Consider the following 57,145-nt stretch of genomic DNA (forward strand, 5'->3'; position numbering starts at 1 on the left):
GCACCTGCGCAACATCGTCCCCGTTGTCCGCGAAGCCCTCTCTCGCGCCAATGTTTCTTTCGCCGACCTCGACGCCATCGCCGTCACCGCCGGTCCCGGCCTCGCCGGAGCACTCCTCGTTGGCATCACCTACGCCAAGGCACTCACCTTCGGTCTGGATAAGCCGCTCATCGCCGTTAACCACCTGGAAGGCCACATCCACGCCGTCCTCATGGAGGCTCGCGACCGTGCCGAAGCGCCGATGGAGCTTCCTCTTCTCGCCCTGGTCGTCTCCGGAGGCCACACCCACCTCTACCTCGCCCGGCACTCGGAAGACCCGCAGGGCAGGGAAGCCTGGACCTACCAAAACGTAGGCCGCACCGTGGACGACGCCGCCGGCGAAGCCTTCGACAAGGTCGCCAAGCTCCTCGGCCTCGGCTACCCTGGCGGCCCCTGGATCGATACCCTCGCTCCTCACGGCAACCCCCGCGCCGTGCCCTTCCACTTCGGCCAGATCAAGCCGCGTATTCCGTCTGCAACCACCACCTACGATCTCTCCTTCAGCGGCATCAAGACCGCCGTCCTCCGCTACACCCAGACCCACGCCATGCACGACAGCATCGAAGCCCGCCGCCACGCCCTCGCCGCCAATCCGGCGCTCAAGCCCTCCTCGCCAGAGGCGCTCGCCCTCCTCGACCCCCAGACCCTGGACCTTATCGCCTCCTTTCAATACGCGGTCGTCGGCAACCTCCTCCGCCAGACCTTCGCCGCTGCCGCGGCCTTCGGAGTCCGCGGCCTGGTCGTCTCCGGTGGAGTCGCCTCCAACTCCGAGCTCCGCCGCCGCTTCTCTGCTGAAGCTGCCCGCCGTGGCCTTCCGGCGGCCTTTCCGTCGCTGGCTCTCTCCACCGACAACGCCGCCATGATCGCCGCCGCCGCCTGGCCCAAGTTCCTCGCCGCGGACTTCGCCCCGGAAGATCTGAGCGCCACCCCTCAACTCCGTCTCGGCTAATCGTTCGCCTATCAGCTAAAATCAACCCAGAACTTTAAGCGAGAGCAGTCTGCACCGAGCCACGAGCCGGCTGCGGCAGGGATATACCGCACGTGGCGACACTGGAACTCTTCAACACCCTCAGCGGAAAGATAGACACGCTCGAACCCGTCGGTGCCCCCGAACTGCGCATGTACTGCTGCGGTCCTACCGTCTACGACTACGGCCACATCGGCAACTTCCGCACCTTCCTCCACGTCGACGTCCTGCGGCGCTTCGTCCACCAGCTTGGCATCCCCACCAAACACGTCATGAACGTTACCGACGTCGACGACAAGATCATCCGCAACGCCGCTGCCGCCGGCCTTCCCATCGCCGAGTACACCGCTAAGTTCGAAAAAGCCTTCTTCGAGGACCTCACCGCCCTCAACATCGAGCTCCCCGAGCACATCTCCCACGCCACCAAGAGCATTCCGGAGATGGTCTCCCTCATCCAGCAGCTCGCCGAAAAAGACATCGCCTATCAGGCCGAGGACGGAAGCTGGTACTTCCGCATCGCCCGCGATCCCGACTACGGCAAGCTCTCCAAGAAGGACCTCGAAAACATAACCGACGGAGCTCGCGTCGATCTCGACGAGTACGAGAAGGACGCCGCCCGCGACTTTGCCCTCTGGAAGGCCGTCAAGCCGCCCGTCAACGGAATCCCCGAGCCCTCCTGGGACACCGCGCTCGGCATCGGACGTCCCGGCTGGCACATCGAGTGCTCCGCGATGGCCACCAAGTTCCTGGGGCAGTCCTTCGACCTCCATGCCGGCGGCGAAGATCTCATGTTCCCGCACCACGAGAACGAGATCGCCCAGTCCGAGTGCGCCTCCGGCACTACCTTCGCCCGCCACTGGATGCACGTCCGCTTCCTGCTCGTCGAAGGTCGCAAGATGTCCAAGTCGGAGGGCAATTTCTACACCCTCCGCGATCTGCTCCTTAAGGGCTACCGCGCCTCGGCCATCCGCTTCCTGCTGCTCTCGGTTCCGTATCGCAACCAGATGAACTTCACCATCGACGGCCTCACCGAGTCCACCAACGCCGTCGATCGCCTCCGTACCTTCCACAAACGCCTCCTCACCGGCACCTTCCCCGAAGGCCTCGATCCCACCATCGCCGCCGCCACCGTCAAGGCCGAGCAGGACTACACCGCCGCCCTGGCCAGCGATCTCAACACCGCTGAAGCTCGCGCCGCCATCTTCGACCTCGTCCGCGCCGCTAACGCCGCCGCCGACCGCTGCACTCTCCTGGCAGGCAACGTCGCAGAGATCCTCCGCGTCCTCGCCCTCTTCGACGGCGTCTTCGCTGTCCTCGAAGACCGCGACGCCGCTCTCACCCGAGTCGCGCTCGCCTGGGCCGAGCGCGAAGGCCGCCTCGACGAGGCCTCCCCCGAGCTCCTCGCCACCCTCGCCCTCACCGACGCCGACATCGACGCCCTCGTAGCCGAGCGCACCCAGGCCAAGAAGACCCGCAACTTCGCCCGCGCCGACGCCATCCGTAACGACCTCCTCGCCAAGGGCATCCTCATAGAAGACGGCAAAGACGGCGTCCGTTGGAAGCGCAAGTAATCGATCCTTCCTTCATCTGTCATCCAGCAGGGATCCGCTTTGTCGTTGCCGTCCTTTTGACGTCATCCAAACCAGCCCCATCCACCCGCAATCGGCATCCAACAAGAGACCGCTGAAAAGCCGCGTCCAGAAAGAAGCCATGCAAACTCTCCTCGCAAGTCGCCTCTTCACCCTCTGCATCCTGGCCGCGGGCATCGCCGCCCACGCCCAATCTCCCCTCACCGAGTGGAGTAATGAAGCCCTGAATATCCGCTTCAACTATCCCTCCGATCTCACCAAGGCCGACTCCTCCCAGGCCTTGAAGGACGGACACCTCACCCTCCTCGGCATCTCCGGAGACTCCGATCCCACCCTCGCAGCCGCGACCCGTTGCCTCCGCCCCAACCTGCTCCTTCAACTCAACCCAACAGCCGGCAGCCAGAAATCCGCCACCATCCTCTTGGCCGAGCTCGACGTCTCCTGCCTCACTCCAGAGCAGCAGGTCAACGCCAAAGACCTCCTCGCGAACATGGCTGAACTCGTCACCAAAGTCCCTGGCATGTCCTCCATCGCCCCGCCCGCCTGGTACAACGTAGGCTGGCAGAAGGTCCACATGGCCGCCGCTCAAGGCATGCCCCAGGGTGGTATAACTCCCCCCGGAGTCACCCCACCGCAACTCTTCACCATGGGCTTCTCCACCAACTGGAGCAACCACCTGCTCGTCTGGTACTTCTCTTCGAACAGCACCGAAGAGCTCAACCGGATCACCAAAAGCACCGTCCGCTTCGGCCGCTCTGCCGCCGCCCCGCTCTACGCCAGCACCATCGGTAACTCCAGCAACTCCGCGCAATAGCACCGAATCCACGAAATTCCAGTCCTATGAAAAAGAGTGCATACAATAGATTCTGAGAAGAATGCTTGAGAAAATCAGCCTAAACCGTAGCTATACTCAGAGAATCCGCGTGAGCCTACCCCAGAGCTTCATTTAGACGCCGACTGCATCTAATCCTAAGGGACTTTAGAAGTTAACCCATGGCTGCCACTTTAACCTACATCTCGCCCATAGCGTTTGAACCGGCCAGGAGCAGAGATGCGGTAGAAATGGAAGGCCGGTTACGCGACAAGTTCGGACGCGCCATCACCGATCTCAGGATCTCCGTCACAGACCGCTGCAACTATCGCTGCGTCTACTGCAGAACCGGCAACGAGGGCGCGCAGTACAGCGAGCTTCCCATCGCCGACTATATGCGCATGGTGAAGATCTTCGTCTCCCTTGGAGTGGAAAAGGTCCGCCTCACCGGAGGCGAGCCGCTCCTGCGCTCCGGTCTCGTGGATATGGTGAAAGATTTATCCTCGCTGCGCACCGCCTATAGCTCCGAGACACCCGACGGAACATATCTACCAGCCGATATACCGTTGGACATCGCTCTCACCACGAACGGCCATCTCCTCGAAGGTCTGGCGGAGCCGCTGCAACGCGCCGGGCTAAGCCGTGTAACCGTCAGCATGGACGCCGTAGACTCCGAAACCTTCACCGCCATCACGCGAGTTCCTCGCAGCTTCGACAAGGTCCTCGCCGGAATCCGCAAAGCCCAGGACGTCGGTCTGGGACCCGTAAAGATAAACTGTGTGCTCCTGCGCGGCTTCAACGACGGGCAAATCGAACAATTTGCGGAGTTCTCCCGCCGCGAGCGAGTCATTGTTCGATTTATCGAGTTTATGCCTCTGGAGGAAGATCGCACCTGGAAGCCAGAGACAGTTGTACCCATGGACGAGATCGTCAGCCGCCTGAACGCCTACCGGCCGCTGGTCGAACTTCCGCCCAACCACGCAAGCGAGACCGCGAAGCGCTTCACCTTCGACGATGGCTTGGGCGAGATCGGCATTATCGCGCCGGTCTCACGCCCCTTCTGTGGCCATTGCAGTCGGGTGAGGCTCACCTCCGATGGCAAGATTCGGACCTGTCTCTTCTCGCAGAGCGATCACGACCTGCAGGGAGAGATGGCGCGAGGTGGAACAGATGACGAGTTGAGTGCGTATATCCGTCGTATCGTCATGCGCAAAGAAGCTCGCCATCATATCGGCGAACCTGGCTTTGAAAAACCTTCTCGCAGTATGGTCCACATCGGCGGCTAAACTGGTATGCCCCTGGTTCAGGGGAACAGGAATAATCGATTTAGAATTCTGTTCATTCCAGGTACGCAGCTGATGTACTTGCAGTGTTTCCCGGTGAGTCGTTGAAAGAAAGACGCCAATTCGAGGTCATTGAGAGTCGCCAGATGGATCACCTTCGGGTGTTCCACGAAGTGGCGCGTGCGCTCACCGCATCGTTGGAGCTCGAAGACATCCTCGGCACCATCATGGAGAAGATGGCGCAGTTCTTCGGCCCCGAGCGCTGGTCTCTTCTGATGGTCGACGACACCACCAACGAGCTGTACTACGCCATCGCCGTAGGCGAAAACGCGCAAAGCCTCAAGGGCCTGCGCGTCAAGATGGGCGAAGGCGTGGCAGGCTGGGTGGCCCAAACTGGCAATCCGCTGGTCGTTCCGGACGTCTCGCTCGATCCCCACTGGTCCGCGTTCTCCCGGCGCTTTCCCGACCTCAACATCCAGTCCATCGCCTGCGTGCCGGTGCGCTCCGGAAACAAGACGCTCGGAGTCATCCAACTCCTCAACAGCAAGCTTGACCTGCTCTCCGAGTACTCCATCTCCTTCCTGCGCATCCTGTGCGACTACGCCGCCATCGCAATCCAGAACGCCCGCTCGATGACCCTCATCCAGGAGCTGACGATCACCGACGACTGCACTGGGCTCTTCAATGCGCGGCATCTGTACACCATGCTGGACGAGCAGATAAAGGTCGATGAGGACTTCACGCTGCTCTTCATCGATCTCGATCACTTCAAGGCCATCAACGACACGCACGGCCATCTGGTGGGCAGTAGACTGCTCGCCGAGGTCGGCAGCTTGATGAAGCGCTCCCTTGGACCGAACAACGCCTCCTTCCGCTACGGCGGAGACGAGTTCGTGGCGCTCATGCCCGGCATGGGCAAGGTTCAGGGCATCGAAGCGACCATGCGGCTGCGCGACGATCTCCGCACCGCCCGCTTCCTCGAAGGAGCGGGGCTCTCGCTGCGCATCTCCGGCAGCTTCGGCATGGCCACCTTCCCCGAGGACGGTCATACCGTCCCCACCATCCTGCGCGCCGCCGACACCATGATGTACGAGGCGAAGAACGCCACACGCGACAACGTCGCCGTCGCGGGACGCGGTCTCCTCCTCGAGATGGACCGTGCAACCGGCGCCGCCCGCGTAGGTCGAAAGTAACGAAACCCCAAGCCTAACTAGGCCGCCGCCGCTCCAGATTCAAGGGCCGCTTCGGTTGAGGCTTCAGCGCATCCGGATTCTCCGGAGCGACCGGATGCACCCCAAAGTCCCACACCCCAAGATTCACCTCTTTCTCCGAGATGATCTCCATCAGCGCGAACTCGCCGAAGTCCAGCGGCTGCTTCGGACTGATCTTCATCCAATGCCCTCCAGGAAGCAGCTCCGTCGTCGTCTCGACGACATCCTCCTGCCGCCGCACCCCTCCCAGCATGTTGATCTTGAAGCTCGCCACCACCCTCGCCCCCGTACGCACATCCGTGCGGACGATCACGTACCGGCTATCCGGCGAGCCTCCCGCCGGCGCGCTTGGAGCCTGCCCCGTAGCGCCGTGCGTATCCACGACCAGCGGAGGCCCGCCCGTAGGCGGCGCATTGAAGTCCCCAACCCGCAGATACAGGACCGGCGAGTTGACGTGGAGCTGAATCGCCGCCTTCTCCCCCTTCAACTGGATGAGCTGATGCGAGCTGGCCAGCGGATTGATCGTCGCGCGCAAAATGTTGTGCGCGGTATTGCGGTTCAGCTCGCCTCCGGACTGCGCCAGCGGAACCAGCTCCGGAGTTCCACGGAAGGTATCCAGGGCAAGCACACTATCCTCCTCCGGCAGCCGCAGGTCGGTGGCGACCTCTGGCGTAAGCGCGGCGCGGTCCGCCTCCTCCTTCAGCAGCTCCGGATCGATCGGCGGAGCTTGGCCCGGCTCTCCCTCAGGAGCGGCAGTATGCCGTGCCTCCCACTTACGGGTCGCGTCCAGGTCGACTAGCTCCGTCGGAACCTCCTCCTCCGCCCCGCCCCGCTCCGCGCTCACGTAGCGAACGACATTGCCGACGATACGGTAGCTCATAACGATCTGATACGAACCGTCTTTCAGGATCAGACGGGTACGATGGGGCGTCGTCACCGGCGCTGGCGGAACCAGTGGCCTCTGCTGCTGTTGCGCAGCCGCCGTCGCCGCCGCGGCAGGCAGGAGCAGTGCTGCGGTCAGGGTGAATATTGCTTCGGCTGCAAACTTTGTGCGCATATGCTTCGTCTTACCTATATGGGTTCGTGTGGGTAACGGCAAAAGCGTTGGATTCACTCAAGATCGCGCCCGGCCAGCAAGTTGGACGCGTGTCTGACGGAACGGTTTCTCTCCCGCCCACCTATCGAGACGAATCTTCGTCTTTCGCGCATCTCGCCTTGCCGGCTTCAATAGCGCCACAACTCTAACTGTGCTACACCGTTAAGACTACCCTGAAACTGATGCAGACCCCTCTCCAACCCGGACAGACCGGCCAGCAACGGCCCATGTGGCTCCGCGCCCTGGCCCTGTTGTGTCTGATGCTGGTCTGCTTCGCGAGCACGGTTCAGGTCTGCCACATCCACGGAGAGCTCGCGCCGCTCAGCTCGGACTCCGACTCCCGCCAGGCCGTCCCCGACCACTGCCCGCTCTGCGTCGCTATGCACTCTGCCATGCCGGCGGCCTCGCACGTTGCTCCGGATCCGGTGTTGCAGGTACACGCGGTTCTCCCCAAGGCCATTGCCATTCAGCGCATCCAGCGCTGGCACTACGAGCTCTTCAGCCGGCCTCCGCCGGGTATGCCCTCTCGCGCATAACCTGGCAGGCGAACGGAAATCTTCAGAGCACCCATAAAAACTCTGGTCCCTGTCTCCACGAGCAATCTCGTTGGCTCGATCGCGCATCTCCAGCTCGACAGGAGCGTTTCATGCAGAAGTCCGGTCTCACTCGATTCATATCTCCTCTTATTCTGCTTCTCTTCGGACTTGTTCAGCTCCACGCGCAAGGCACCTCCGGCGTCGTCTCCGGAACGGTGATGGACAGCACCAACGCGATCATTCCCGGCGCTTCGCTCACCATCTCCAACCCCATCAGCGGCTACTCGCAGACCACCAAGGCCGACGCCCAGGGGCAGTACCGCTTCACCAATCTTCCCTTCGGCCGCTATCACGTCTCTGCAATCTCCTTCGGCTTCAAGCCGGTGGCGATGGACGCTCAGGTACGTTCCGCCTCGGTAACGCAGGTGGACTTCAAGCTCAGCGTGAGCGCCAACGATCAGGTGGTAACCGTAGAGGCCGAGCCCGAAGACATGGTCAACGCCGATCCCACCTCCGGCAACGCCGTCGATCGCAATCTCTTCGCGCGCCTGCCCACCGAGAGCACCAACGCGCCCCTCAGCGCTCTGGTCTCCGGCAGCACCCCCGGCATCGCAGGCGACTCCAACGGCCTCTTCCATCCCATGGGCGAGCACGCCGACACCACCTTCAGCATCGACGGCCAGCCGGTCAGCGACCAGCAAAGCCGCGTCTTCGGCAATCAGCTCTCCGTCAACGCCATCCAGTCCATCAACGTCATCAACGGCATCGCTCCGCCAGAGTACGGCGACAAGGCCTCGCTCGTAGTCCAGACGACCACCCGCTCGGGTTTGAACCTCGTCCATCCCACTGGCAGCATCTCCTACAGCTACGGCAGCTTCGGAACCTCGGTTGGTAGCCTCGCCCTCGGCTTCGGAGGGAAGCGCGTCGGCAACTTCTTCACCGCCGACGGCGTGGACAGTGGCCGCTACCTCGACACCCCCGAGTTCCGTCCCATGCATGCCAAGGGCAACAACGAGAACTTCTTCGACCGCATCGACTTCAACCCCAGCGAGCAGAATCTCTTTCAACTGAACATGACCGCATCCCGCTCCTGGTTCCAGAACCCTAACCAGTACGATCAGCAGGCCGCCGGACAAGACCAGAAGGCGCAGATCTTCAGCTACAACCTGTCGCCATCATGGACGCACATCCTCAGTCCGCACAGCCTGTTTACGGTCAACCCCTATCTCCGTCAGGACAACTTCCACTACTACCCCAGCAAGAACCCGTTCAGCGACACACCGGTTACGCTGGCCCAGTCGCGCCGCCTGCAAAACGCCGGAATCAAAGCGGACTACTCCTTCTCCCACGGCATCAACACCATCAAGGCCGGAGCGATGTTCTACCATACGTTCCTGCACGAAGGCTTCTCCCTCGGGATCACCGATCCCACCTTCAACGCCCCTTGCCTCAACGCAAACGGCACCCCCGATCCCAACCCCGCCTTCACCGATCCTAGCCAATGCCCGCCCGGCGATACGCCCAACGGCAACTTCAACGCCGGCTCCGCCCCCTTCGACCTCACCCGTGGCGGCACCGTCTTCCAGTTCAACGGCAAGACCGACATCAAGCAGGAGGCGATCTACCTGCAGGATACCCTCGCCTTCAAAGGCTTCACCTTCCTGCTCGGCGGACGCGTCGATAACTACGACGGCATCAGCCATCGCTCGCTTGTGCAGCCACGGCTCGGCGCAACCTACCTCGTGAAGGCCACCAACACCGTCCTCCGCCTCGGCTACGGCAAACTCTTCCTCACGCCCTATAACGAGAACCTCATCGTCTCCAGCTCCACCGGCGTAGGCGGCCTGGAGGGCGCAGGCGCAGCCGTCCCCTTGAAGCCCGCCGCCCGCAACCAGTACGACGCTGGCTTCGAGCAGGGCTTCGGCAAGCACCTCGTCGTCAACGGCGAGTACTTCTGGAAGTTCACCGACCGCGACTTCGACTTCGATATCGTCCTCAACACCCCGCTTGCCTTCCCCATCCAGTGGAAGAAGTCCAAGATCGACGGCTTCGGCATCAAGCTCACCGTACCGGAGACCCACGGCATCTCCGCCTACGCCGTCCTGGGCCACACGCGCTCTCGCTTCTTCAACCCCGAGGTCGGCGGAATCCTCTTCAACGATCCCTCCGTCGCCACCGGCGGCGTCTTCCGCATCGACCACGACCAGGCCTTCCAGCAGTCCACCCACCTGCAATATCAGCCCTTCAAGAGCGGTCCCTGGTACGGCATCACCTACCGCTACGAGAGCGGTCTGGTAGCCGGCAACGCCCCCTTCGCAACCCAGGCCGACGTAGCCGCAGGCTTCACTGACCTCAGCTACCTCACCGCCGATCAGCAACAGCAGGCAAAGATCACATGCGCCGGTGTTGTAGCAACGCTTGCAGCTCCATTCACCAGTTGCCCGGTGGGACAACTGTCATCGCCACTTCTCAGCATCCCCAAACCCGGCACCGAGAACGACGACAAGAACCCGCCTCGCGTAGCCCCCCGCACACTCTTCGACATGGGAGCCGGATGGGACAACGTCCTCCACCGCGACCGCCTCAAGACCAACATCAGCATCACCGCCGTTAACGTAACCAACAAATACGCCCTCTACAACTTCCTCTCCACCTTCAGCGGAACCCACTTCGTCTCCCCTCGCACCGTAAGTGCACAGGTGACATTCAACTTCTAGAACGTTTCGCTGTCGCTAGAAGCGCAGGGAAGGATCTCTGTATTTTGATCGAAGAGTCACAGCTCCCACCGTCGAGAGCGAATATCATATTTGCATGGCGCGGCAGAAGCCCAACCCGATGCACCTGACGTATTGGGCGATTGCTGGTGGAGCGATCGCCATGAGCGCATGTTTCTTCTCCTTCTTGCCTTTCCCGCACCCCCACTCCGACGAGTGCGGACTCTGGAAGAACCTGTGGATGAACCGATCACCCATCATTGCGGGCCCGGGATTATTGATGTTTGGCATCACCCTATCTTTTCTGGCCGAGAGGCATTTCAACAAACGCTTCCGGGATGGAATCTGGACCGATGCAGAGCTCGCTCCCGTCGTGTCGCTAGTCTCACGTAGCATCTGGGCCTGGGTAACCGTCGCGACCCTCGTCGCATATGTCTTGTTTGTTATAGTTAACCACCACTTTAGAGGTGGAACTTTCTTCTACATCCTCCTCTTTCCCCTCCAATTCACAGCACGGCTACGACAGCTGCTAACTCCCAAACCCATCCGAGACGACGCATTGCTCGGCCTGCAGAACCTCAAGTCCGTCCAGTCCGAACACTGGGGCGAACGCGCTGTTCGTATACAAACCTTTCCTAGCCAAAGTTCCTAACCTAGACCTGGATCTGAGGAACTGTAATAACCGCTGGAGAGAGCCCGACAAACCGTTTCCAGATTGGCAGATTCTCAGAAAGCCTGAGTCATTGCCAACAAGCCCGTTTTGGGAGCTATTTTCAACTCGAGTGATCCAAACGCATTAGCGCCTCTTCTGTTTCCCCGCAGAATAAGCCTCTCTCAAAGCTTCTTGACGGTTGCTCCCAAGCGGATATCATGTCGGCATGTCGCAACGGAAGCCCAACCCGATGCATCTGGCTTTCTGGGCGATTGCCGGCAGCGTAATCATGATGAGCGCGTGGTTCATCTTATTCCTGCCGTTTCCCCACCTGCACGCCGATGGGTACGGCATCTGGAAAGCGATGTCGATGAAGCATTTGGAGTTTTTCGCGTTCGCGATACCTCTCCTGATGGGCCTCATAATCTCTTCCTGGGCGGAGAAGCGTTTCAACAAAGGCTTCCGAGAAGAGCTATGGACCGAAGCAGAGCTTGCTCCCATCCTTGTGCTGGTCTCCAAACCAATTTGGTTATGGGGAATCGGGGAGATCTTAGTTGCATCGCCACTGTTGTTTGCATTCCACAATGAGCATGGCTACGGAGGGTGGTCTTTCTTCAGCCTCCTTCAGTCCAGATGATTATCCTCTCTCCTTCCCATGTGATAGTGCGAATGCGACAGTTGCTCATACCCAAGCCGATACAAAACAACGCCTTGTTAGGGCTGCAGAGCTTCAAGCCCATCCAGTCCGACCACTGGGGCGAGCGCGCTTCCGAGCAGAGAACCTCCCTTCCTAGCCGAAGTTCCTAACCCAAGTTCCCAACCCAAGTTCCAAGTCAAGATCCGGAGTGCGTCCCCTCCCCCGGAAGCTAAGATAGAGATTGTGCCCGCAAATCCCACCATAAAAGCAACTGACGCCCAGATTCGCACGCGTGTGCTGATCGCCTTCGCCTGCGTCTATTTCTTCTGGGGATCCACCTACGTCGCCATCCGCTTCGGAGTCGAAGACCTGCCTCCCTTCGTCCTGGGAGCAGTTCGTTACACCATCGCCGGCATCCTGATGCTGCTCTTCTGCTTAGTCCGCGGCATCAGCCTTCGCCTTAGCGGCCGCGAGGCATGGTTGCAAGTCACCATCGGCATCCTGATGCTCACCGGCGGCAACGTCGGCCTCATGTACGCGGAGCGCACCTTATCCAGCGGCCTCTCCGCCCTCATCATCGCCGTCATCCCGCTCTACGTAGCGCTCTTCGAAGCCGTAACCCCCCGCGGCGAAGGTCTCCGCGCCCGCGGCTGGGTAGGCATCGCCGTAGGCTTCGCAGGCCTCGTCGTCCTCCTCGCCCCCGGCCTGCGCGACAGCCTCCACGGCGACAAGGGCCAGATGATCGGCGGGGCCTTCGCCCTCGGCTGCGCCCTCAGTTGGACCGCCGGCACCATCATCGCCCGCCGCTTCAAGATGCCTATCAGCCCCTTCGCCTCCGCCGCCTGGCAGATGCTCTTCGCTGGCCTCTTCAATAGCGTCGTCATGCTCGCCCTCCACGCCGGCAGTGAAGCCCGCTGGACCACCCAGGCCCTCTCCTCCGTGGTCTACCTCATCACCTTCGGCTCGCTCGTCGGATACACCGCCTACATCTATCTGCTGGAGCACGTCCCCGTTGCTAAGGTCTCCACCTACGCCTACATTAACCCCATCGTCGCCGTCGCTCTCGGAGACCTCTTCCTGCACGAGCGCATGGTCGCCATCGAGTACATTGGCATGGCTGCCATCCTCATCGCCGTATGGCTCGTCACCAGCTCCAAGCTCAAGACCGGAGCCTCGCTGGCCGAAGCGAACTGCCCCAAAACAGAAGAGCTAGCCTAGGCCTAGCTCCTCGCCGCCAGGATGGCCTTGGTCAGCTCCGGCACCACCTCGAACAGATCCCCCACCACGCCAAAGTCCGCCACCTCGAAGATCGGTGCATGCTCGTCCTTGTTGATCGCGATCACCGCTTTCGACCCCTTCATCCCCACCAGGTGCTGAATCGCCCCAGAGATCCCCACCGCCAGATACAGCTTCGGCGCCACCGTCTGCCCCGAGCTCCCCACCTGCCGCTCCATCGGCAGCCAGCCGTTATCGCAGATCGGCCTGCTCGCCGCCAACTCCGCACCTAACGCATCCGCCAGCTCCTGCACGATCCCGATATTGTCCTGCTCGCCAATTCCGCGTCCCACCGACACAATCACCTGCGCCGCGCTCAAATCCACCGTCTGCGCCGACTCCCGGAACAGCTCTCCCGGCTTGCTCCGAATCTGCGCCGCCTCAATCTCAGGCACAAACACCTCAGCAGCAACCGCCTCCCCGGCCTCTACATCAGCCCGAAAACTCCCCGCCTGTACCGAAACAAAACAAGGCCCCGCCCCGGCCTGCTTATAATCCGCATTCAACTTGCCCTGCAGAAGCTGCCGCACAAACACCGGCCCATCCTGCACCCCAATCACATCGCTGATCAACACCTGCCCGAACCGCGTCGCCAGCTTCGGTGCGAAGTCCCGCACCTGGTACGTATGCGGAAACACCACATACCCCGGCCCCAGCTTCTTCACCAACTGCTCCAACGCCGCACAATACCCATCCGCCGTATAGTCCTTTAGCAGCGCATGCTCCACCGAGTAAGCCTTGGCGACGTCACTCACGCCCGCCCCACCACCCGCTCCCAGCACTGCCACCGAGCACTCAGCCCCCACCTTCGCCGCCAACAGCCGCCCCGCCGCCACCGCCTCAAGACTCATGCGGTTCAACACCCCGCCCCGCTGCTCCATCACTACCAGAACTCCGCTCATAGCACCCTCACCTCAAACTTCAGCTTCTCCACTAGCTTCGCCGCAACCTCCGCAGACGTCCCCGTCAACATCTCCGTCTTCTTCTGCTTCTCCGGCAGATAGACTCTCTCCAGCGAGACCGCCCTCGCCACCGCAGCTCCCGCCAAAACTGTGGCCGTCTCCTTGGTCTTCGCCTTCTTGATCCCCATCAACGTCGCATACCGCAGCCGGTTGCCTCCACTCTGGATCGTCAACAGCGCCGGCAGCGGCATCTCTACATGCTGAAACCACCCATCCTCCAGCTCCCGCTTCACCTTCACCCCTCCATCGACCACCTCTACCTGCATGATGATCGTGGCATGAGGAATCCCCAACAACTCCGCCATCACCACTCCCGTCTGCCCCAGTCCCAGGTCCTCGGATTGTAACCCCGTAAGTATCAAATCCGGAGCCTCCCCCTTCACCGCATCCGCCAGCATCCGAGCGATCCCGAGCGTATCCCTCTCCCCCAAATCGTCCGCCTCAAGATGGATCGCCCGATCCGCCCCCTTTGCCAACGCCTCCCGCAGCGTACTCACCACCCGCTCCGGCCCCGCACACACCACGACGACCTCGCCGCCGTTCTTCTCCTTCAACTGCAACGCCTCCTCCAGCGCATAAGCATCCGGCTCATTGATGGTGTACGAAAGATCGCCCTCGTCAATCCACTTGCCATCCGCAGCCACGCGAATCTGCGCATCCCGTTCCGGCACCTGCTTCACCGCCACCAAAATCTTCATATCTCTCCCATCACCCTTTCACGTCTGGCAAAGCCCGCGCCGTCAACTGCGCAATATCCAACAACTGCGGCTGCACCTGCCCACCGCCCACTGCCGACACAGCATCCCGAAACATCGTATTGCAAAACGGACAAGCCGTCCCAATCGTCTGCGCGCCCGTCTCCATCAACTCCTTCGCCCGCACATGGCTCACGCGCTCGCCACTCTCCTCCCCCAGAAACGCCAGTCCTCCACCCGCCCCGCAACAGAAGCTCCTCTCATGCGACCGCTCCGCCTCCACCAGCGTCCCCGCCAAAGCAACGATCTCTCGCGGCTCCTCATACACATCCCTGTACCGCCCCAGATAGCAAGGATCGTGATAGACAATCGACTCTCCCGCCGCAGCGACCTGCTTCGGCAACCGATCCTTGTACCGAGCCATAAACTCCGAGTGGTGCTCGATCTCCGGCGCAATCCCATACTCCCGCCAGTCGTTGGAGATCGTCCTCACGCAGTGCGGACAGATCGCCACGATCTTCTGCACCTTCGCCGCCTCCAGCGCCTTCAGCCCATACTCCGCCATCGTCTGAAACACCAGATCGTTCCCCAGCCGCCGCGCTGGGTCCCCCGTACACTTCTCTTTCTTCAATACCCCAAACGTCGTCCCCAGGTAACTCATCACACGCGCGAAATCGGCAATAATCTCGCGCCCTTTAGGGTCATACCCACCCATGCATCCCAGCCAGAGACAGTACTCCTGCGAGCCATCGAAGATCGGCAGACCTTGTTTGGTTACAAATTTATCCCGCTCCATCGCGCTCAGCCCCAGCGCATTCCCATTCTTCTCCAGCGCCAGAAACAGCTTCGTCCCATACGTGTCCTCCCACGCGCCGGTGTTGGTCGCGCCCCGCCGCAGCCCAACGATAATCGGCAGGTGCTGAATCCCCACCGGACACTGGTACTCGCAGCTCCCGCAGGTCGTACACTCGAACGCCGCCTCCATGCTCATATACCTGTTCGGCGGATTATCCGGACTCTCCACCCGAGCCTCGCTCAACAAAGCCATCTCCGAGGCCGGTCCAAACTCATTCAGGTAAGACCGCATCCCTAAAATAATCTCCTTGGGATTAAGCACCTTGCCCGTCGTCGAAGCAGGGCAGTGCTCCGTGCAACGCCCGCACTCCACGCAGCTATAAGCCTGTAACGAGATCAGTTGCGTAATATCCTTGCCCGCCACCAGCCCGAAGTCCTCATCGCCGCTCAGCGGCGGAATCTTGGAGAACCCATCCCGCTTCAGAAACACCGTCAGCGGACTCAGCACCAGGTGCAGATGCTTCGTATGCGGAATCAGCGGCAGAAACACCAGCAGCGCCAGCGTATGCGTCCACCACAGCGCCTTCACCGCAACCCCGCCCGGCTCTACAAAGAACGCCGCAAGATACGTCACCATTAGCGCGAAGATCAGCAGCGCAATCAATCCCGACTCATACGAAACCTTCTCGCCCAGCCAGACCGGCCGCACAAAAAAGCGCCGCACAAATAAGCCCGCAATCGACACCGCCACCAGCAGCGCCCAAACCCCCGCAAACACAAAGTAAAAACGCCCTACAACCCCATCAGGCGTCAGAAACCCCAACTCCACACCCGTTGCAAAGTGGTTCAGGCTCACCAGCGCAAACGCCAGAAATCCCCAGAACACAAAGGCATGCGCCACCCCCGGCAACGGCCTCTGCCGAATCACCTTCGCCTGGCAAAGCACCTCCCAGACGAACTCCCACACCCGCCGCCCCACCGGCCGCAGCGAAAAGTCCGCATCCTTCTTCGAGTGCAAAATCCTGTTTAGAATCGGCGCAAAGCGCCAGAAGAACAACCCGCCCGCCGCCATCACGCAGGCCACCAGCAACCCCATCTCCAGCCCGGAAAACCGCTCAGGCTCCGCCAGCGTAGCGGAGATTTGGAAGTTGGAAAGCAGAATCACGCCCGGAAGACGGGCACCCCACACCGCGACACACCCTGCATCGGCCATCCGAACCCATCCGCGGGCAGCGCCTCATGCAGCGCAAACTCGCATCCTGTGCAACTGCGGAAGGCCGGGACTCATCGGCTACAAGCTAGTAGCTGATGAACTCCGTGCTCCCGCGGCGCAGACGCAGCCCCGCAAGTCCAAACACCACCGCCGCCGTAAACGTAGCGAAGTTCCAGTACGCCACCGGATGAACCCAGCCCGGCGAATACGTCAGATCCTGTCCCGTCCACAACGTCAGCAGCGCCGAAACGACGGTGCATTGCAGGCAGATCACCAGGAAAAGCTGCCCACGGCGGCGGCGCTTGTCCAGCAATTCAACCTCGTCGGGGTTCAGGTTCCGTTCTTCGGGGGAAAGCAGTGTGTTGGCCATTGCGTTCTATCGTCTCCTGCGGCTTGTGCCTCTAGGCTTGTGGCTCTAGCGGGCGGCTGCGGTGGTCTTCAAATTTTGGTTCTCGCCACCCGGTTCGAACCCTCCGCCCCGGACAACTTAGACTCCCCCATTAAATCACAGCCACGCCCCAGCCCAACCCGCAGTCGAAAGAACATCTCCGTCCACGAGCCGAAAGCATAACGGAACCCCCACCCACCCGTAAAGCCAACCCCCACCACAAAAGCCAAACCCACCTATAAAGTTCGGATCGGACACAAAAACGGGTGCCCCACCCTTTTTTGCAGCTTCATCGCAAATGGGGTGGGGTATCGTGCGGAAGCACGACCGCACTCCTATTCCAGCCCCAACCACTCGGGTGCCCGAACCACGATCCTTAGCTCACCTCGTCGCCGTTATTCGGACGCAACCCTTGCATTTGCAAGAATTCAGCACGGTATCACCCCCGCAAGTCTAAGCAAACACAACGCTTACGCTCAGGCAGTAGGGGTGGGCGAGCACCTAGATAAACGCCACCGACTGGATCCCGGCCACGTCGAACCGTTTCCTGCAGCGGATATTCTTGCACCCGACCAGGTCATCCCGCCGCACCATGTAGCTCTGTGCCTTGGCGAACCGCGCCCGGTCCCGGTCATCCGCGCCTCGCGGCAGCTGCGCCTTCTTACGGCGCACCAGCCAGCTCAGTTCATATTCGCCCTGTTGCCCGCAGTGTGGACAAGTCATTACGTGCGTCCGCTGCTCCGGCCGTTCATCGAAAAAATCCCGCTCTTCCATCCGGCACCTCATTGCACCGCGCGCACGCCTCAATGGCCTGCTGAGTCCGCGGTGTCGCACCTGCGAAGACGAGTATATTGCATAATCACCATGGGCCTGGAGCTCCCAAGGTGTCTTTATGAGCAAACCCAAGAAGCAGGTCTTCTCCAAAATCAAGGCCGTCAAAGCCAACGCCCGCGACCGTGTAGGCACTCCGCCTCCGGAGCGCGTCCTCCCCGACCCCAAACAGAAGGCCGCAGCCAACCCGAAGCACAAGCAGACCCTGGCCGACCTGCTCAGCACCCCAGGAGAAGATGCATGAACCCTTCCCGCCTCGCCGTCCTTACCCTCTGCGCAACCGCACTGGCCTCCGTCCCCAGCCACGCCCAGTCCCAGCCTCAGGGTCTCCAGCTCAACAAGGACAACCGCAGCATCGCCGTCACCGCCACGGACCGCGTCATCGCCCAGGCCGACGTCGCCACCCTCCACATCGGCTACATCGTCTACGGCGCGGATAGCCCCGCCGCCTACGCCTCCGGCTCCCGCGTCTCGAACGCCATCGTCGCCGCCCTCACCAAGGCCGGAGTCCCCGCGGACGCCCTCGAAAGCGAGAACCAGAGCATCTCTCCGGTTCAGGACTACCAGGTCCAGAAGCTCACCGAGGCGGAGAAGGCTCAGCGCAAGTTCCAGGTCGTCCAGAGCTGGACCCTCCGCAGCAACGCCAAAGACGCCTCAGTGCTCCTCGATGTAGCGGTCAAGGCCGGAGCCAACCAGTCCGGCCAGATCGACTGGTCCCTCAAGGACGAGAACGCGCCGCAAGCCGAAGCAGCCTCTAAAGCTCTTCAGCGTGCTCGCACCGTCGCCGCCCAGATGGCGGCCGGCATGAACGTCAAGCTCGGCAATCTCATCTACGCCAGCAACGAGGTCCAGTCCGAACCCGTCCGTCCCCTCATGCGCGGATTGGCTCAAGCGAGCATGGCCATGGATAAAGTTCAGCCCCTCGCCATCAATCCCCGCCGTGTGGAAAAGTCGGCCACCGTCTACGCTGTCTTCGCCATCGAATAGACTGGCCGCGCAATGCAGTAAGAGATATTGTTATGTGGTCCCGAGGTCCTAAATATGCCCGTCCAAGAATACCGCGAACTCAAACCGACCCCCGAAGCTGAAGCGATCTTTCGCCGTTGGCTCGCTCATCTGAACGACGAGTTCACTCGCCATACGGATGTCAATCGCCGCTCCGAGATCGTCCGCGACGAGCTCATCCAGCTCTACCTCGGTCGTCCCGTCGGTGGACGCAAGCAAGCCACCCTCGTCACCGAGCTCCCCACCAACGTCATGCTGGAGTGCTTCGACCCCCGCAACGTAACCCTCGAGCCCGAGTACTATGGCGACATCGACGCCGAAAAGTACGGCCTCCGCAAGCCCCTCATCTACTTCTGGCAGATGTTCGACCGCTCGCCCGCCGGTCTCAACCACTGGCTCGGCTTCCGCTTCCGCTGCATGCTCGGCCGCCACATCTTCCGCCACCTCGGCAAGGGAGTTAAGATCTTCCACAACGTCGAGTTCACCTACGGCTACAACCTCACCATCGGTGACAACTGCACCGTACACAAGAACGTCCTGCTCGACGACCGCGGCGAGATCATCCTCCACGACGGCACCAGCATCGCCGACTACGCCAACATCTACTCCCACACCCACGACATCAACCACCAGGCCGACGTCACCAACAAGGTCACCGAACTCGGCCCCAAGGCCCGCGTCACCTACCACGCAACCGTCCTCGCCGGAGCCAACATCGGCGAGAACGGCATGCTGGGAGCCATGGGACTCGCCACCAGCCCCGTTCCCCCTAACACCGTCTCCGTAGGCATCCCCGCCCATCCCAAGAAGGAAAAGGACCCTACCGCATAGGCCGCACTACTTAAGTTTCTCGCGCAGCAGATCGTCCACATCGTCGAGCTTGTCGGTCAAAAGGTTCAGCCGCTTCGCCAGATCTTTGATCTCCGACTCCGCTCGCCGGTTGACCTCGTAGTCCAGCTCACCGCGCAGCCTGTCCTTGGTGTCCTGCCGGTTCTGGCTCATCATGATCACCGGAGCCTGAATCGAAGCCAGCATCGACAGGAACAGATTTAGCAGGATAAACGGATAGGGATCCCACGCCCGTCCGCGCAGCGCCACATTCAGCGTCGTGTAAGCCACCAGCACCACGCCGAACGAGATAATGAAGTTCCACGATCCACCGAACCGCGCCACAGCATCGGCAACTCGGTTCCCGAAAGTGGCCTTTTCGTCGATCACCTCGTTCGGATTACGCATCGCTCGTCCTCGGACCAGTTGCTGATGCGCATGCAGCTGCCTCGCCAACACCGTCAGCATGTCCATTCCTGCCATCGGCTTCCGCTGCAGCAGAATGGAGATGTCGTTCCTGTCCACCTCCAGACAGGTCGTCTCCTCCAGCGCCATGGCGTTGGTCTGATGCGCCGTCTGCTCCAGCATCGAAGCAAACCCGAACAGCTCGCCATGTCCCGGCGTATCGACCAGCACCTCCTGGTTGTCCTCATCGACGGTGGTCACCTGCACACCGCCCGACATCAGCACATAGGCCCCGCCACTGGGGTCCCCGATCTTGTAAATCCTCTGCCTCGCCGCGAACTTCCGCAGCTCTACCTGCGCCGCCAGGACGGCCAGTTCTTCATCATCCAGTAAGGCAAACAGCGGAATGTGTCTCAATTCGGTCGGATCGCAAGCCACTCATCACCTCGGTACGTTGGTCACACTACAGTCGGAGTCTATCTGCCGCTCCGTACCCCGTCTGCATTCTTTCGGTAAGCTAACAAATATGAGTCAGCAAGTCGTCCTCATTTTGTTTCAAGTTGTCGTCCTGGTCCTGGCCTTCAGCGTGCACGAGTGTGCTCACGCCTGGACAGCCTGGCGTCTGGGCGATCCCACCGCCAAGATGCTCGGCCGGGTGACCCTCAATCCCGCCAAACACCTCGACCCCTTCGGTTCGGTCCTCTTCCCGCTCATCGGCCTCGTCTACGGCGGAATGCTCTTCGGCTGGGCCAAGCCCACCCCCGTCACCGCCCGCAACTTCAAGCACTACCGCCGCGACGACATCCTCGTCACCCTCGCCGGCCCCGCCAGCAACCTGCTCTCGGCCTCCATAGCCCTCATCCTGCTCGTCATTCTCAAACACGCGATCGAAGGCGGCAGACTCGCCATTATCACTGCGGTTGCCCTGGCCGACCATTACCCCGGCGTCTCGACCGAGAATCTGCCCGCACTCTTCCCCATCGCTCTCTTCCTCTACTTCGTCATCCTCATCAACCTGGTGCTCTTCGTCTTCAATCTCATCCCCGTCCCACCCCTGGACGGCAGCCGCATCCTCCGCCACTTCCTGCCCTACAAAGCCCTTCAGGTCTACGACCGCATCGGCATGTTCGGAATGTTCATCATTATGCTGCTCGGCGGAGGCTTTATCTTCCGCATCTTCCTCTCGCCCTTGCAGAGCACCTTCGACACACTCCTCTTCACCCTCTAACCGCGGTCGATCGCCATTTCCCGTATCATTTCCCTTGGACCGGTATGTCTGAACAAAACCTCATCACCCCGCGCCCCCGCGTTCTCTCGGGCATGCGCCCCACCGGCCGCCTCCACCTCGGCAACTACATGGGCGCCCTCTACAACTGGGTCCAGCTCCAGCACCAGTACGAGTGCTACTTCTTCATCGCCGACTACCACGCCCTCACCACCGACTACGCCGACACCAGCAAGCTCAAGGAGAACATCCGCGAGGTCGCCCTCGACTTTCTCGCCGCCGGCCTCGACCCTGCTCTGTGCACCCTCTTCGTTCAGAGCGCGGTTCCTGCCCACTTCGAGCTTCACGCTCTGCTCAGCATGATTACCCCGGTGACATGGCTGGAGCGCGTCCCAACCTACAAGGACCAGCAGGAGCAGCTCAAAGAGAAGGACCTCGCCACCTACGGCTTCCTCGGCTACCCGCTCCTCCAGTCCGCGGATATCCTCGCCTATCAGCCCGCATACGTTCCCGTGGGTCAGGATCAGGCGGCCCACGTCGAGATCACTCGGGAGATCGCCCGCCGCTTCAACTCGATCTATCCCGGACGCTTCTCCTTTGGCTCCGAAGCCGCCCCATGGGAACTCGAAGCCGTAAAAACCAAGGCACGCAAGATCGTGGCTCAACCAGACAAGAACCAGTTCACGACCCACGAGCTGGTCCAGGCCGCACACCAGACCAAGCTCAAGTCGCCCTGGTTTGTGGAAATGGTCCTTCCTGAACCCGAACTCCTCCTGACTCCGTCGCCCAAGCTCCCGGGCACCGACGGCCGCAAGATGTCTAAGAGCTACCACAACACCATCCTGCTCTCTGACCCGGAGTCTGAGGTCCGTGCCAAGCTTAAGACCATGGTCACCGACCCTGAGCGCATTCGGCGTTCCGACCCCGGCAACCCCGATGTCTGCCCTGTCTTTGATCTTCACAAGGTCTTTTCCTCGGAAGAGACCCAGCAGAACGTCCGCGAAGGCTGCACGACCGCTGGAATAGGCTGTATCGAGTGCAAAGGCTGGCTCGCAGACGCTGTCGTTAAAGAACTTGCCCCAATTCAGGAGCGCCGCCTTTACTATGAGGCCAACCTCACCAAGGTGGACGAGATCTTTACGGATGGAAATATCCGTGCCGCCAACCGCGCAGCTCAGACGATGAAGGAAGTACGAAGTGTTGTAGGTCTACTCTAACCAAAGATGCCTGACGAAACCCTACAACCCGAACCTACCCCCGGCTCAGATACCACTGCGACCCAAGAGCCAGCCGCCACACGCCCTGAAGTTGAAGTGGCAGCACCTTCTCCAGCCGAAGAACTATCTCCAGTAGAGCCTCAAGCCCCTTTCATCCTCGAGCCCAAGCCCATCCTTCCGCCGCCCGAGGCCAAACGCCCCACCGCGGACAAGGAAGAGGCCTCGCAGTCGCCCTTCTCCATCACCGTTGGGCAGGTCTACGACGGGCCCTTCGATCTTCTGCTCGACCTCATCCGCAAGCAGAACATCGACATCTACGACATCCCCATCGGCCGCATCACCTCTCAGTTTCTCGAATACACCCATCACCTCAAGCAGACCGACGTCGATGCCGCCGGCGAGTTCATCTACATGGCCTCGCTCCTCATCCACATCAAGTCCAAGACCCTGCTGCCCCGCGACCCCTCCGATCCCACCGGCGCAGACTCTGAAGATCCCCGCCGCGAGCTCGTCGAACGCCTTTTGGAGCACGAACGCTTCAAGGCTGCCGCCCAGATGCTCATGCAGAAGCAGCAGATCGAAGAGGCTACCTGGACCACGCCCGGTCTGCGCAACTTCCGCCGCGACGCTGGGGAGAGCGGCTCCATGCTCAACGAAGACCGCGAGATCGCCGCCGACACCGTCGACCTCGTACGCGTCTTCCAGGAGATCCTTGCCCGCCTCCGCGCCCGGCCCATCCTCAACGTCGATGAGGAGTCCGTCACCGTCGCCCAGATGATCGACTACGTGAAGCGCCGCCTGCTGATGGAGGACAAACCCGTCTCCCTCCGCCGCCTGCTCCACAACACCCACACCGAGCGCGCCCTCATCTGCATGTTCCTGGCGATGCTGGAGCTGGTCCGCCTGCAGGCGGTCCTGCTCCACCAGCCCGTCCTGCAAGGCGACATCCTCATCAAGAAGACCGAAAACTTCGACACTGTCTTCGCCGACCAGCAAGTAACCCGAGACGACTGGCGCTAACCCAAGCCACCAATAGCTAGACCGGCACTACAGCGGGTGCCCCATCCTTTTTGCAGTCTCACCGCAAATAGGGTGGGGTATCGGGCGCAAGCCCGACCGCCTTCCTTTCCCAGCGCCTACTTCGGTGGGTAATCCCACGCCCCCCAGGAGCTGTTTGGGGACACCCCTCCCCCCGCCTTTTTGCGCAAGTTCTTTATTCGACGACGTTTCGTCTTGGACTGTTTTGGGCGGACCCGAACAAAGACGTGGTGGTTTCGAACTCAAGTTTGGCAAGGAACTAGCGTGGCCACCGCGCTGAGCGGCTCCTTTATTGCTTCTCTTTCTATTTTAGAGAATGGAGCATAACTAAAGTGCCACTTGGATCTTGATGATTTCGGAGGGGTTAGGGGGTTTTGGGGGTTGACATGCGATTTTGCTGGGTTTCTGCAAAAACAAAATGTAAGACAACAGCAAATGGTTGATCTTTGCAGGTTGTGGAAGATTTTGCCGGGCGACTTGAACAGGGCCAACAGACACAAAGAAGCCCCGGCCTCAGCCAGGGCTTCTCACCTGCTAAGAGCAGGGCTACTTCTTGCGGCGTCGTACCACCGCTGCCAGCGACATAATGCCGGTTCCCATCAGCGCCAGTGTGCCTGGCTCAGGGGTAACGCCCGTCGGAGGAGGCAGGATGCCGGTGAACTCTATGTTGTGCACCTCGCCCGTCTGGCCGATCTGCGCGGCGATGAAGTTGCCGGCCATCTGTGCGTTTCCGCTCAACAACGCGAACGGAGCCAGAATCGACGCGCTGAATTGCGAATTGATCGTCACCGTCTGAGCGTTGGCAAAGTTGAATAGGATCTTCGAGTCCGCATCGCTGTCGCCTGAGGTCTGGTTGCCGTTGTAGTACAGGCCCGCGCCAAGCGTCACATTTGTGCCAGCTACATTCACGATGATCGTCGAACCCACCGGTGCCTCGATATCGATGTTGTGGTTGTTGCTGGCAAACTGCGCCGCCGTGATGTTGAAGACATTCAGCGTGCTGCTTGTGCCCTTCAGCACCAGCCACGATGGATTGCCGTTCACAGGAGTTGGCGCGCCGACCACCCCATTCGGAGCCAGTCCATTCAGCACCGCGGTCTGCAGATCGAGTGACGTCCGCAAGGAGTCGAAGTCGATCCCGGAGCTGCCCGTCGCCACCCGGTGACCGCCGTCGTTGAAGTTGAAACTGCCGTTTGAGCCTGCGGCATAGGCATTTCCGCCCCCGTTCATATTGAACGTCTGCCCGGCCACCAAGCCATTCGTCGAAACCAGCCCATAGGTAGCGAGAGAGCCGTAAGGATCGCCATTCAGATGGCTGCCGATCGTCGTTCCGGCCAGAATCCTGTCGGCTGCCGCCACCCGTCCGGTTACGTCTGCCGAAGTCGAGATGGTGCCTTGCAGAGTCGATGAGCCCAAAGCCAGCAGGTTGTAAGCGCTGGCAATCCCGAAGGGAGCAACCGAATCAGCGTGCGCGACTGCCGCGAACGAACTTAGTGCAAGGGCGGTAAAAAGTACCTTATGGAAGGTCATAATTACAGGGAGAAGCAATTGGATGGCCAAGCTGCGATGCCAATATGGGACAAAATTACCCGGTTATTGCCTATGGCCTACAGAATGTGAAAATATTTGCGCTTTTCTTTGGGGAAAGGGGAATCCTTTTCCGAAGGGCAGGGCAGCATGGAATTCATGAGCGCCTCTGGCTTTGCACAGGAATTGTTCGTCCTGTAACCGTGCATTCAAGGAGTCTGACTAGGCTCAAGCCACTTCGACCAATCCAGAACTGAAGGTGACTGCACCGTGGCTACTTCCGTAACTGACTCAGCTTCCATCGCCTCAGGCTCTCTGCTCGACCAAAAGCTTGCCAAATCATCGCCCGGCAAATGGGGCATGATCATCTTCGCCGTGATGCTCGTAGGTGGACTGGTCTACATCATCAGCCGCCTCTCCGATGATCTCTCCATCGTCCATCAGGCGTCGATCTTCCCCTACGTCCTGCTCGGACTCGCGCTGCTGATCGCCCTTGGATTCGAGTTCGTCAACGGGTTCCACGATACCGCCAACGCGGTCGCCACGGTCATCTACACCCACTCGCTCGAGCCGCATATCGCCGTGGTCTGGTCGGGCATCTGGAACTTCATCGGCGTCCTCACCAGCTCCGGAGCGGTGGCCTTCGCCATCATCTCGCTGCTGCCCGTCGAGCTGATCCTCAAGGTCAGCAAAGGCTCTGGCTTCTCAATGGTCTTCGCTCTCCTGGTCGCGGCGATCCTGTGGAACCTTGCCACCTGGTATCGCGGTCTGCCCGCCTCCAGCTCTCACACGATGATCGGCTCGATCCTCGGCGTCGGCGTCGCGAACCAGCTCATGCAGGGCAACTCGGGAACCTCAGGCGTCGATTGGGAGCAGGTCACCAAGGTCTTCAAGGCGCTGCTCATTTCTCCCGTCGTCGGCTTCGCCTGCGCCGCGCTGGTCTTCCTGCTCTTCAAGGCCATCGCCAAGGATCCCCGCCTCTACAAGGCTCCTGAAGGAACCGCGCCGCCACCGTTCTACATCCGGGCGCTGCTCATCCTTACCTGCACCGGAGTCAGCTTCGCCCACGGCTCCAATGACGGCCAGAAGGGCATGGGCCTTATCATGTTGATCCTCGTCGGCACCGTCCCCACGGCCTACGCGCTCAACCACACTGTCACCGCCGCTCAGGTCCAGACCTTTGCCGCCGTCTCCACGGAGGTTGCCGGAGCGATCGGCAACTACGTCGAACCCGGCATGGTCCTGCAGGAGTCCGGTCCCGAGCTCGAAAAGTTTGTCAGCACCAAGAAGTACGAGCCAGGCGTTATGCTCGCCCTCCAGCAGATGATCACGGACATCCGCAATGAGGCGACAGGCTACGGATCGCTCAGCAAGGTCCCGCAGCAGATGCAGGCCAACGTTCGCAACCAGATGTACCTCACCAGCGAGACCCTTCGCTTGCTGCCGAAGTCCGACGCTCCCAAGATGTCCGACTCCGACATGAAAGCGATCAGCAACTACAAGAAGTTCCTCGATACCTCCACCAAGTTCATTCCCTCCTGGGTGAAGGTCGCGGTCGCCCTCGCACTGGGCCTGGGAACGATGGTCGGCTGGAAGCGCATCGTGGTCACGGTAGGGGAGAAGATCGGCAAGACTCACCTCACCTACGCGCAGGGAGCCTCCGCGGAGCTCGTCGCCATGTGCACCATCCTGGCTGCGGATAACTACGGACTTCCGGTCAGCACTACCCACGTCCTGTCGTCCGGAGTGGCTGGAACAATGGCCGCAAACCGCAGCGGTCTCCAGATGTCGACCATCCGCGACATCGCCGCCGCCTGGGTCTTCACGCTTCCGGCTGCCGCGCTGCTGTCTGGAAGTCTCTTCTGGATCTTCAACTTCATCGTGAAATAAGCTGCTTCCTGCAGAAAACAAAGGCTCGTCTCGCGACGAGCCTTTGTTTTTTCCCGTAAATTCTCCCGTCGCCGCAAAGATGCGTTGTCATTCCTCTGTTCCGGCCTATGGTTGGTATGCTTACAGCTGACACCATGAGCCTTAAAGCCAAGATCGAAGCAGTCATCTACGCGTCCGAAGAGCCTGTTACTCTCGCCCAGCTCACTGGCCTCCTCGGCCACGAGGCACAGGCCGAGCTCGACCACCTCGACGCCGCCCAGCGCACGCTCGCCCTGGACGAAGCCCAGCAGAGCGCGGAGGACGAGGCGCAGAGCAGCCTGGAAGCTGACCCGGACGGTCTCAACGCCGAGGTTCTCTCCGCCGAGGCGGACTCCGAAGCCGCCCCCGAGTCTTCCTCTGAGTCAGAGGAAGCGCAGCCTGCTTTGGAGACTGCCGTTGAAGTGTCGACGGAGTCCGTGGCTCAAGACGCCGGCGAAGAGGAGAGAAGTGAAGTCCAGCCCATTGCAGTCTCCGCCGAGCCGGAGTCCACGAAGGCTAGAGACGACAAGGCCGAGAAGGAACGGGCTCGCCGCCTGCGCGAGTACTTCCGCTCCATCCTTGACTCTCTGATCGCCGACTACGCCAACAGTGGCCGCGGAATCGAGATCCGCGAGGTCGCGGGAGGCTATCGGCTCTCCACCAAGCCGGAGTACCACGACGCCGTGCGCGGCTTCGTCAAGTCGCTCAAACCACCGCTGAAGCTCTCGCTTCAGGCTCTGGAGACTTTGGCTGTCGTCGCCTACAAGCAGCCTGTCACCGCTCCAGAGATCTCGGAGATCCGCGGCGTCGATACGGGCGGCGTGCTGGGCTCCCTGATGACCCGCAAGCTCATCACCACCGCTGGCCGCAAACAGGTCATCGGGCGTCCGATCCTGTACAAGACCACCAAGGACTTCCTCCTCCGCTTCGGCCTCAAAGACATCAACGAGCTTCCCAGCATCGAAGAGTTTGAGAAGATGGCCGGCGAGCTAGCCGATGCCGAGCCGCTCCAAGAGGAGATTCCTATGCCAGATGCGCAGCACGAGGGTCACACGCACCACGCACCAGAGTCCGTAGAGGCTCTCGAGCCGGAACGCCACTCCCACGCTCCGCAGGCCGATGGCAGCCCCGATGCTTCGGACAATCCCCTCGACGACCCCTTGGACGACAACCCGCTCAAGGACGACTTCAGCGATATTCGCGACAGCCCTGAGTCTGATGATCCTGAGGATGACAGCTCTGAGGACGATGCGCCCAACACGGTCTCCACGCCTGAAGGCGATAACGAACAGCCTGCCGACGAGCCTCTGACTCGCGAGACGGACGGTCTGCAGCGCGTTCCCGCCATCGATACCAACAAAGTCTAGCGGCTGCTGGCGGCACGGAGGAGGATGGGACTCCGTCCTCCTCCGTGCCGTGTTTCGTCGCGGATCGTTGGGTTTGTAGACGACAAACAGGCGATAATAGATACAACGCTAGAACAGGCGTCAGAACGACCCGACCGCGATGAGCCGCTCCGCAGTCAGAAAGCCAACAACATGCCCCCCAAGTCATTCTCCGCCCCTAAAGAAGAGGCGCCGCAAGGCGATCGCCTCCAGAAGATCCTCGCCCAGGCCGGGATCTCCAGCCGCCGGAAGGCCGAAGAGATCATCCTCGAAGGCCGCGTCCAGGTGAACGGCACTACTATCACCACCTTGGGCACACGCCACGACGCTGCCAAAGACCACATTCGCGTCGACGGCAAGCTCCTGCATGGCCCTGAGCCTCATCGCTACTTCATGCTCAACAAGCCGCGCGGCTACGTCACGACGCTTGAAGACCCACAGCATCGCCCGACGGTTATGCAGCTTCTGGCCGAGGCTACTCAGAAGAAGGTCACTGGCATTCACGGCAAGCTTCCTCGTCTGTATCCGGTCGGCCGGCTCGACTATCTCTCTGAGGGCTTGCTGCTGATGACCAACGACGGCGAGCTTGCCAATTCGCTTTCCAAGGCCTCGGCTGGCGTCGAGAAGTCCTATCTGGTGAAGGTCAGCGGCGTTCCTTCGGCCAGCGGTCTGGACCAGATTCGCCACGGCATTATGATCGATCGCGGCCGTCTGGACGAGATCCGCAGCGGTCGTCGCGACCGGATCATCACTGCACCGGCCAAGGTCGAACTGGTCCGTGGCGGCGACAATCCCTGGTACGAGGTCACTCTGATTGAGGGCCGCAACCGTCAGCTTCGTAAGATGTTTGAAGAGATCGGCAACCATGTCGAAAAGATCCGTCGCATAGGCTACGGAGCGCTGCGCCTCGACGTTGCGCCGGGTGAGTTCCGCGAGCTTACTCCGGGCGAGGTCCAGGCCCTGGACCGCGCAGCCAAGGGCAAGAAGGTCGTGCCTAAGAAAAAGACTCCTGAGTTTGCGCAACTGAAGGCTCCGGTGAAGAAGCGGGGGACTCCGGGCCGCAGGACCTTTGCCTCCAAGTCCGCCCCTAGCCGTCCCCAGCGACGGCCAACCTCATGAGTTAGAACACGCAGGTTAAGCGTGTGTGACTTTGATGCAGGGGCCCTTGACACCCGTCTGTTACGAAGCCAAAAATACTCCCGCGATTCACAGGGCGGCCGATGACTATCCGAATCGGCGAGCATCCAATGAACTGCAAAGGAGTAACTCAGTGGCAATTGAAAAAGCGACATTTGGCGCCGGATGTTTTTGGGGTGTGGAAACCCGTTTTGGTGAGTTAACTGGTGTTATCGATACAGTCGTAGGATACGAAGGCGGCGACCTCGAACACCCGACCTATAAAGAAGTCTGTACCGACCGCACTGGCCACGCGGAAGTAGTAGAAGTAACCTTCGACAATAGCCGTCTTTCCTACGAGGCGTTGCTTGATACCTTCTTTGCACTCCACGACCCGACGCAGGTCAACCGGCAGGGGCCGGATTACGGTTCGCAGTACCGCAGCGTTATCTTCACCCACTCTGACGAACAGGCCGTCCAGGTACGCGCTCGCATCGCCGAGCTCAGTGCCTCCGGGACGTATCGTCAACCGATTGCTACGCAGGTGTTGCCTTCCACTATCTTCTGGAAGGCAGAGGAGTATCACCAGAGATACCTGGAAAAGCGTGGGATGGTGGCTTGTCACATCTAGTAGCCGCCTGAGTGGCAGGAAGAAGTGAATTGAATTTAATGCGCCACCCAGAACTCTTGGGTGGCGTTTCTCCAGGAATCAGTTCTCACATTATTCATGACTGTTCCTCACATTCTGTGCTAAAGTTGGTATGCACTCTGAATTAAATGAGTGCGGGCATCGCAGGCAAAGACTCCGTTCGATTAGTTTGGGTCTGGCCAGAGACTGCGATTCGCCTTATCCACCGCATAACTTCCGCCTTTTTTGAGCAATACCCTAAAAGGAAGTCGCGCTGGTTGCTCTGGCTGGAAGGTTCGTCATCGGACGAGTCTCGCCGTGCAGCAGCAGCGCTTCGATTCCCGACAGCAATGCTGACTAGATCAATCTATGGTGCTTCGGCACCCCTGCATCCCCCGCCGGTCGATACCCCGGTACTGTGCCGTAAACCAACCCGTCAAAAGGAAAAATCTTGAATTCCGCAACTCTTGAGCCCCAGGCTGAAACCACACCCTTGAACCGTTCCTCTCTCCAGACTGAAGTCCCTGTCGTTCTAAGCCCTGCCGGCCTTCCCATGGTCGCCGATGTCCGCTTCACCGACTTTAATATCTCTGACTCTCTCAAGAATCGCCTCGCCTCCGCCGGTTTTGTCAGCCCGACACCCGTGCAGGCCAAGGCCATTCCGCCCGCGCTCGAAGGCGCAGACATCCTGGCCACTGCCTCTACCGGCACTGGCAAGACGCTCAGCTTCCTCATTCCGATGATCGAGCGCATGGATGCGAACTCCGTGCCCAGCACCAAGGGCAAGCGCGGTCCTATCCGTGCTCTCATCCTGCTGCCCACCCGTGAACTCGCGATGCAGGTTCTCGAGGCCTACGGCAAGCTGGTTCCCAACGCCAAGAACGACGCCGTTCTGGTCTGCGGCGGACTGTCGGAGAACAACCAACTCGATCAGCTCGATCGCGGCCCGCGTCTCGTCGTTGCAACTCCTGGCCGTCTTGAGGACTTCCTGCGCCGCCGCTCGATCAACATCAACTCGGTTGAGATGTTGGTGCTCGACGAGGTCGATCGCATGCTGGACATGGGCTTCCTGCCCGCGATCCGCCGCATCGTCGGCGCGCTGCCGAAGACCCGCCAGACCATGTGCTACTCCGCGACCCTCGATGCGAACATCCGCGAGATCGTCCGCGACTACGTCAACAAGCCAGTACGCGTCGAGATCGGCACCACCTCCAAGCCTTCGGATCGCGTTGAGCTTCGTGTCTACACCGTCATGCAGGATCAGAAGCTTGGTCTGCTCGACCAGATGCTGCGCGAAGAGGAAGGTACCTTCCTGGTCTTCTCTCGTACCAAGCACGGCGCGGACCGCATCTCCAAGAAGCTCGAGAAGCTCGGCCACGATGCGGACGTCATTCATGGCGACCGCAGCCAGTCGCAGCGCACCGCCGCTCTTAAGGGCTTTGCCAACGGCAAGCATCGCGTCCTCGTCGCCACGGACGTCGCTGCCCGCGGCATCGATGTGAACGACATCGCGCACGTCGTCAACTACGACCTGCCCAATGCCTCCGACGACTTCGTCCACCGCATCGGCCGCACCGGCCGCGCGGGCAAGAAGGGCGTCGCTACGACCTTCGTCATGCCGCAGGAGAAGTCCGACGCCCGCAAGCTCGAGCGCGAACTGAAGATCAAGTTCGAGTGGCGCGAAGCTGATAAGAACCTCGAGAAGGAACTCCGCAACCAGCCCGTCGACACCGCAAACAAGGGTCAGGACTTGCTGATGATGGAGACACGCTCCTGGAAGGGTAATGAGCCCGTCTCGGCGATGACCCCCAACCCCAGCCCCTACCGTTCTGCCGGATCTCCCAGTGGCTTCCGCAACCGGGGCAACGGCGGCGGTGGATTCTCCGGTGGCCGTAACTCCGGTGGTGGTGGCCGCCCAGGCAGCAACGGGCGCTCCAGCAGCCGTCCGGGCAGCAGCCGCTCCGGCCCAGCCCGCCGCGGTCAATAACGAACGTGAAGCACGCCTGCTCCGCCAGCCAACCAGCCGCGGAGCAGGCGCTGTTTTAAACCTTAACGAAGAACGTGTTGAGCATATCGACATCGGACAGATACGTATCCAGCCTGCGGATCTTTCCATCGCGGAGAGAGCACACGATGGAAAGGTGCTCATCCAGTACGAGATCTCCACGCCTGGCGGTGTTGTTCAGCGAAAGAGCGACATTATGCTGGCCGAGCAGGATGTGTTTGAGCGCAAGGGTCACTCCATAGTTGACGATCATTTGCGCCCGCTCGATCACAGCTTCCACGCCGCGTGCCTCCCCGGAGATCAGACTTGTTCCGGGCAGACTCCAGAGGATGTCTTCGGTCATGATGGATCGCATCAGCTCCCAGTCTCGGTTGCGTATCGCAGTAAGAAACTGCTGTGCCACATTATTTTTCTCTGTATCGGTAATCATTGCCTCTCCTGCTTTTTTGGTGAGCCATCTTTAGCGAGATGAACGAAGTAGTCGGAACATTAAGCTTTCCATCAGATGTCCTCCGGCGCTATGTCGAGCCATAACATTCTCTGAAACGCTGCGCCATTTATCGCGCCGCAATGCCAAGCCTATAAAATAGGAAGAAATCTATGATCTCCGTCTCCAATGTCACCATGCGCTACGGCTCGAAGCTTCTCTTCGAAGATGTCTCCGTCACCTTCACCACCGGCCGTCGCTACGGCCTCACCGGCCCCAACGGCGCCGGCAAGTCCACGTTCATGAAGTGCCTTACGGGCGAGATCGATCCGCAGAAGGGAACCGTCGTCCGTCCCAAGAAGATCGGCGTGCTCTCCCAGGATCAGTACGCCTTCGACGCCTATCGCGTGATCGACACCGTCATCATGGGCAACAAAGCTCTCTGGGCAGCCCTTGAGGAGCGCGAGATCATCTACAACAAGCCGGAGATGACCGACGAAGACGGCTCCCGCCTTGGCGAGCTGGAAGGCGTCGTCGGCGACGAGGACGGCTATGAGGCCGAGTCCAACGCCGCCGTTCTGCTCCAGGGTCTCGACATCCCTGATGAGCTCCACGAGCGCAAGATGTCCGAGCTGCAGGGCGGCCAGAAGGTCCGCGTGCTGCTCGCCCAAGCCCTCTTCGGCAATCCGCAGGCCCTGCTCCTCGACGAGCCTACGAACTACCTTGACCTCGAGTCCATCCACTGGCTTCAGGACTTCCTGACCCGCTACAACGGCACCGTCATCACCATCTCGCACGACCGGCACTTCCTCAACAACGTCTGCACCCACATCGCCGACATCGACTACGAGACCATCATCACCTACAACGGCGGCTACGACGACATGGTCCTGCAGAAGACCAGCATCCGCACTCGCATCGAATCGCAGAACGAGCAGCGCGAGAAGAAGATCGCCCAACTCAACGACTTCATCGCCCGCTTCTCCGCCGGTACCCGTTCCAGCCAGGTGAACTCGCGTAAGAAGGAGGTAGAGCGTCTCGCCACCAGCGAGCTCGCCCGCTCCAACATCGCGCGCCCCTTCATCAGCTTCAAGATGGAGCGTCCATCCGGAAAGAACGTCCTCGAGTTTGAAAAGGTCAACAAGTCCTACCAGCAGAAGGACGGCAAGACCGAGCACGTTATCAACGACTTCACCGCCTCCGTCAACCGCGGCGACAAGGTGATCCTAATGGGCCGCAACGGGCAAGGGAAGACCACGCTCATCAAGGCGCTGCTGGCCAACGGCCCCGGAATCGAGGAGAAGGACGTCTCGATCGACTCGGGCTCCGTCAAATGGGGGCACGAGGTCTCGATCGGCTACTTCGCCCAGGACCACAAGGGCTCCATCCAACTTGGCATGACCGCCTCGGATTGGCTCCACCAGTTCGACCCCACCGCCACGAAGGAAGATATTCGCGGCATCCTCGGCCAGATGCTATTCAAGGGCGAGGAAGGCCTCAAGAAGACCGATGCCCTCTCCGGAGGAGAAGCAGCGCGTCTCCTCTTCTGCAAGATCATGCTGCAGAAGCCCAACGTTCTGGTCCTCGACGAGCCCACCAATCACCTGGATCTCGAGAGTATCAACGCCCTGAACCAGGCGATCCAGAAGTACGAAGGCACCGTCTTCCTGGTCACTCACGACCAGGACCTCATCGAGGAGGCTGGCACCCGTATCTGGCACTTCGAAGGCGGTCCGACCGACTTCCGCATCACCGACCACAAGGGCCCTTACGAGGAGTACCAGCAACAGCTCGCCATCGCTGCTAAGTAGCGATCAAAACGGCAGTAACAAAGAGGCGAATCTCCGACCGCGAACCGCAGAAGAATCAGGCTCTCCAGAGCACCTGATCCGTTTCTTCTCCGCGCCACCCGCGGTCGGATCTGCGTCCGGACTACAATATCTCCATGTCATCACTCGAACCACAGAAACCTCGCGGCAAGAACGTACTGGGCCAACCTCTCGATACTTGCGGCTGCGAGCCGATGACCGGCTTCTACCGTGATGGCTGCTGCAACACCGGGCCCGAAGACCTCGGCGTCCATACCATCTGCTGCGTGGTCGATGCCCCCTTCCTGGAGGCCTCCAAGGCCCTTGGCAACGACCTCTCCACGCCGATGCCGCAGTACGGCTTCGCAGGCCTCAAGCCGGGCGACCGCTGGTGCGTCTGCGCGGCGCGTTGGCTGCAGGTTCAGCAGGCCGGAGCCGCCTGTCCCGTGGTCCTCGAAGCGACTCACGAGAACACTCTCAAGATTGTTCCGTTCGAAGTCCTGATCCAATTCGCGATCATCCCCAGCCAGTTACATTAATTCTTCAAGCGCGCTTCGCAACAACTTGTTGCCGTTCTTAGCCAACTCATCCCATTGCGCCGGTTAGCCGCTCTGCATGAGCGTTGCCAGATCATGCTCCGCGCCTTTTTCTGCTTGACATCGGGGCTGCGCTGCTAGACCGTAGAAGTACTACAACAATTCAATTTTTCGGTTGAACCCAACGTGCCCCCTCGTTTTGGGGAGGAGCACACGGACTGTACAAGCAGGCGATTCGCCATCTGTTCACACACCGTCTTTGTTATCGGTGTCTTTTAAGGAGACCTCCACTAAATGAAATCCTCTTTCTTCTGTAGGCAGCTGTTCACCCTCGCTGCCACGCTGATCCTCATCTCTGCCGCGATCCCCGCCTTCTCTCAGAACGCAGCTCTCGGTAACATCGCTGGTACCGTCCGCGACACTGCTGGTGCGGTTGTCCCGAACGCCGCAGTCGTCATTAGCAACACCGGCACCGGAGCTACCCGAAACGTCACGACGAATGGCGAAGGCTACTACTCCGCAGACTTCCTCCAGCCGGGCCAGTACGAAGTCATCCTGGGTGGCGGATCCTTTGGCAAGGTCGATCGCAAGAACATCTCGGTCACCGTCGGAAGCACCATTACCGTCGATGCCTCGCTGCCCAACGCTGGTGTCTCGACCGAACTCATCGTCTCCAGCGATGCTCCTCTCATCGAAACTGAAAAGGTAGAGGTTTCTCAGACGGTCGATCAGAACCTCGTCTCGAACCTTCCCGTCAATGGCCGCCGCTACGATAACTTCGTGCTCCTCACGCCCAACGTCGTTCCCGACGGGGCTTCGGGTCTCATCTCTTACCGTGGTATCTCCGGTATCTACAACACCAACCTGATCGACGGCGCTAACAACCAGCAGGCCTTCTTCTCTGAAGCTCGTGGCCGCGCCATCGGCGCTCCCTACGTCTTCTCTCAGGACTCCATCAAGGAGTTCCAGTCTTCCACCTCAGGCTACTCGGCGGAGTTCGGTCAGGCCGCCGGTGGACAGATCAACGCCATCACCAAGTCTGGTACGAACGCTACGCACGGCGACCTGTTCTACTACCTGCGTTACCCCAGCCTCAATGCGCTCGACCCGCTGTCGAAGTTTCAAGGTCGCCAGGCTGGCGGCAATCCCTTCCTGCTGACCCCCACGGTTCACCAGCAGCAACAGTTCGGCGGCTCCATTGGCGGGCCGATCATCAAGGACAAGCTCTTTTACTTCTTCACCTACGACGGCTTCCGCAAGGTCAACCCGCTCCTGTACACCTCCTCGCTCTCTACTGCAGCGCTGAACGCATACGCCTGTCCCGCTGCAGTCAGCACCGCACAGTGCAACGCAGTCAAAACATTCATTTCGGCTCAGCAGGGTGCAGCCTCACGCAATCTCAAGCAGGATATCTTCTTCCCGCGTCTCGATTACCAGCTCAACCGCAACAATCACCTGAGCGCAGAATTCAACTGGCAGAACTACAACCTGCCCAATGGCTATACCACCTCCGCCACTTCGAACAACAGCTCGGTCAGCACCAACGGCCGCGCGGACTTCCATGAGCGCATCTTCGTTGCCAACTGGGAGAGCGTCGTCTCCTCCCGCTCGGTCAACGCAGCACGCTTTCAGTTTGCTCGCGACCTCGAAGTTACGGGTTCTAACGCACCTGGTCCAAACGTATCCATCTCGGGAATCACCGCCTACGGCGAACCGAATGCCCTGCCTCGTCCCGCATTTCCCGATGAGCATCGCTGGCAGGCTGCGGATACCTTCTCGACCACTCGCGGAAACCATACCTTCAAGGTTGGTGTCGATATCAACCTCATTCACGAACAGATCAGCAACCTCTTTCAGGGTGGTGGACTCTATACTTATTCCCTGCTCACCGGGCAGTGCCTTAACGCACAGGTTCTCGGTTGCACTCCCATCACCGACTCCACCTATGGCGCCTTCGTAAACTACGTGAAGGATATCTACGGCATCAACTACGGAACCGATACCGGACGGCACTACTCCAACTTCACCCAGGTCAACGATCCCATCACGGGTAAAGGTGCAGACGACTTCTGGAACAAGGACCTCGCAGCCTTTGCCGAAGACTCCTGGAAGATCAGTTCCAAGTTCCTCTTCAGTGCAGGTATTCGCTACGACACGCAGCTTGTGCCTCAGCCTCCCCGTCCCTACACCACCAGCGCAAATGGTCAGCCTAGCCCCTTCGGCAACTCTGTCACGAACTTCATCAATACCAACTACAAGATGATCCAGCCCCGTTTGGGCTTTGCCTGGTCTCCGTATACGGGAACCGTGGTTCGCGGTGGTTACGGCATCTTCTACGGACTTAGCAGCAACTCAACCTTCTACGCCACTCGTGTTGAAAACGGCGTCTTCCAGCAGCAATATAACTACGCTGTGAGCACCTCTCCGGCAGCCGCGGGAGTGAAGCCCGCAACCTTCAGCTATGCGGCTGGCGCACCTCAAAATGTGGGTCTCCTCTTTACTCCCCCGGGACCTCCTATCGCTGCTCCGTTTCCAGGCGCTCTTGCTCCCACCATCCAGACGCCTGGTGGCTCGCAAACCTTTGCCTTCCGTGGCCAGGATAAGCACTTTACGAACCCCTATACTCACTCCTTCGATCTCGCTGTGGAGCAGGAGTTGCCGTTTCATGTCAGCCTCACGCTCTCTTATGTCGGGACGCGCGGCATGAAGCTTCCGTACTTCATCGACTCTAATCTGCCCAAGGCCAACCAGACCCGCACCTACACGGTTACAGAGGCCAACGGCACAACCTCACAGGTGACTGTCCCGTTCTATGCAACTGTTGCAGCGGGTGGGAACCCTCGTCCTTCGCCGAATGACGGCATCATTCTCACCGGCTTCAGCGGCATCAACTCCTGGTACCACGCCATGGCGACCAGCATTCGCAAGCCCATGTCTCACGGCCTCGAATTGCTCGTCAACTACACCTGGGCCAAGGCCATCGACGGCAGCCAGGTCTCCGGTCAGAACGGTACCTTCAACGGCACCAACACCATCCTCGATCCTTTCAACCTGAAGAATCCGGGCAGTCTGACGGAATACACGCGTTCCGACCTGGACATGCGCGGTCGTTTCGTAGGCAGCATCGTTTACGCGCCGACCTTCGCATTGCCCAATCGCTACGCTCGCATCGCGGCGAATGGTTGGTCTTTCTCGGGTACCGCTACCGAGCAGACCGGGCTGCCGCTCACCGCCAATATGTCCGGAAATGTCACCAATGGTATCGATGGCGGCGTGACCGGAGCTGAGGTCAGCCTCTTCGCCTCCAACAGCTCGGGCCGTGCTCCTCAGATTCGCCGCAATGCGATTCCAGGACCCGGCATCCGCAATGTGGACGCACGTATCTCGCGTGATATCAGCATCCATGAAGGCATCAAGATGCAGTTCTTTATGGAGGCTTTCAACGTTGCCAACCGTCGTCAGATCATCAGTCAGAACACGACTGCCTATCAGTTCACCGGCGCGACCACAATCGGCGTAGCCCAACAGTCCACACCGTTCGGAACTCCAACCAGCACCAGCAGCACCCTGTACGGCCCACGCCAGCTCCAGTTCACCGCGAAGCTGTTCTTCTAACTATCACCTGCGTACTACATGGCGGTTCCGGTTATTTCCGGGACCGCTTTTGTTTGCTCTTGTGACGATATGAGGGGGAGGGGAGAGATGGTGCGCCCGAGAAGATTCGAACTTCTGACCTACAGCTTCGGAGGCTGCCGCTCTATCCAGCTGAGCTACGGGCGCGTAGTTCTAGCCTAGCACGATACGATACCTGTCCCGCAACCTCTTCAGGCGGTTGACAGTCCACACTGCGACGCCTCAGCATCTATCCAGTTGCATCCCCCTTAACCCGCAAGCCTCAGAAAGAGAGAACACGATCTATGCGCCACCGACTCCTCGCCCTTCTTGCCTGTAGTGCCCTCCTCGCTCTACCCGCCGTCGCTCAGGACAAGCCACCTGCCAGCCCTCCTGCAACCGCCAACGTCACCCTCGCCGGTAAAGAGGTCACCATCAAGTACGGCGCTCCCTCGATGCGCGGCCGCAAGGTCATGGGCGGGCTCGTTCCCTATGGAGAGGTCTGGCGCACCGGCGCGAACAACGCTACCTCCCTCGTTACCTCCACCGACCTCAAGATTGGCACGCTCACCGTGCCCGCCGGCGCCTACACGCTCTACACCCTGCCCACCGCGACCGCCTGGCAGCTCATCGTCAACAAGCAGACCGGCCAGTGGGGAACCGAATATACCCAGGGGATGGACCTCGGACGTACTCCGCTGACAGGCAAGGCCTTATCCGCGTCTCAGGAGGTCATGTCGATCTCCTTTGAAAACACCAAAGGGAAGACTACCGAGCTCCACATCAAATGGGAGAACACGGACGAATACGTCACTGTTACTGCCAAATAAGTCCCAAAGAAACAGAGTAAGGGCGGAGTGTTCGTTCAGTAGCTAAAGAAGCCGCTACCAATCAAGGTAGCGGCTTCTTTAGCTCTACTGTTTCTATCCATCCGCTCCATTACGCCCGAGCCGATTCACGTTGCGATCGAAGAACAGATACATCACGTTGCGAGAAGCTTAGAAGTTCAGGATCTCTCCGACTCCGTCCGCGTATGCTACCGATCCGCCCTCGGGGCCGGCGATGTCTTCGAGGCGCAGTGAGCAGCGGACGCTTGCGCCGCTCTCGAAGGCGATCTCGACTGCCTCGCCTTCTTCCGCTGAGGCTGCGGAGACGCTCTCGCCGATTACGGCGCATAGCACGTCGCGGTACTCCGGTTCGCCGAAGGCGTAGGAGCCTTCCTCGCGGAAGACCTCGGGCCACTCATAGAACGTCACCAAAGGGCCGTCGAAGCGGAGCTGGACGTAGTCCTGAATGAACTCGACTGCGGCCAGCTCCTGTCCAATGATTGCTTCCAACTCCATGCTCTAGTGACCGGTCTCTTCCGCGATAAAGGCTTCGTAGTCGGCGGCGGTGAGGAGGCCGTCGATCTGCTTGGGATCGGCGAGGTCCAGCTTCAGGATCCAGGTGGTGTTCGCATCGGTGTTGATCTTGTCGGGCGTTCCTACCAGCTCCTCATTCACGGCGGTTACTGTGCCCGAGACGGGGGAGAAGAGGTCCGAGACTGCCTTCACCGACTCTACCGAGCCGAAGATCTTGTGGGCTTCGAGCACGTCGCCGAGCTTGGGCAGCTCGACGAAGACAATGTCGCCCAGCGAGTTCTGCGCGTAGTCCGTGATGCCGACGGTTCCTGTTCCGCCATTGACCGCGATCCACTCATGTTCCTTTGTATACCGATACTCTGCGGGGTAAGACATTTGGCTCTCTCTCCAGTTGAATTCGTTTTATTGTAGATGCTTCGTTTCCAGTTCTTAGACGGCCTTCTTTGGCTTCTTGTAAAAAGGCAGAGGCACGATGCGCGCCTTGACCAATTGTCCGCGAATCTCTACGGCGAGCTCCGCGTCGACCACGGCCAAATCGACCGGAACATAGGCCATCGCGATGTTCTTCTTCAGGAAGGGCGCGGGCGAGCCGCTGGTCACTTCTCCGATGATGGTTCCGTCGAGTGAGGCTACGGGATAGCCGTCGCGCGCGATGCCGCGCTCGATCATCTCCAGGCCGATCAGCTTGCGGCTGGGACCACCGGCGCCTTTGATCTCGAGCAGGGAGTCGAGTCCTACGAAGGACGGCTTCTCGAGCTTTGCGTAGCGTCCGAGTCCGGCTTCGAAGACGTTGATGGTGTCGGAGATCTCGTGGCCGTAGAGGGCCATTGCGGCCTCCAGGCGCAGCGTGTTCCTCGCTCCGAGGCCGCAGGGGATGATGCCGAACTCCGCGCCTGCTTCCAGGACCTCGTTCCAAACGCGTCCGCTGGTGGGCTCGTCGGAGGGGACGTAGATCTCGAAGCCGTCTTCGCCGGTGTAGCCGGTGCGGGCGATCATTACGTTGTGCAGGCCGCAGACCTGGCCCCAGGTGAACCAGTAGTTTTTGATGGTGCTGAGGTCGGTTGGGGTGAGCTTCTGCAGCGTCTCGGCGGCGCGAGGTCCCTGGATGGCGAGCTGGGTATAGTAGTCGCTGAAGTCGTTTACGTGGACTCCGGGCATGTGGCCGATCTGCGAGCGCACCCACTGGACGTCCTTCTCGCGTGTTCCGGCGTTGATCACGATGAGGTAGTCGTTGTCGGAGAGCTTATGGACGACGACGTCATCGACGAAGGTTCCGTTGGGGTAGAGCATGGCCGAGTAGTGGGCCTGTCCTATCGCCAGCTTCGAGGCGTCGTTCATGCAGAGTTGCTGGATGGCGGCGAGCGATCCGGGACCGCGGAGTTGGATGTCTCCCATGTGAGAGACGTCGAAGACTCCGACGCCTGTCCTTACAGCCATGTGCTCGGCGATGAGTCCGGAGTATTCCACCGGCATGTCCCACCCGCCAAAGTCGACCATTCTGGCCTTGCAGGTGCGGTGTGTCGCGTTTAGAGCGGTCTTGCGTAGTGTTGCAGCAACCTCAGCCATCGAAATCTGTCCTCTTCCTGGCGTTCCGCTCCAGCGGATCGGCCATTGCTGATTCAGTTCGTGTTGTTCGGGAGTCTTTCCACCAGCGTCTTGCTCAGCTTGAGTGGATATTCCACGATAGCACCCGTGTCCCCGGGTGCTCGATTAGCGGCTCGCGGGGGTGCCCCTCCCCCTTGCCTGGGTATAACCCGTTTGTTTGCTTCCAGATGTGGCTCGGGGCCTTCGCTAAATCGGTCCAGGCAAAGGGGTTACGTCCAAATTCGTGCAGTGGTTGGAGTTACGGTTTTTAAAGAGCGAAGCCCCGGATGGCCGGGGCTTTCTTTTTGGTTGCTGTTTGTATTTTATCAAGTGGGTTATAACTCGAGTGCCACTTTTGTTTCTTTTTTATGTTGTTTGTTTTTATTGGTTTGTGGGATTTCTGGGGGTTGGTGGGGGTTGACAGGTTTTGGCCTTCGCTCGGAGCGGTTATGCCTTCGGCTTGGCTTTTTTATGGCACGCTTGAACGCGTATTCCTTAGGTTGTCCTGGAGCGGCTTCTTCGATTTTGGAATTTGTGGAAGACTTTCTTGCGGCTTCGAGGGGTTGTGGTTCCCCAACCATCGGGCGGTCAGGCGCCCTCAGGATGGGGCACCCGGAGTGTTGGGGTTGGGTTGAGCAACGGCAAAAGCAAAAACAACTGCAACGACGAAATACAGGGGTCCTTCACTGCGTCCAGGATGGCGGCGTAAAACAATCAACAGCAACAGCAACAGCAACAGCAACGACAACGACAACAGCAAAAGCAACAGCAACGACAACAACAACAGCAACAACAACAACAGCAACAACAGCAACAACAGCAACAACAACAACAACAATCAAGAGCAAGAGCAAGAGCAAGAGCAAGAGCAAGAGCAAGAGCAAGAGCAAGAGCAAGAGCAAGAGCAAGAGCAAGAGCAAGAGCAAGCAACGGCAGGTGCAACCGCGGGTCCTTCGACTGCGTCGCTCGCGATGAAGCTGCGAGTGACTTCGCTCAGGATGACAAATTTGTGGGGCGTTATGTGGGGGCGTTTATTTGTAGGGCGTGGAGCTTAGACCACTATGGTCTCGCGGTACTCTCCGAAGGTTTGCCGGAGGACGTTGGCGATCTCGCCTACGGTTGCGTGGCTTTCTACTGCGGATAGGATTTTGGGCATTAGGTTGGTTCCGTCTTGAGCGGCGTCCTTTACTGCTTGCAGGGATGCGGCGTGGGCTTTGGTGTTGCGTCTTAGGCGGAGGGCTTGTAGCCGTTCTACTTGTCGTCCTTCGAGTTCTGCGTCGATTCGCTGGATGGGAGCGGCTATGTCGCCCTCGCTGGCGAATTGGTTTACGCCTACTACGATGGCTTCTTTCGACTCCACTTCCTTTTGGTAGGCGTAGGCTGCGTTCTGGATCTCCCGCTGAACGTAGCCCTGTTCGATGGCGCGCAACATTCCGTATTTTCCGTGTCTGTCGAAGCCCGCGATGGTGGCGAGATACTCTTCGGCTCTTTGCTCTACTTCGTTGGTCAGGGACTCTACGTAGTAGGAGCCTGCGAGGGGGTCTACGGTTTGGGCTACGCCGCTCTCGTGGGCGAGGATCTGTTGTGTGCGGAGCGCGATGCGGGCGGCGTTCTCGGTTGGGAGGGAGAGGGCTTCGTCGAATCCGTTGGTGTGGAGGCTTTGGGTTCCGCCTAGTATGGCGGAGAGGGCCTGCAGGGTGGTGCGGACGATGTTGTTTTCGGGTTGTTGGGCGGTGAGGGTTGAGCCTGCGGTCTGGGCGTGGAAGCGGAGCATCCAGCTTCGTGGGTTCTTTGCGCCGAAGTGCTCGCGCATGATCTTCGCCCACATGCGGCGGGCGGCACGAAACTTGGCTACCTCTTCGAGCAGATTGTTGTGTGCGTTGAAGAAGAAGCTGAGACGGGGAGCGAAGGAGTCGACCTCGAGGCCGGCGTCGAGGGCGGCCTGGACGTAGGCCATTCCGTTGGCGAGGGTGAAGGCGACCTCCTGCACGGCGGTGCATCCGGCCTCGCGCATGTGGTAGCCGGAGATGGAGATGGTGTTCCACTCGGGGAGTTCCTGGGCGGCCCAGGCGAAGAGGTCGGTTACGAGGCGCATGGCCTGGGGCACGGGATAGATGTAGGTTCCGCGGGCGATGTACTCCTTCAGGATGTCGTTCTGGACGGTGCCGTTGAGCTTGCGGATCTCCGCGCCTGTCCGTTTGGCGACGGCTACGTAGAGCGCCATGAGGATGGAGGCGGTGGCGTTGATGGTCATGGAGGTGGAGATGGTGTCGAGGGCGATTCCGGAGAAGAGGCGCTCCATGTCTTCGATGGAGTCGATGGCTACGCCTACGCGGCCTACTTCGCCCAGGGCCAGTGGGGCGTCGGAGTCGTAGCCGATCTGGGTGGGGAGGTCGAAGGCTACGCTGAGACCCTTGGTGCCGTTGGCGAGGAGGAACTTGTAGCGGCGGTTCGATTCTTCGGCGTCGCCCATTCCGGCGTACTGGCGCATGGTCCAGAGGCGTCCGCGGTACATGGTGGGCTGGATGCCGCGGGTGAAGGGGTACTCTCCGGGCTCGCCTAGCTGGGTTGCCGGGTCGAAGTCCTTTAGATCACCGGCGCTGTAGACGGCCTCCACCGGGGTGCCGGAGCTTGTCTTGCGGCTCGGCTTGGAACCTGTTTGGGAATTGGTGTTCGGTGTGTGGCCCATGCCGCAGTAGTGTACGCGTTTGGGACCGGAGCTATCCGCGGCGGTTGCGGCGCTGGGCCCGGGCGAAGCTGGTGAAGGTGAAGTATCCGAAGACGGCGAGCATGAGGCAGCCCATCAGGAGGTGGATGTGCTCGTTGTGGTGGGCGGGGGAGTCGCGCCAGTAGGAGCGCTGCCGCCAGACCTCGGTGAGGCCGTAGATGGCGAAGATGCCGAAGAAGACGCCGGTGAACTCCAGCCAGAGGACGCGGCCGGCCTTGGTAAAGGGACCCCAGACCGATTCTCCGAAGCGCTTGCCGCCTTGCTTGACTCCCTGGGTGGTTCGCTTGACCTGCTCGGTCTTGCGGCGGGTCTGCTCGGCGACGCGCCCGCCTACGGCGGCTGCGCGGCTGGTGGGCTGGCTGGCTGGTTGGTTGGCGGCTGGTTGCGCTGAGGGGTTCTTGGCTGGCGAGGGATTTGGCGCGACGGCGGCGTCTACAGCCGCAGCGACCGTCTTTGCCGCCAGGCGAGTTCCGATGCCCAACACCCGACCAAACCGAACGGAGTCCATATTCGAAGTGTAGCCTTTCCGTGGCACCCATCCAAGCTGCGATTGCTTGCATCCTACCCACATCGACGGCAGCAACCTAAGTTTCAGAGACTCTAAACGAAGTCGAAGGTTAAGGAGAGATTACGATGAAGAACTTTCTTTGGATGGCAACCGGTGTTTGTGCCGCGGCGGCAGGGATCATTCTCTGGGGTCCAAAACGTACCGCCCCGATGCAGGAGCTGGCTCACCGGTTGGAACAGGCGTGGGCCGACCACCATACGGTGGTGTAGTCAAGGGGCTAAGTGTCTTAGGTTCTTTCTTCTCCCCAAATCCCGTTGCGGCGAGTCCTCCTACAGCGTATTGTGTCCATAAGCACCAGGTACACCAGCAGTACCCGCAATGCCGTTCCCGCCGGTCGCAGGCCGGGAATACCCGATGCGCGGAGCGTTGATACCCATAGGGCAGGCCGGAGGTGGCATTGAATCAGAAGGTCAAGAACCTTATTCAGAAGCTTGGGGAGGCGATTCACGAATCTGTCTCCGAGTCCGAAGATATTGCCGTGGTGGTCAAGAATATCCGCGAGCAGGGCTTCGACGTACTTCTCATGCTTGAGGCAACGATCGGTCTGAATGAAGTGGCCGAGGATGAGCCGGAGAGTGTCGAGGCCCCGGAGGAGATCGCAGACGGTCCCTTCACTAGTAATGACCTGAATTTCTTGAAGTCCCTCCGCATCAGCCTCACAGAGGATCAGGATCCTGAAGCGTTGCCGGGAGCCGCGGACGATACTTCCGCTCCTTAGTTTTCCGGTTCGATCGCTGCATTGCAAGGCCGACTCTTATCCGAAGGAACTTTCGGAGACCGGCCTGTCTGTCTTATGACGATCCAGCTTATGCGGGTCCAGTCTGGCGAATATCGCACTAGCCTCTCTGATCTCTCCAGCCAGCGCTGGGGATGAGATCGTCTTCTCTTTTTCTCGAATCTCTATTTTGAACGCTATATTCACCTCGCGACTGCTTCGCGTTGTGATGACAGCATGTTAGACTCTCGATTCTCCGAGTCATGCGCACCCGTTTGTGCATCCGAGCAATGTAGCTTTGCAGTAGATCACCCAGGGCCTTTTTAAAGATATGGATTGAGGTTGTAGGACTATGAGAGATACGCTTGGTGTTCTTCTCGCCGGTGGTGCCGGTGAACGGCTCTTCCCCCTCACTCGCGACCGCGCGAAGCCCGCCGTGCCGTTTGCGGGCCAGTACCGCATCATCGATATCACGCTCTCGAATTGTATTAATTCGGATCTGCGCCACGTCTATATCCTTACGCAGTACAAGGCGCTCTCGCTGAACCGGCATATCCGCGAGGGCTGGGGCCCGGTGGTCGCCAATGAGCTAGGGGAGTTCATCGAGATTCTGCCGCCGATGCAGCGGGTGTCCAAGAGCTGGTACCAGGGGACGGCGGATGCGGTCTATCAGAACATCTACTCCATCGGCTCCGAGGAGCCGAAGTACGTGCTGATCCTGTCGGGCGACCACATCTACAAGATGAACTACGCACGCATGCTGGAGCACCATAAGAGCTCCGGGGCGGACGTTACCCTGGCTACGCTTCCGATCTCGCCGTCCGAGGTCTCGGCGTTCGGAGTGGTGGAGGTGGCCCGGAATGGCGAGGTGACGGGGTTCGTGGAGAAGCCGAAGGAGACGAATCTGCGGTCGCCGTTCAATCCGGACATGGTCGATGTGTCCATGGGAATCTATCTGTTCAATACGGATGTGCTGTTGCCGGAGCTGATCAAGGACTCGGAGGATCCGGACTCCAAGCACGACTTTGGGCACGATATTCTGCCCAAGCTGCTGGGACGGTTCAAGATGCAGGCCTTCAACTTCGTCGACGAGAATAAGCAGAAGGCGCTGTACTGGCGCGATGTGGGTACGCTCGAGGCCTACTATGAGGCCAATATGGACGTTGCGGGTGTTACGCCGACCTTCAACCTCTACGATAAGTCTTGGCCGATGCGTACGCGGCCTTATCAGTATCCGCCGGCGAAGTTCGTCTTCGGTGAGCCGGGACGTACGGGTATGGCGATCAACTCTATCGTTGCGTCGGGGTCTATCGTCTCGGGTGCGGTGGTTCGCAACTCGGTCGTGTCGCACGATGTGAGGGTTAACTCGTTTGCGGATGTCGACTCGAGCATCATCTTCTCGCACGTCAATGTGGGACGTCACTGCCGCATCCGGCACGCCATTATCGACCGAGACGTCCATATTCCGGATGGGACTGTGATTGGCTACGATCCGGCTGAGGATAAGAAGAACTACTTTGTCTCGTCCAGCGGACTGACGGTGGTTACGCGGGATTACTCGGTCTATGAGAATCCTGTATCGCCTGAGTTCCTGCAGCCTGGGGGCACCTGGTAGGAGAGCGGCGACCGCGATTGCGTATAGAACAAAAGAGCGGATCTGCCCTGGTTGGGTGATCCGCTCTTTTTGTTTGTCTGTGCCGGTTTTAAATCGTGCGATCCGTGACGCGCTTATTTCTTTCCGAAGCGGTAGACCACGCCGCCGGAGATGGCGAAGAACTCGCGGGTTTCGGTTCCGAAGTGCTCGATGATGAGATCGGGCGAGAGGCGGACGGCGAGTCTCTTTGAGCGGTTGAAGTCGATGCTGGCTCCCAGGGCGAAGATCGGCTTGGTGCGGTTCGAATACAGGCCGACATTGTTGAACTGCGCCGGGATGTTGCCGGTGCTGCTGTCGAAGACGCCGTGGGCCACGCCGCCGTAGGCGTGATAGTTCAAGGCCGCGTGCTGGTTCTTCGGTCCGCGGTACTGTGCGCCAGCCATACCCATATTCATGTAGACCAGAGGCCGGGTCGTGTAGGGGTTGGCGACGACGGGGGTGGTTCCCGCTTCGCCGCGGTAGTCCGCTGCGATGCCGATCTTGTCGGTGATCCAGTAGGTGCCGAGGATCTCGCCTCCGCCCAGGTTCATCCGCTTGGGGAGGTTCTGGCCTGCCTGGAAGGTCATCAGGTTGATGCCGCCGTATAACTCCCACTTGTTGGCGTAGGTTACGGGAGCCGCCGGTCCGAGCTTGCCGTTTCCTGTCGCGACGGCCTGCGCCCTGGCCTGCACGACGCCCACGGCCAGGAGAAAACCAGCCGCCAGAGTAGCCATCTTCACAACGCGCGCGCCGGTGCTGCCCGTCAACGCCTTCTTCATCTCAAACATCATTCTCAAGGTCTTCTTTCCTGCATCTTCTTCAGCGTTGCGCTCTGCTCCGCGCTTCAACTCGTCCGGCCTAGCCCAGCCCGGCAATTCTGTTTATTTTCTCTATCCAAGATATAACGTTCGGCGCGGATCTGCCCTATCTGTCCCGCGTAAGCATTCCGACAGCGCACAAAGCCGCGCCTGTGCGACAATTGTCCTTGCCGCCGGTGCATCCGTCGCCCGGCAGCATGGGAGATAAGTTATGGGCGAACTATTTACACCAATGCACCTCATCGTCCTCGCGGTTGTTGTCCTGGTCCTGTTCGGCGGCAAGAAGCTGCCTGAGCTTGGCAAGGGTCTCGGCGAAGGTCTGCGTGGGTTCAAGGATGGCATGAAGGGCGTTACGGACGATGTGAACAAGCCGGCCGATGCCGCGCACAGCGTCACTCCCAAGCCGGAAGACTCCGTCAAGCACGTCTAGTTCTCTGCCATACAAGGCTCCTAACGCAGGGGCAGGAGCAACCGTACCTGCCCGGCTAGCCTATCGAGCTCCCCAACCATGAAGCTCAAGCCGCTTTCGCCTATTCGGTCTAAATCCGCTGTCCGGCTGTCGAAGTTCTCCCCCACCGACACGGGCGGTCTCAAGTCCGAGCAGGCTGCCGCTCCTATCCTTGTCAAGCATTTGGCCGCCATGGATCAGTTCCAGGAGGTCCTATACGCTGGCCGCAAGAAGGCGGTCCTGATCGTCCTGCAGGGCATGGACGGCTCGGGCAAGGACGGCACTGTGCGGCACATCTTCTCTGGAATCAATCCGCAGGGCTGCGACGTCACCTCCTTCAAGGTTCCCACTCCGCTGGAGGCCCGGCACGATTTTCTGTGGCGTGCCCATGCCGCGGTTCCCCCGCTCGGTAATATTGGCATCTTCAACCGCTCGCACTACGAGGATGTTCTCTCTCCGTGGGTCCACAAGGTCATCTCGTCCAAACTGGCGCGCCGCCGGCTCGAAGATATCAACAAGTTCGAACAGACGCTGACCGACAATGGGGTGGTGATCCTGAAGTTCTTCCTGCATATCTCACACGAGGAGCAGACACGGCGGCTCCAGTCCCGTCTGGACGACCCGGACAAGCACTGGAAGCTCGATCCGGCGGACTTTGAGGAGCGGAGGTTCTGGCCGCAGTACGCCGCCGTCTACGAGGAGATTCTCTCCTCCTCCAGCCATAAGCATGCTCCGTGGTTCGTCATCCCCTCGGACCACAAGTGGTACCGCAATCTTGCGATCTCCACGATCCTGGTGAGCGCCCTGAAGGATCTCAAGCTCAAGTACCCCAAGCCCGTCCTGGATCCGTCCAAGTTCAAGCTGTGACAGGGTTGCCGTAAGGGCGGTGGGTGACAACGTCCCACAGGGGGCCTGCGTCCAACCAGAAAGAGCATGATCGGCGTGACGGTACAGCCGTCGCGCTGGTAGTCTCATGAGTGGAAGATTCCGCGAAGCGTCTCCAAAGGAGCACCTTCGCCGGACGGAATAGGGAGAATTCAATTGGTCAGGCACATCGTATTGGCAGGAACGTTAGCGCTGTTGGGTTCTGCACAGAATGGACAGCAGACAACGCCCCCCACGCCGCTGCCTGATGGGCCGCAACAACAACAGGCTATCCCGGACTCACCCCGCCCGCAGGCTATCCTGCCCGGCGCCCAGGGGATCGCTCCTGGCAGCGGCACGACTCCGGACTCCAACGGCGATGCCGCGCAGGACGACGTCCAGAAGCAGGCCCCCGGCACGGCGTTGCCCGAGACCGCAGCCCAGAAGGCCGACGACGGTCCTCAGCCGGAGCTTCCTGCGCCTGGTGAGGGAGCCAAGGCCTTTACCCTGACGACCAACGTCAACTTCGTTCAGGTTCCCTTTACGGTCAAGGACAGCAAGAACCAGCCTGTCCCGGGTATCACCTGGCGTGAGATTCGGATCTACGAGAACGGCTACCGGCAGCAGATGCGTCTGTTTACGGTTGATCCGTTCCCCCTCTCGGTCGCCATTGTGATCGACCAGAGCGTCCCTTTCCAGACGATGACGAAGATTAATAACGCCATTGGGGCCCTACAGGGTGCGTTCACGCCCTATGACATGGTCGCCGTCTTCACCTATAACAACGGACCCAAGCAGCAGACCGAGTTTACGGCCGCGCAGAGCGCCCGCCTTGCCGCCGCGATCGAGCGCTCGAAGTCGCCGGGCCGCGAGGGAGCCATGGTCTATACCAGCGGGCCGCTCTCGCAGAACATCAACCTCAATGGGGGCACCCAGAACAATGTGATGCCGCTGGTGAACTCCTCCCACGGCAGCAGCCAGAGCAACCAGCTCAACGTGCCTAAGGAAGTCCACACCCTGAACGACGCGATCCTGGCTGCCGCGGTCGCTACCTCCAAGGCCGGGCCGGACCGCCGCCGCATCGTCTACGTCATCAGCGATGGCAAGGAGTACGGCAGCACCGCCAAGTACAAGGACGTCGTCAAGTTCTGCCAGACCAACAAGGTCGCGGTCTATGCGACGCTGGTCGGTGAGTCCTCTCTGGGAGGCGTCGGCTTCCTGGATCGCATCCACCTTCCGTTCATGATGCGCGACAATATTCTTCCCCTGTACACCGAAGCTACCGGCGGCCAGATCGATCCCGAGTTTCGCCAGAAGGGCATCGAGCAGAGCTTCGCCCGCATCACGGAAGAGGTCCGGACCCAGTACACCGTCGGCTACTACTCGCACGAGCCCTTTATCGATGGCAAGTACCGCAACCTCGAGGTGCGCGTCCTCCGTCCCAATCTTCGTGTGATCTCCAAGAAGGGCTACTACCCGACCGCCGAAGAGGCTCGTCCGATGAGAGCTGTTCCTCCGTCGGCTCCGCCTCCGTCCAGCCAGCAGTAAGGACGCTAATCGTGGCGGGAGTGCCTCCCGCCGCAGTCAAGATGAGACCGCAATGAATCTTTCCAACTTGCCCGCGGGGCCGCTGCTGGCTCTTGCAGCGGCCTTTCTGTGGGGCGGGGGTGACTTCTCCGGCGGCATGGGAGTGAAGCACGCCGGGGGTACCATGCGCGACGCTCTGCGGGTCGTGCTGCTCAGCCATGCCACGAGCTTTACTGTTCTGCTGGTGATCGCGGGTCTTCGAGGGGACGCTTTTCCCCACGGCATCGCGCTGTTTAGCGGCATCGGAGCCGGCGTCGCCGGGGGGCTCTCGCTCACATGCTTCTATGTCGCGCTCTCCCGAGGGGCCATGGGGGCGTCGGCGGCGATCAGCGGCCTGCTGGCGGCTGCGATTCCGGCGTCGGTCTCGATCAGCCAGGAGGGTTCTCCGGGCGTTCGCCACATCGTCGGGTTCGCGATCGCTGGTATTGCCATTTGGATGATCGCAGGAGGTCCCAGCCCTGAGGCAGGGGGCTCCCAGTCGGGAACGATGACGCTTGCGGTTGTCTCGGGGATTGGCTTCGGAATCTACTTTGTCGCGTTGAAGTACGCCGGGAGCGCCGGGCTGGTCTGGCCGATGGCCACGGCACGCATGGGCAGCCTGAGCACCTGCTCGCTGGTGCTGCTGGCGGTCTCCTGGGGCCGCAGCGGCCCAGACACGCGGCTAGACACACGTCTGAGCCTTCCCAGGGCTGCGGTGCTCTGGTGCCTCTCTACCGCGCTCCTGGATACCTCGGGGAATCTCCTGTTTATCGCCGCCACGCGGGCCGGCCGGCTGGATGTGGCCGCCGTGCTGGCGTCGCTCTACCCGGCCTCCACGATCCTGCTGGCGGCCTGGACGCTGAAGGAGAAGCCTACCCGCCGCCAGGGGCTGGGCATGGTGGTGGCGGCGGCTGCGGTCGTCCTGATCACCTTGTAAACTCCGATTCCTGGATTCTGGTAGTCCCAAGCGGCTGATCCGTCGTCTAATGGGGTATGCGTCTCCCGCTTTTGGCCTCTGCCGCCGTAACTCTTCTCTGCCTCGCCCCAGCCCTTCATGCTCAAGAGGCTCCGTCTCCCGGAGGCCCGCCTCCACCCAGCGACGCCCGTCCGCAGCAGATCGAGGGGCTCGATACGCAGACCCTCAAGGTCAACGTCAACCTGGTGAACCTCTACTTCTCGGTGCGCGACAAGAACGGCTTCATCACCAATCTGCACAAGGACGACTGCAGCATCTACGAGAACAAGGACCTGCAGAAGACGAAGAACTTTACCCAGGAGAAGAATCTTCCTCTTACCATCGGGATCCTGCTGGACACCAGCGGCTCGCAGATGAACGTCCTGCCGATGGAACAGCAGGCCGGCGCGGAGTTTCTGAAGGATGTTCTTACGCCCAAGGATGAGGCGTTTTTGATCTCGTTCGACATCAACGTCGATCTACTTGCGGATTACACCAATAGCCCCCGGGAGCTGAAGCGCGCCATCGAAAAGGCCACCATCAACACTGGCGCTGGCACGGGCTCTGTGACTGGAAACGGCAATCCTCGCGGCACGCTTCTCTACGACGCCGTCTCGCTTGCCGCCCACGACAAGCTTCGCCAGGAGGCTGGCCGCAAGGTCCTCATCATGCTGACCGATGGCGGCGATCAGGGCTCCCAGGAGACGCTGAAGACAGCCACGGAGGCCGCGCAGAAGGCCAACGCAATTATCTACGTCATTCTCATCGCGGATCGAGGGGGCTTCGGTAACTTCGGCTTCTCCGGCGCTGGCGACATGGATCGGCTCGCCAGGGACACTGGCGGCCGCGTGATCAACGTAGGGGACAACGGCAAGAAGCTCGAGGACGCCTTCAACCAGATTCAGGATGAGCTGCGTACGCAGTATCTTGCCAGCTATACGCCTACCAACGCCAAGGCGGATGGGACCTTCCGCACCATCAATATCACTTGCCAGGCGGGACAGAAGGTTCAGACTCGCAAGGGCTACTATGCCATGGCTGATAGTCCGGACAACGACTAAGCTTCTGTACGCCTAGGATCAGGCCTCCATGGCTCCGGAGTAGACGGCCATTCCTGCGACTGCATCGACTCCCATGGCATCGAGGGCGTCTACCTCAGCGCGCTCTTTGATTCCGCCTGCGACGATCAACTGCCGCGCGGTGCAGGCTCGCAGGACTGCTGCTACGTCCAGCGGGAAGCCTGACATCGTTCCTTCGGTGTCGACGTGGGTGTAGAGGAAGGCGGCGCAGTAGTCTTCCAGCCAGGTTATGGCTTCCTCGGGCGTTAGGTTCACCGAGTCCTTCCATCCTTTTACGGCGACTTTGCCGCCCTTGGTGTCGACGCTGAAGACCAGCGCTTCTTCTCCGAGCTCCTTCTTTAGCCCTGCGGCGAAGTCCTTGTTCACGCCAGCTTCGCCGAACAGAGACGAGCCGTAGATTACTCGCTTTGCGCCTGCCGCCAGCAGGGCGCGGCCGTCTTCGGCGGTCTTCAGGCCGCCACCGACCTGGCAGGGTAGCCGCTTGCAGATCATCTCGATTAGGGCACGGTTCTCGCCCTGGCGCATCGCGGCGTCGAGGTCGATTAGTTGCACGACGGGGTATTTGCTGAAGCGGTCGATCCAATACTCAAAGTCGTCGAAGGCGAGCTTCAGCTTTTCGCCCTGCACGAGTTGCACAATACGGCCACCCATCAAATCGATTGAAGGAATCAACATTCGGAAAATCCTCTCAGTCTTACAGTCTTTCTTGAAGTTACTTGCCTGGCGAAGCTGCCGGACAGACGCATGCGGCGAAGCCCTTCGCTGTATGGTTATCCAGCGCGCAGACGTACTGCGGCCAGAGCGACTTCAGCAGCAGGGTCTGGTCTCCGACAAAGTAGTGCGTGAGGTACGCGCGGCTCATATCGGTCCGCGCATCAGGGTCGGCGGTGAAGTCGGCGAGGAGGCTCTTCAAGGTTTCCGCGGAGAAGTCCGGTTGATGAAAGGTCTCTCCGTACGCGTACTCCTTGGACCAGGTCGTGCTTACTCCTGTTTGGTTGGATGCGGCGATCACCTCGAAGTCCAGCAAGCGCGCGTCCTCAGGGCTTACTTTTGCGACTGTAAAGGAAGGGTTATTTCCATCCACGGGCGAGATCGAAGAGACCATCTTGATGGCGACCTTGCCGCCCTTCGCTCCGGCCTCCTCTGCTCCAAACAACCGTATCTCGTCCATGTGCGAGTGGCCGAAGATGCCCAGCCGGATCACGTCGGCGTACTGTCCCATCACATCCGCCAGCCGCTCCGAGGAGAGAAACATCGCCGGAGCTTCTCCTCCGCAGATGTCCTTGAACTTCGAGAAGGTGGTGTAGGGGTCGACGCCCGCTGGAATATGGCCCATCACCCATACTCTCTGCTTCTCTCGGCGGGCCTCGGCTAGCTCTTTGGTCAGCCATGCGATCTGCGCATCCGCCGCTGCTGGCTGGGGCTTGCCGTCGCAGCCCTGGTGGCTCTTGGATTGAAAGATATCGTTCAGCACAATTAGCCGCGTTCGCTGCATGGGAGCCTTCATCATCAGACTCATATCTCCCAGGTCCGAGTAGCTCGCTGCCGCTGCCGTCTTTTCCTTGGCGGATCCTGCGAGTCCATCCACCATTGCGGCCTGTGTCGTCTTCAGGAACGCGTCCTCGCGATCCATGGCGTAGTCCTTGCAGCCTGAGTCGTTGTTTCCCAGCGTCACGTACACCGGCAGGCCTGCCAGCGATAGACGTAGCTGTCCTACGACGTAGCGCTCCGTCTTTTCGACAAACGTCGCGTAGTCCTGCGCTGTCTTTTCTGGGAATATGGTCTTGAAGCGGCAGTCGAAGTTATGCACCACCAGATCGCCACTCATGAGAGCAAACTTTGCGTCGGGAGCACTCTTCTTCATCGCTTCGAGGCTCGACTGGAGCAGCGCATAGGGGGAGTCGGAGCGCTTCGCTCCACAGGCCTTTTGCAGCTTTGCGAACGCCGCTGTCTGATCCGGGGAGGGTGCACTGGCGAGGATGGCGTTCCACTCGCCCTCCTGCGCGTCGAAGAGCCGCTGGGCCTTGCCTGGGTCGTGAAGCGGATCGAAGTGGATATCGCTCACCATCAGCGCCGTAATCGCTTCCTTTGCCTCTGTCTTCTTGCCTGCCTGAGCCTGCAGATCTTCCGTACCCACTACCGTGATACCCAAAGCCAGTCCGCATAGAACCGCCCAACGCCGCAAATCAGCCAACCTCATCCGCATGATCCTTAAATCCTCATCTTGGCGGTCAAACAGCCTCATTCCAGCCTACCCCACAACCTCCGTTCGACGGGGCTGGGAGGCCGTCCAGCCCGCGAGACCATTCAGTTATGCCAAAATGAGTACGGCCCACCCCATGTCCAATATGACCGACACTAACGCCCCCGAGTCCCCCGCCTCCCCTGAAGTCACCGAAGTTCCCGAGACCGCTGAAGCTTCCGAAGCCTCCGAGACCCAGGAGTCCTTCCAGGACCTCCTGAAGCAGTACGACCAGAGCCACGCCAGCGTCTCTGAGACGGGCCAGAAGCAGATCAACGCCACCGTCGCCGCTATCACCGCGGACTCCGTGCTCCTCGACATCGGCTACAAGACCGAGGGAATTCTGCCGCTTACGGCCTTCACGACTCCGCCTGCTGTCGGCGATTCCTTCATCGTCACCGTCAAGGGGCGCGACGAGGATGGCTACTATCAGCTCTCTCTGCTCAAGTTCGCGCAGCCGAAGGACTTCTCCTCGCTGGAAGAGGCCTTTGCGGCCAAGGGGATCGTTGCGGGGACGGTCACTGCCGTGGTCAAAGGCGGCCTTACGGTCGATGTTGGCGCTCGCGCCTTCCTTCCGGCCTCTCGCAGCGGCACGCGCGATGCAGCGGAGATGGAGAAGCTGGTCGGCCAGCAGATTCGCGTCCGCATCACCAAGCTCGACGTCGAGGACGAAGATGTCGTCGTCGACCGCCGCTCCGTCGTGGAAGAGGAGGAGAAGCTTACCAAGGCCACCCGGCTCGCCGAGATCCAGGTCGACCAGATCGTCCATGGCACGGTGCGTTCTCTTGCTCCCTACGGCGCCTTCGTCGACATTGGCGGCACTGACGGCTTGCTCCACATCAGCGACATGGCGTGGACGCGGGTCACCAAGCCTGAGGACGTCCTCACGGCGGGCGATGAACTCGATCTCAAGGTGCTGAAGATCGATCCTGCCACTGGCAAGATCTCGCTCGGCCTCAAGCAGCTTCTGGCGCATCCCTGGGACTCGGTGCCCGAGAAGTACAAGATCGGCGACCGCGTCACCGGTACGGTTAGCCGCGATGCTGATTTTGGCTCCTTTGTGGAGCTTGAGCCCGGCGTCGAGGGCCTGGTTCACATCTCGGAGATGTCGTGGGGCAAGAAGGTGCGCAAGCCCAGCGATATGGTCAAGATCGGCGATACCGTCGAGGCGGTTATCCTCTCCATCGACACCGACGCCAAGCGCATCGGGCTCGGCCTGAAGCAGGCCCTGGGCGATCCGTGGGCGGATGTCGCGGAGAAGTTCCCAGTAGGCTCCGCAGTCGAGGCTCCGGTCGTCAGCTTCACCAAGTTCGGAGCATTTGTTCAGCTCGCTGAAGGCATCGAAGGCATGATCCACATCAGCGAGATCACCGCGGAGAAGCGCCTCAACCACCCCACCGACGTTCTGCGCATCGGCGAGGTGGTCAAGGCTCAGATCCTCGACGTCGACAAGCAGAAGCGCCAAGTGCGTCTCTCCATCAAGCAGCTCATCCCCAGCGACCTCGACGAGTTCCTGGCTGACCACAAGCAGGGCGACACCGTCACCGGCCGCATCATCGACATCTCGAACAACAAGGCTCGCGTGGAGCTGGGCGAAGGCATCTTCGCTCCCTGCATCCTGCCGGTTGCGGTACAAGAAGAGGCTGCTCCGGCCAGCAGCGGCGCGGTCGACCTTTCGGCCTTCAGTTCACTCCTCAAGGCCAAGTGGCAGGGGGCTGCACCTGCCGCCTCTGCCAAGCCTAAGTCCGAGGTTCCTGCTCCCGGTCAGATTCGCAGCTTCCGTATCTCGACGTTGAATCTGGAAGCCAAGCAGATCGAACTCGAACTTGCCTGAAGCGCGTTTAGGGCGAGTTGAGCGGATGGAATTGAAGCAAGAAAGTATACCCATCAACGATTCGTCTCTCGTTGATGGGTATACTGATTATGTTGGCTCAACCTCTATATCGAGCACTGTAGTAAGTTTCGATACAGTGTACGCATAGCCATGAACACCGATTACTTCGACTAACTCCTGATCGCTGAAGTGCTCTCGTACACGAGCAAGATTCTCGTCCGTGAAGGACGTGGAGTTTGCGATCTTCGAGACATACGTCAGCAGAGCTCGATACTTCTCCGAAAAGACCGTTGAGGTTAGATCTCTCTGATCGAGTGCACGGAGTTCCTCTGCGGAGATGCCGAAGGTCTGTGCGAAACCTCCATGCAGCTTCCAGACGTAGTCCG

54 protein-coding genes and 1 tRNA gene (2 of these 55 cut by a window edge) are annotated in these 57,145 nt (G+C 60.2%); 34 read left to right on the plus strand and 21 right to left on the minus strand.

Translation table 11 applies throughout. From position 1 onward, the window contains the following. From tsaD to HB393_RS03910, 5 genes are all read left to right on the plus strand, one after another. A protein-coding gene (tsaD, locus tag HB393_RS03890) for a tRNA (adenosine(37)-N6)-threonylcarbamoyltransferase complex transferase subunit TsaD (RefSeq protein WP_213803841.1) crosses the window boundary here: on the plus strand, window positions 1-988 show its 3' portion. It extends 194 nt beyond the left edge of the window; only the last 988 of its 1,182 coding nucleotides appear in the window; its start codon lies off the left edge, out of view; its stop codon occupies window positions 986-988. A gap of 92 nt (window positions 989-1,080) precedes the next feature. Beyond that, window positions 1,081-2,577, plus strand: a complete 1,497-nt coding sequence (gene cysS / locus HB393_RS03895) for a cysteine--tRNA ligase (protein WP_213803842.1) — start codon at window positions 1,081-1,083, stop codon at window positions 2,575-2,577. A 139-nt stretch (window positions 2,578-2,716) separates the two neighbouring features. After that, entirely contained in the window at window positions 2,717-3,409 is a 693-nt protein-coding gene (locus tag HB393_RS03900) for a hypothetical protein (protein WP_213803843.1), read from the plus strand. Between the two features lie 179 nt (window positions 3,410-3,588). Continuing rightward, the gene (gene moaA / locus HB393_RS03905) at window positions 3,589-4,692 is read left to right on the plus strand and encodes a GTP 3',8-cyclase MoaA (protein WP_213803844.1); all 1,104 of its coding nucleotides are present in this window, start codon (window positions 3,589-3,591) and stop codon (window positions 4,690-4,692) included. Between the two features lie 143 nt (window positions 4,693-4,835). Continuing rightward, entirely contained in the window at window positions 4,836-5,882 is a 1,047-nt protein-coding gene (locus tag HB393_RS03910) for a sensor domain-containing diguanylate cyclase (protein ID WP_213803845.1), read from the plus strand. 13 nt (window positions 5,883-5,895) lie between these two features. Here the strand turns inward: HB393_RS03910 and HB393_RS03915 are convergent, their stop codons facing one another. Then, window positions 5,896-6,957 (minus strand): hypothetical protein, encoded by a 1,062-nt coding sequence (locus HB393_RS03915; protein WP_213803846.1) that lies wholly within the window; start codon window positions 6,955-6,957, stop codon window positions 5,896-5,898. A gap of 221 nt (window positions 6,958-7,178) precedes the next feature. Here HB393_RS03915 and HB393_RS03920 point away from each other — a divergent pair, with 221 nt between their 5' ends. From HB393_RS03920 to HB393_RS03940, 5 genes are all read left to right on the plus strand, one after another. Beyond that, a complete protein-coding gene (locus HB393_RS03920) occupies window positions 7,179-7,532 on the plus strand; it encodes a hypothetical protein (protein ID WP_213803847.1) in 354 nt (117 codons plus the stop codon). 110 nt (window positions 7,533-7,642) lie between these two features. Then, a complete protein-coding gene (locus tag HB393_RS03925; RefSeq protein WP_213803848.1) occupies window positions 7,643-10,249 on the plus strand; it encodes a TonB-dependent receptor in 2,607 nt (868 codons plus the stop codon). Between the two features lie 94 nt (window positions 10,250-10,343). Beyond that, window positions 10,344-10,898, plus strand: coding sequence for a hypothetical protein (locus HB393_RS03930; RefSeq protein ID WP_213803849.1), 555 nt, complete (start codon window positions 10,344-10,346; stop codon window positions 10,896-10,898). 226 nt (window positions 10,899-11,124) lie between these two features. Next, window positions 11,125-11,535 (plus strand): hypothetical protein, encoded by a 411-nt coding sequence (locus HB393_RS03935; protein ID WP_213803850.1) that lies wholly within the window; start codon window positions 11,125-11,127, stop codon window positions 11,533-11,535. Window positions 11,536-11,778: 243 nt separating this feature from the next. Beyond that, window positions 11,779-12,753, plus strand: coding sequence for an EamA family transporter (locus HB393_RS03940; protein ID WP_345945016.1), 975 nt, complete (start codon window positions 11,779-11,781; stop codon window positions 12,751-12,753). A gap of 2 nt (window positions 12,754-12,755) precedes the next feature. On the opposite strand, the gene HB393_RS03945 is transcribed toward HB393_RS03940, so the two are convergent. The 5 genes from HB393_RS03945 to HB393_RS03965 form a co-directional block, all read right to left on the minus strand. Continuing rightward, the gene (locus HB393_RS03945; protein WP_213803851.1) at window positions 12,756-13,712 is read right to left on the minus strand and encodes an electron transfer flavoprotein subunit alpha/FixB family protein; all 957 of its coding nucleotides are present in this window, start codon (window positions 13,710-13,712) and stop codon (window positions 12,756-12,758) included. Further along, window positions 13,709-14,470, minus strand: coding sequence for an electron transfer flavoprotein subunit beta/FixA family protein (locus tag HB393_RS03950; RefSeq protein WP_213803852.1), 762 nt, complete (start codon window positions 14,468-14,470; stop codon window positions 13,709-13,711). The genes HB393_RS03945 and HB393_RS03950 overlap by 4 nt, the downstream gene beginning before the upstream one ends. 10 nt (window positions 14,471-14,480) lie before the next feature. Continuing rightward, the gene (locus HB393_RS03955) at window positions 14,481-16,475 is read right to left on the minus strand and encodes a heterodisulfide reductase-related iron-sulfur binding cluster (protein ID WP_213803853.1); all 1,995 of its coding nucleotides are present in this window, start codon (window positions 16,473-16,475) and stop codon (window positions 14,481-14,483) included. An 85-nt stretch (window positions 16,476-16,560) separates the two neighbouring features. Further along, window positions 16,561-16,845 carry a hypothetical protein gene (locus HB393_RS03960; RefSeq protein WP_213803854.1) on the minus strand — a complete coding sequence of 95 codons (285 nt, stop codon included), beginning with the start codon at window positions 16,843-16,845 and terminating at the stop codon, window positions 16,561-16,563. Window positions 16,846-17,364: 519 nt separating this feature from the next. Then, window positions 17,365-17,637, minus strand: coding sequence for a hypothetical protein (locus HB393_RS03965; protein WP_213803855.1), 273 nt, complete (start codon window positions 17,635-17,637; stop codon window positions 17,365-17,367). A gap of 118 nt (window positions 17,638-17,755) precedes the next feature. Here HB393_RS03965 and HB393_RS03970 point away from each other — a divergent pair, with 118 nt between their 5' ends. From HB393_RS03970 to HB393_RS03980, 3 genes are read left to right on the plus strand one after another with little or no spacing between them, the layout of a single operon-like run. Beyond that, window positions 17,756-17,938, plus strand: coding sequence for a hypothetical protein (locus tag HB393_RS03970; protein ID WP_213803856.1), 183 nt, complete (start codon window positions 17,756-17,758; stop codon window positions 17,936-17,938). Beyond that, a complete protein-coding gene (locus HB393_RS03975; protein ID WP_213803857.1) occupies window positions 17,935-18,681 on the plus strand; it encodes an SIMPL domain-containing protein in 747 nt (248 codons plus the stop codon). Before HB393_RS03970 ends, HB393_RS03975 begins: the two co-directional genes overlap by 4 nt. Window positions 18,682-18,735: 54 nt before the next feature. After that, complete coding sequence (locus HB393_RS03980) at window positions 18,736-19,530, plus strand: acyltransferase (protein WP_213803858.1); 795 nt, start codon at window positions 18,736-18,738, stop codon at window positions 19,528-19,530. 6 nt (window positions 19,531-19,536) lie between these two features. Here HB393_RS03980 and HB393_RS03985 read toward each other — a convergent pair whose 3' ends face one another. Beyond that, entirely contained in the window at window positions 19,537-20,370 is an 834-nt protein-coding gene (locus tag HB393_RS03985) for a DUF1003 domain-containing protein (RefSeq protein WP_213803859.1), read from the minus strand. 88 nt (window positions 20,371-20,458) lie between these two features. Between HB393_RS03985 and HB393_RS03990 the strand changes: the two genes are divergently transcribed. The 3 genes from HB393_RS03990 to HB393_RS04000 all read left to right on the plus strand — a co-directional run bounded on the left by HB393_RS03990 (window position 20,459) and on the right by HB393_RS04000 (window position 23,394). Further along, window positions 20,459-21,160 (plus strand): site-2 protease family protein, encoded by a 702-nt coding sequence (locus HB393_RS03990; RefSeq protein WP_213803860.1) that lies wholly within the window; start codon window positions 20,459-20,461, stop codon window positions 21,158-21,160. Between the two features lie 44 nt (window positions 21,161-21,204). Next, window positions 21,205-22,374 (plus strand): tryptophan--tRNA ligase, encoded by a 1,170-nt coding sequence (gene trpS / locus HB393_RS03995; RefSeq protein WP_213803861.1) that lies wholly within the window; start codon window positions 21,205-21,207, stop codon window positions 22,372-22,374. Between the two features lie 96 nt (window positions 22,375-22,470). Beyond that, window positions 22,471-23,394, plus strand: coding sequence for a segregation/condensation protein A (locus HB393_RS04000; RefSeq protein ID WP_345945017.1), 924 nt, complete (start codon window positions 22,471-22,473; stop codon window positions 23,392-23,394). 564 nt (window positions 23,395-23,958) lie between these two features. Here the strand turns inward: HB393_RS04000 and HB393_RS04005 are convergent. Continuing rightward, a complete protein-coding gene (locus tag HB393_RS04005) occupies window positions 23,959-24,972 on the minus strand; it encodes a choice-of-anchor A family protein (RefSeq protein ID WP_213803863.1) in 1,014 nt (337 codons plus the stop codon). Between the two features lie 237 nt (window positions 24,973-25,209). Here HB393_RS04005 and HB393_RS04010 point away from each other — a divergent pair, with 237 nt between their 5' ends. The 5 genes from HB393_RS04010 (at window position 25,210) to HB393_RS04030 (ending at window position 31,963) form a co-directional block, all read left to right on the plus strand. Continuing rightward, window positions 25,210-26,829 carry an inorganic phosphate transporter gene (locus HB393_RS04010; protein ID WP_213803864.1) on the plus strand — a complete coding sequence of 540 codons (1,620 nt, stop codon included), beginning with the start codon at window positions 25,210-25,212 and terminating at the stop codon, window positions 26,827-26,829. Window positions 26,830-26,963: 134 nt separating this feature from the next. Next, window positions 26,964-28,214 (plus strand): SMC-Scp complex subunit ScpB, encoded by a 1,251-nt coding sequence (gene scpB, locus HB393_RS04015; RefSeq protein WP_213803865.1) that lies wholly within the window; start codon window positions 26,964-26,966, stop codon window positions 28,212-28,214. A 171-nt stretch (window positions 28,215-28,385) separates the two neighbouring features. Then, window positions 28,386-29,351, plus strand: coding sequence for a pseudouridine synthase (locus HB393_RS04020; protein ID WP_213803866.1), 966 nt, complete (start codon window positions 28,386-28,388; stop codon window positions 29,349-29,351). A 151-nt stretch (window positions 29,352-29,502) separates the two neighbouring features. Next, complete coding sequence (msrA, locus tag HB393_RS04025) at window positions 29,503-29,979, plus strand: peptide-methionine (S)-S-oxide reductase MsrA (RefSeq protein ID WP_213803867.1); 477 nt, start codon at window positions 29,503-29,505, stop codon at window positions 29,977-29,979. A gap of 448 nt (window positions 29,980-30,427) precedes the next feature. Continuing rightward, window positions 30,428-31,963 carry a DEAD/DEAH box helicase gene (locus HB393_RS04030; RefSeq protein ID WP_255550775.1) on the plus strand — a complete coding sequence of 512 codons (1,536 nt, stop codon included), beginning with the start codon at window positions 30,428-30,430 and terminating at the stop codon, window positions 31,961-31,963. A gap of 55 nt (window positions 31,964-32,018) precedes the next feature. Here HB393_RS04030 and HB393_RS04035 read toward each other — a convergent pair whose 3' ends face one another. After that, entirely contained in the window at window positions 32,019-32,411 is a 393-nt protein-coding gene (locus HB393_RS04035; protein WP_213803868.1) for a nuclear transport factor 2 family protein, read from the minus strand. A gap of 170 nt (window positions 32,412-32,581) precedes the next feature. Here HB393_RS04035 and HB393_RS04040 point away from each other — a divergent pair, with 170 nt between their 5' ends. From HB393_RS04040 to HB393_RS04050, 3 genes are all read left to right on the plus strand, one after another. Continuing rightward, window positions 32,582-34,219, plus strand: coding sequence for an ABC-F family ATP-binding cassette domain-containing protein (locus HB393_RS04040; RefSeq protein WP_213803869.1), 1,638 nt, complete (start codon window positions 32,582-32,584; stop codon window positions 34,217-34,219). A gap of 134 nt (window positions 34,220-34,353) precedes the next feature. Beyond that, entirely contained in the window at window positions 34,354-34,755 is a 402-nt protein-coding gene (locus HB393_RS04045) for a DUF2237 domain-containing protein (RefSeq protein WP_213803870.1), read from the plus strand. A gap of 291 nt (window positions 34,756-35,046) precedes the next feature. Continuing rightward, complete coding sequence (locus HB393_RS04050) at window positions 35,047-38,367, plus strand: TonB-dependent receptor (RefSeq protein WP_213803871.1); 3,321 nt, start codon at window positions 35,047-35,049, stop codon at window positions 38,365-38,367. 88 nt (window positions 38,368-38,455) lie between these two features. On the opposite strand, the gene HB393_RS04055 is transcribed toward HB393_RS04050, so the two are convergent. Next, window positions 38,456-38,532, minus strand: a tRNA-Arg gene (locus HB393_RS04055). Window positions 38,533-38,669: 137 nt separating this feature from the next. Here HB393_RS04055 and HB393_RS04060 point away from each other — a divergent pair. Next, window positions 38,670-39,194, plus strand: a complete 525-nt coding sequence (locus HB393_RS04060; RefSeq protein ID WP_213803872.1) for a DUF2911 domain-containing protein — start codon at window positions 38,670-38,672, stop codon at window positions 39,192-39,194. A gap of 168 nt (window positions 39,195-39,362) precedes the next feature. Here the strand turns inward: HB393_RS04060 and HB393_RS04065 are convergent, their stop codons facing one another. The 6 genes from HB393_RS04065 to HB393_RS04090 form a co-directional block, all read right to left on the minus strand. Beyond that, the gene (locus tag HB393_RS04065) at window positions 39,363-39,707 is read right to left on the minus strand and encodes a hypothetical protein (protein WP_213803873.1); all 345 of its coding nucleotides are present in this window, start codon (window positions 39,705-39,707) and stop codon (window positions 39,363-39,365) included. Between the two features lie 3 nt (window positions 39,708-39,710). Then, window positions 39,711-40,100 (minus strand): glycine cleavage system protein GcvH, encoded by a 390-nt coding sequence (gene gcvH, locus HB393_RS04070; protein WP_213803874.1) that lies wholly within the window; start codon window positions 40,098-40,100, stop codon window positions 39,711-39,713. A gap of 54 nt (window positions 40,101-40,154) precedes the next feature. Beyond that, complete coding sequence (gene gcvT, locus HB393_RS04075) at window positions 40,155-41,291, minus strand: glycine cleavage system aminomethyltransferase GcvT (protein WP_213803875.1); 1,137 nt, start codon at window positions 41,289-41,291, stop codon at window positions 40,155-40,157. Window positions 41,292-41,992: 701 nt separating this feature from the next. Then, a complete protein-coding gene (locus HB393_RS04080) occupies window positions 41,993-42,229 on the minus strand; it encodes a hypothetical protein (RefSeq protein ID WP_213803876.1) in 237 nt (78 codons plus the stop codon). 131 nt (window positions 42,230-42,360) lie between these two features. Next, window positions 42,361-43,998, minus strand: coding sequence for a methylmalonyl-CoA mutase family protein (locus tag HB393_RS04085; RefSeq protein WP_213803877.1), 1,638 nt, complete (start codon window positions 43,996-43,998; stop codon window positions 42,361-42,363). Window positions 43,999-44,029: 31 nt separating this feature from the next. Next, window positions 44,030-44,545 (minus strand): hypothetical protein, encoded by a 516-nt coding sequence (locus tag HB393_RS04090; RefSeq protein WP_213803878.1) that lies wholly within the window; start codon window positions 44,543-44,545, stop codon window positions 44,030-44,032. Between the two features lie 125 nt (window positions 44,546-44,670). Between HB393_RS04090 and HB393_RS04095 the strand changes: the two genes are divergently transcribed. From HB393_RS04095 to glgC, 3 genes are all read left to right on the plus strand, one after another. Further along, complete coding sequence (locus HB393_RS04095) at window positions 44,671-44,814, plus strand: hypothetical protein (protein ID WP_213803879.1); 144 nt, start codon at window positions 44,671-44,673, stop codon at window positions 44,812-44,814. Between the two features lie 188 nt (window positions 44,815-45,002). After that, on the plus strand, window positions 45,003-45,323 hold the full coding sequence (locus HB393_RS04100; protein ID WP_213803880.1) for a hypothetical protein: 321 nt from the start codon (window positions 45,003-45,005) through the stop codon (window positions 45,321-45,323). Between the two features lie 349 nt (window positions 45,324-45,672). Then, window positions 45,673-46,935 (plus strand): glucose-1-phosphate adenylyltransferase, encoded by a 1,263-nt coding sequence (gene glgC, locus HB393_RS04105; protein ID WP_213803881.1) that lies wholly within the window; start codon window positions 45,673-45,675, stop codon window positions 46,933-46,935. Window positions 46,936-47,048: 113 nt separating this feature from the next. On the opposite strand, the gene HB393_RS04110 is transcribed toward glgC, so the two are convergent. After that, window positions 47,049-47,828 (minus strand): hypothetical protein, encoded by a 780-nt coding sequence (locus HB393_RS04110; RefSeq protein ID WP_213803882.1) that lies wholly within the window; start codon window positions 47,826-47,828, stop codon window positions 47,049-47,051. Window positions 47,829-47,982: 154 nt separating this feature from the next. On the opposite strand from HB393_RS04110, the gene tatA reads away from it, so the two are divergent. The 3 genes from tatA to HB393_RS04125 all read left to right on the plus strand — a co-directional run bounded on the left by tatA (window position 47,983) and on the right by HB393_RS04125 (window position 50,631). Beyond that, complete coding sequence (gene tatA / locus HB393_RS04115) at window positions 47,983-48,201, plus strand: twin-arginine translocase TatA/TatE family subunit (RefSeq protein ID WP_213803883.1); 219 nt, start codon at window positions 47,983-47,985, stop codon at window positions 48,199-48,201. A 78-nt stretch (window positions 48,202-48,279) separates the two neighbouring features. Further along, complete coding sequence (locus HB393_RS04120; RefSeq protein ID WP_213803884.1) at window positions 48,280-49,086, plus strand: PPK2 family polyphosphate kinase; 807 nt, start codon at window positions 48,280-48,282, stop codon at window positions 49,084-49,086. 174 nt (window positions 49,087-49,260) lie between these two features. After that, the gene (locus HB393_RS04125) at window positions 49,261-50,631 is read left to right on the plus strand and encodes a VWA domain-containing protein (protein WP_213803885.1); all 1,371 of its coding nucleotides are present in this window, start codon (window positions 49,261-49,263) and stop codon (window positions 50,629-50,631) included. A 321-nt stretch (window positions 50,632-50,952) separates the two neighbouring features. Here the strand turns inward: HB393_RS04125 and HB393_RS25045 are convergent, their stop codons facing one another. Then, complete coding sequence (locus HB393_RS25045) at window positions 50,953-51,102, minus strand: hypothetical protein (protein ID WP_255550776.1); 150 nt, start codon at window positions 51,100-51,102, stop codon at window positions 50,953-50,955. Window positions 51,103-51,106: 4 nt separating this feature from the next. On the opposite strand from HB393_RS25045, the gene HB393_RS25050 reads away from it, so the two are divergent. Further along, the gene (locus HB393_RS25050; protein WP_255550777.1) at window positions 51,107-51,586 is read left to right on the plus strand and encodes a DMT family transporter; all 480 of its coding nucleotides are present in this window, start codon (window positions 51,107-51,109) and stop codon (window positions 51,584-51,586) included. A gap of 56 nt (window positions 51,587-51,642) precedes the next feature. Next, window positions 51,643-52,665: a VWA domain-containing protein gene (locus HB393_RS04135; protein ID WP_213803887.1), complete on the plus strand. Its 1,023-nt coding sequence runs from the start codon at window positions 51,643-51,645 to the stop codon at window positions 52,663-52,665. An 18-nt stretch (window positions 52,666-52,683) separates the two neighbouring features. Here the strand turns inward: HB393_RS04135 and HB393_RS04140 are convergent, their stop codons facing one another. Beyond that, window positions 52,684-53,358, minus strand: coding sequence for a HisA/HisF-related TIM barrel protein (locus tag HB393_RS04140; RefSeq protein ID WP_213803888.1), 675 nt, complete (start codon window positions 53,356-53,358; stop codon window positions 52,684-52,686). 37 nt (window positions 53,359-53,395) lie between these two features. Next, window positions 53,396-54,883, minus strand: a complete 1,488-nt coding sequence (locus HB393_RS04145) for a metallophosphoesterase (protein WP_213803889.1) — start codon at window positions 54,881-54,883, stop codon at window positions 53,396-53,398. Window positions 54,884-55,022: 139 nt separating this feature from the next. On the opposite strand from HB393_RS04145, the gene HB393_RS04150 reads away from it, so the two are divergent. Then, the gene (locus HB393_RS04150) at window positions 55,023-56,759 is read left to right on the plus strand and encodes a S1 RNA-binding domain-containing protein (RefSeq protein WP_255550778.1); all 1,737 of its coding nucleotides are present in this window, start codon (window positions 55,023-55,025) and stop codon (window positions 56,757-56,759) included. A gap of 87 nt (window positions 56,760-56,846) precedes the next feature. Here the strand turns inward: HB393_RS04150 and HB393_RS04155 are convergent, their stop codons facing one another. After that, window positions 56,847-57,145: the 3' portion of a carboxymuconolactone decarboxylase family protein gene (locus HB393_RS04155; protein WP_213803890.1), read on the minus strand. The gene runs 205 nt beyond the window's last position; the window shows 299 of its 504 coding nt (coding positions 206-504); its start codon lies beyond the right edge, outside the window — the gene reads right to left on this strand; the stop codon is at window positions 56,847-56,849.

It is taken from the genome of Granulicella sp. dw_53 (assembly GCF_018449545.1).
In the GTDB taxonomy this organism is placed as follows: Bacteria; Acidobacteriota; Terriglobia; order Terriglobales; family Acidobacteriaceae; genus Edaphobacter.

Bases quoted from the DNA above. Each gene is read 5' to 3' on its own strand.
- HB393_RS03920 (WP_213803847.1), top strand. From the start codon at position 7,179: ATGCAGACCCCTCTCCAACCCGGACAGACCGGCCAGCAACGGCCCATG.
- HB393_RS04150 (WP_255550778.1), top strand. From the start codon at position 55,023: ATGTCCAATATGACCGACACTAACGCCCCCGAGTCCCCCGCCTCCCCT.
- HB393_RS03935 (WP_213803850.1), top strand. From the start codon at position 11,125: ATGTCGCAACGGAAGCCCAACCCGATGCATCTGGCTTTCTGGGCGATT.
- HB393_RS25045 (WP_255550776.1), bottom strand. From the start codon at position 51,102: ATGGCAATACCAGCGATCGCGAACCCGACGATGTGGCGAACGCCCGGA.
- HB393_RS04045 (WP_213803870.1), top strand. From the start codon at position 34,354: ATGTCATCACTCGAACCACAGAAACCTCGCGGCAAGAACGTACTGGGC.
- tatA (WP_213803883.1), top strand. From the start codon at position 47,983: ATGGGCGAACTATTTACACCAATGCACCTCATCGTCCTCGCGGTTGTT.
- HB393_RS03930 (WP_213803849.1), top strand. From the start codon at position 10,344: ATGGCGCGGCAGAAGCCCAACCCGATGCACCTGACGTATTGGGCGATT.
- HB393_RS03980 (WP_213803858.1), top strand. From the start codon at position 18,736: ATGCCCGTCCAAGAATACCGCGAACTCAAACCGACCCCCGAAGCTGAA.
- HB393_RS04050 (WP_213803871.1), top strand. From the start codon at position 35,047: ATGAAATCCTCTTTCTTCTGTAGGCAGCTGTTCACCCTCGCTGCCACG.
- moaA (WP_213803844.1), top strand. From the start codon at position 3,589: ATGGCTGCCACTTTAACCTACATCTCGCCCATAGCGTTTGAACCGGCC.
- HB393_RS03975 (WP_213803857.1), top strand. From the start codon at position 17,935: ATGAACCCTTCCCGCCTCGCCGTCCTTACCCTCTGCGCAACCGCACTG.
- HB393_RS03900 (WP_213803843.1), top strand. From the start codon at position 2,717: ATGCAAACTCTCCTCGCAAGTCGCCTCTTCACCCTCTGCATCCTGGCC.
- HB393_RS04035 (WP_213803868.1), bottom strand. From the start codon at position 32,411: ATGATTACCGATACAGAGAAAAATAATGTGGCACAGCAGTTTCTTACT.
- glgC (WP_213803881.1), top strand. From the start codon at position 45,673: ATGAGAGATACGCTTGGTGTTCTTCTCGCCGGTGGTGCCGGTGAACGG.
- HB393_RS03915 (WP_213803846.1), bottom strand. From the start codon at position 6,957: ATGCGCACAAAGTTTGCAGCCGAAGCAATATTCACCCTGACCGCAGCA.
- HB393_RS03990 (WP_213803860.1), top strand. From the start codon at position 20,459: ATGAGTCAGCAAGTCGTCCTCATTTTGTTTCAAGTTGTCGTCCTGGTC.
- HB393_RS04120 (WP_213803884.1), top strand. From the start codon at position 48,280: ATGAAGCTCAAGCCGCTTTCGCCTATTCGGTCTAAATCCGCTGTCCGG.
- HB393_RS04090 (WP_213803878.1), bottom strand. From the start codon at position 44,545: ATGGACTCCGTTCGGTTTGGTCGGGTGTTGGGCATCGGAACTCGCCTG.
- HB393_RS25050 (WP_255550777.1), top strand. From the start codon at position 51,107: ATGATCGCAGGAGGTCCCAGCCCTGAGGCAGGGGGCTCCCAGTCGGGA.
- HB393_RS03960 (WP_213803854.1), bottom strand. From the start codon at position 16,845: ATGGCCAACACACTGCTTTCCCCCGAAGAACGGAACCTGAACCCCGAC.
- gcvH (WP_213803874.1), bottom strand. From the start codon at position 40,100: ATGTCTTACCCCGCAGAGTATCGGTATACAAAGGAACATGAGTGGATC.
- HB393_RS03955 (WP_213803853.1), bottom strand. From the start codon at position 16,475: ATGGCCGATGCAGGGTGTGTCGCGGTGTGGGGTGCCCGTCTTCCGGGC.
- HB393_RS04140 (WP_213803888.1), bottom strand. From the start codon at position 53,358: ATGTTGATTCCTTCAATCGATTTGATGGGTGGCCGTATTGTGCAACTC.
- gcvT (WP_213803875.1), bottom strand. From the start codon at position 41,291: ATGGCTGAGGTTGCTGCAACACTACGCAAGACCGCTCTAAACGCGACA.
- trpS (WP_213803861.1), top strand. From the start codon at position 21,205: ATGTCTGAACAAAACCTCATCACCCCGCGCCCCCGCGTTCTCTCGGGC.
- scpB (WP_213803865.1), top strand. From the start codon at position 26,964: ATGAGCCTTAAAGCCAAGATCGAAGCAGTCATCTACGCGTCCGAAGAG.
- HB393_RS03950 (WP_213803852.1), bottom strand. From the start codon at position 14,470: ATGAAGATTTTGGTGGCGGTGAAGCAGGTGCCGGAACGGGATGCGCAG.
- HB393_RS03945 (WP_213803851.1), bottom strand. From the start codon at position 13,712: ATGAGCGGAGTTCTGGTAGTGATGGAGCAGCGGGGCGGGGTGTTGAAC.
- HB393_RS03965 (WP_213803855.1), bottom strand. From the start codon at position 17,637: ATGGAAGAGCGGGATTTTTTCGATGAACGGCCGGAGCAGCGGACGCAC.
- HB393_RS03925 (WP_213803848.1), top strand. From the start codon at position 7,643: ATGCAGAAGTCCGGTCTCACTCGATTCATATCTCCTCTTATTCTGCTT.
- HB393_RS04135 (WP_213803887.1), top strand. From the start codon at position 51,643: ATGCGTCTCCCGCTTTTGGCCTCTGCCGCCGTAACTCTTCTCTGCCTC.
- HB393_RS04065 (WP_213803873.1), bottom strand. From the start codon at position 39,707: ATGGAGTTGGAAGCAATCATTGGACAGGAGCTGGCCGCAGTCGAGTTC.
- HB393_RS04095 (WP_213803879.1), top strand. From the start codon at position 44,671: ATGAAGAACTTTCTTTGGATGGCAACCGGTGTTTGTGCCGCGGCGGCA.
- HB393_RS04145 (WP_213803889.1), bottom strand. From the start codon at position 54,883: ATGAGGTTGGCTGATTTGCGGCGTTGGGCGGTTCTATGCGGACTGGCT.
- HB393_RS03910 (WP_213803845.1), top strand. From the start codon at position 4,836: ATGGATCACCTTCGGGTGTTCCACGAAGTGGCGCGTGCGCTCACCGCA.
- HB393_RS04040 (WP_213803869.1), top strand. From the start codon at position 32,582: ATGATCTCCGTCTCCAATGTCACCATGCGCTACGGCTCGAAGCTTCTC.
- HB393_RS04020 (WP_213803866.1), top strand. From the start codon at position 28,386: ATGCCCCCCAAGTCATTCTCCGCCCCTAAAGAAGAGGCGCCGCAAGGC.
- HB393_RS04060 (WP_213803872.1), top strand. From the start codon at position 38,670: ATGCGCCACCGACTCCTCGCCCTTCTTGCCTGTAGTGCCCTCCTCGCT.
- HB393_RS03970 (WP_213803856.1), top strand. From the start codon at position 17,756: ATGAGCAAACCCAAGAAGCAGGTCTTCTCCAAAATCAAGGCCGTCAAA.
- HB393_RS04085 (WP_213803877.1), bottom strand. From the start codon at position 43,998: ATGGGCCACACACCGAACACCAATTCCCAAACAGGTTCCAAGCCGAGC.